General features: G+C 54.0%; 58 protein-coding genes and 2 pseudogenes (1 of these 60 running past the window's edge). 30 read left to right on the forward strand and 30 right to left on the reverse strand.

Features of this window, described 5'->3' with window-relative positions; translation table 11 throughout:
- The first annotated feature begins 191 nt into the window (after window positions 1–191).
- Window positions 192–572, forward strand: a complete 381-nt coding sequence (locus AC2FNE_RS13715; protein ID WP_496805600.1) for an antibiotic biosynthesis monooxygenase family protein — start codon at window positions 192–194, stop codon at window positions 570–572.
- 137 nt (window positions 573–709) lie between these two features.
- On the opposite strand, the gene AC2FNE_RS13720 is transcribed toward AC2FNE_RS13715, so the two are convergent.
- Entirely contained in the window at window positions 710–1069 is a 360-nt protein-coding gene (locus AC2FNE_RS13720) for a hypothetical protein (RefSeq protein ID WP_496805601.1), read from the reverse strand.
- A gap of 407 nt (window positions 1070–1476) precedes the next feature.
- Between AC2FNE_RS13720 and AC2FNE_RS13725 the strand changes: the two genes are divergently transcribed.
- Entirely contained in the window at window positions 1477–1764 is a 288-nt protein-coding gene (locus tag AC2FNE_RS13725) for a hypothetical protein (protein ID WP_170482477.1), read from the forward strand.
- Between the two features lie 454 nt (window positions 1765–2218).
- Here the strand turns inward: AC2FNE_RS13725 and AC2FNE_RS13730 are convergent, their stop codons facing one another.
- The 3 genes from AC2FNE_RS13730 to AC2FNE_RS13740 form a co-directional block, all read right to left on the reverse strand.
- Entirely contained in the window at window positions 2219–2497 is a 279-nt protein-coding gene (locus tag AC2FNE_RS13730) for a hypothetical protein (protein WP_496805602.1), read from the reverse strand.
- A gap of 152 nt (window positions 2498–2649) precedes the next feature.
- A complete protein-coding gene (locus tag AC2FNE_RS13735) occupies window positions 2650–3003 on the reverse strand; it encodes a DUF3299 domain-containing protein (protein WP_496805622.1) in 354 nt (117 codons plus the stop codon).
- An 81-nt stretch (window positions 3004–3084) separates the two neighbouring features.
- Window positions 3085–4077, reverse strand: coding sequence for a M14 family metallopeptidase (locus AC2FNE_RS13740; RefSeq protein WP_496805603.1), 993 nt, complete (start codon window positions 4075–4077; stop codon window positions 3085–3087).
- 209 nt (window positions 4078–4286) lie between these two features.
- Here AC2FNE_RS13740 and AC2FNE_RS13745 point away from each other — a divergent pair, with 209 nt between their 5' ends.
- Together AC2FNE_RS13745 and AC2FNE_RS13750 are read left to right on the forward strand one after the other, a co-directional pair.
- Window positions 4287–4583, forward strand: a complete 297-nt coding sequence (locus AC2FNE_RS13745) for an antibiotic biosynthesis monooxygenase family protein (RefSeq protein WP_260026681.1) — start codon at window positions 4287–4289, stop codon at window positions 4581–4583.
- 21 nt (window positions 4584–4604) lie between these two features.
- On the forward strand, window positions 4605–6032 hold the full coding sequence (locus tag AC2FNE_RS13750; RefSeq protein ID WP_496805604.1) for an adenylate/guanylate cyclase domain-containing protein: 1428 nt from the start codon (window positions 4605–4607) through the stop codon (window positions 6030–6032).
- A 64-nt stretch (window positions 6033–6096) separates the two neighbouring features.
- Here the strand turns inward: AC2FNE_RS13750 and AC2FNE_RS13755 are convergent, their stop codons facing one another.
- From AC2FNE_RS13755 to AC2FNE_RS13765, 3 genes are all read right to left on the reverse strand, one after another.
- On the reverse strand, window positions 6097–6927 hold the full coding sequence (locus AC2FNE_RS13755; protein ID WP_170609117.1) for a class I SAM-dependent methyltransferase: 831 nt from the start codon (window positions 6925–6927) through the stop codon (window positions 6097–6099).
- A 332-nt stretch (window positions 6928–7259) separates the two neighbouring features.
- Window positions 7260–9002, reverse strand: a complete 1743-nt coding sequence (locus AC2FNE_RS13760) for an adenylate/guanylate cyclase domain-containing protein (RefSeq protein ID WP_496805605.1) — start codon at window positions 9000–9002, stop codon at window positions 7260–7262.
- Between the two features lie 231 nt (window positions 9003–9233).
- Complete coding sequence (locus AC2FNE_RS13765) at window positions 9234–9476, reverse strand: hypothetical protein (RefSeq protein ID WP_170609107.1); 243 nt, start codon at window positions 9474–9476, stop codon at window positions 9234–9236.
- A gap of 196 nt (window positions 9477–9672) precedes the next feature.
- Between AC2FNE_RS13765 and AC2FNE_RS13770 the strand changes: the two genes are divergently transcribed.
- The 4 genes from AC2FNE_RS13770 (at window position 9673) to AC2FNE_RS13785 (ending at window position 12515) form a co-directional block, all read left to right on the forward strand.
- Window positions 9673–10173 (forward strand): Dps family protein, encoded by a 501-nt coding sequence (locus AC2FNE_RS13770; protein ID WP_170609113.1) that lies wholly within the window; start codon window positions 9673–9675, stop codon window positions 10171–10173.
- 50 nt (window positions 10174–10223) lie between these two features.
- The gene (locus AC2FNE_RS13775; protein WP_170611242.1) at window positions 10224–10508 is read left to right on the forward strand and encodes a sll1863 family stress response protein; all 285 of its coding nucleotides are present in this window, start codon (window positions 10224–10226) and stop codon (window positions 10506–10508) included.
- Between the two features lie 53 nt (window positions 10509–10561).
- Window positions 10562–10813 (forward strand): hypothetical protein, encoded by a 252-nt coding sequence (locus AC2FNE_RS13780; protein ID WP_496805606.1) that lies wholly within the window; start codon window positions 10562–10564, stop codon window positions 10811–10813.
- Window positions 10814–11108: 295 nt separating this feature from the next.
- Window positions 11109–12515, forward strand: a complete 1407-nt coding sequence (locus AC2FNE_RS13785) for an adenylate/guanylate cyclase domain-containing protein (RefSeq protein WP_496805607.1) — start codon at window positions 11109–11111, stop codon at window positions 12513–12515.
- Window positions 12516–12627: 112 nt separating this feature from the next.
- Here the strand turns inward: AC2FNE_RS13785 and AC2FNE_RS13790 are convergent, their stop codons facing one another.
- The gene (locus tag AC2FNE_RS13790) at window positions 12628–13449 is read right to left on the reverse strand and encodes an ankyrin repeat domain-containing protein (RefSeq protein ID WP_496805608.1); all 822 of its coding nucleotides are present in this window, start codon (window positions 13447–13449) and stop codon (window positions 12628–12630) included.
- Between the two features lie 105 nt (window positions 13450–13554).
- Here AC2FNE_RS13790 and AC2FNE_RS13795 point away from each other — a divergent pair, with 105 nt between their 5' ends.
- Window positions 13555–14262 (forward strand): IS6 family transposase, encoded by a 708-nt coding sequence (locus AC2FNE_RS13795; RefSeq protein WP_496805609.1) that lies wholly within the window; start codon window positions 13555–13557, stop codon window positions 14260–14262.
- Between the two features lie 53 nt (window positions 14263–14315).
- Here the strand turns inward: AC2FNE_RS13795 and AC2FNE_RS13800 are convergent.
- The 7 genes and pseudogenes from AC2FNE_RS13800 to AC2FNE_RS13830 form a co-directional block, all read right to left on the reverse strand.
- Window positions 14316–14791 (reverse strand): annotated as a pseudogene (locus AC2FNE_RS13800) (IS6 family transposase); the annotation flags it as partial.
- A 178-nt stretch (window positions 14792–14969) separates the two neighbouring features.
- Window positions 14970–15431, reverse strand: coding sequence for a D-erythrulose-4-phosphate isomerase (gene derI, locus AC2FNE_RS13805; RefSeq protein WP_170603641.1), 462 nt, complete (start codon window positions 15429–15431; stop codon window positions 14970–14972).
- 19 nt (window positions 15432–15450) lie between these two features.
- Window positions 15451–16218 carry a triose-phosphate isomerase gene (locus tag AC2FNE_RS13810; RefSeq protein ID WP_496773389.1) on the reverse strand — a complete coding sequence of 256 codons (768 nt, stop codon included), beginning with the start codon at window positions 16216–16218 and terminating at the stop codon, window positions 15451–15453.
- Window positions 16219–16242: 24 nt separating this feature from the next.
- Window positions 16243–16545, reverse strand: a complete 303-nt coding sequence (locus tag AC2FNE_RS13815; RefSeq protein WP_496805610.1) for a hypothetical protein — start codon at window positions 16543–16545, stop codon at window positions 16243–16245.
- A 139-nt stretch (window positions 16546–16684) separates the two neighbouring features.
- Window positions 16685–17308, reverse strand: coding sequence for a dihydroxyacetone kinase subunit DhaL (dhaL, locus tag AC2FNE_RS13820; protein ID WP_170603635.1), 624 nt, complete (start codon window positions 17306–17308; stop codon window positions 16685–16687).
- A 3-nt stretch (window positions 17309–17311) separates the two neighbouring features.
- Entirely contained in the window at window positions 17312–18319 is a 1008-nt protein-coding gene (locus AC2FNE_RS13825; RefSeq protein WP_170603633.1) for a dihydroxyacetone kinase subunit DhaK, read from the reverse strand.
- An 87-nt stretch (window positions 18320–18406) separates the two neighbouring features.
- Window positions 18407–18841: an RbsD/FucU family protein gene (locus AC2FNE_RS13830; protein WP_170603631.1), complete on the reverse strand. Its 435-nt coding sequence runs from the start codon at window positions 18839–18841 to the stop codon at window positions 18407–18409.
- Between the two features lie 90 nt (window positions 18842–18931).
- Here AC2FNE_RS13830 and AC2FNE_RS13835 point away from each other — a divergent pair, with 90 nt between their 5' ends.
- The 11 genes from AC2FNE_RS13835 to AC2FNE_RS13885 all read left to right on the forward strand — a co-directional run bounded on the left by AC2FNE_RS13835 (window position 18932) and on the right by AC2FNE_RS13885 (window position 29212).
- Window positions 18932–19954, forward strand: a complete 1023-nt coding sequence (locus tag AC2FNE_RS13835) for a LacI family DNA-binding transcriptional regulator (RefSeq protein ID WP_496773393.1) — start codon at window positions 18932–18934, stop codon at window positions 19952–19954.
- A 63-nt stretch (window positions 19955–20017) separates the two neighbouring features.
- A complete protein-coding gene (locus AC2FNE_RS13840) occupies window positions 20018–21097 on the forward strand; it encodes an ABC transporter ATP-binding protein (protein ID WP_170603627.1) in 1080 nt (359 codons plus the stop codon).
- A 59-nt stretch (window positions 21098–21156) separates the two neighbouring features.
- Window positions 21157–22623, forward strand: coding sequence for an ABC transporter substrate-binding protein (locus tag AC2FNE_RS13845; RefSeq protein WP_254442545.1), 1467 nt, complete (start codon window positions 21157–21159; stop codon window positions 22621–22623).
- 77 nt (window positions 22624–22700) lie between these two features.
- Window positions 22701–23618: a carbohydrate ABC transporter permease gene (locus AC2FNE_RS13850; protein WP_170481679.1), complete on the forward strand. Its 918-nt coding sequence runs from the start codon at window positions 22701–22703 to the stop codon at window positions 23616–23618.
- On the forward strand, window positions 23618–24487 hold the full coding sequence (locus AC2FNE_RS13855) for a carbohydrate ABC transporter permease (protein ID WP_170603625.1): 870 nt from the start codon (window positions 23618–23620) through the stop codon (window positions 24485–24487). Before AC2FNE_RS13850 ends, AC2FNE_RS13855 begins: the two co-directional genes overlap by 1 nt.
- Window positions 24487–25584 (forward strand): ABC transporter ATP-binding protein, encoded by a 1098-nt coding sequence (locus tag AC2FNE_RS13860; RefSeq protein WP_170603623.1) that lies wholly within the window; start codon window positions 24487–24489, stop codon window positions 25582–25584. The genes AC2FNE_RS13855 and AC2FNE_RS13860 overlap by 1 nt, the downstream gene beginning before the upstream one ends.
- Complete coding sequence (locus AC2FNE_RS13865; RefSeq protein ID WP_170481670.1) at window positions 25581–25868, forward strand: hypothetical protein; 288 nt, start codon at window positions 25581–25583, stop codon at window positions 25866–25868. Before AC2FNE_RS13860 ends, AC2FNE_RS13865 begins: the two co-directional genes overlap by 4 nt.
- Window positions 25865–26803: a carbohydrate kinase family protein gene (locus AC2FNE_RS13870; RefSeq protein WP_170603621.1), complete on the forward strand. Its 939-nt coding sequence runs from the start codon at window positions 25865–25867 to the stop codon at window positions 26801–26803. The genes AC2FNE_RS13865 and AC2FNE_RS13870 overlap by 4 nt, the downstream gene beginning before the upstream one ends.
- Window positions 26800–27984, forward strand: coding sequence for a Tm-1-like ATP-binding domain-containing protein (locus tag AC2FNE_RS13875; RefSeq protein ID WP_170481664.1), 1185 nt, complete (start codon window positions 26800–26802; stop codon window positions 27982–27984). Before AC2FNE_RS13870 ends, AC2FNE_RS13875 begins: the two co-directional genes overlap by 4 nt.
- Entirely contained in the window at window positions 27984–28817 is an 834-nt protein-coding gene (locus AC2FNE_RS13880; protein ID WP_170481661.1) for a phosphoenolpyruvate hydrolase family protein, read from the forward strand. The genes AC2FNE_RS13875 and AC2FNE_RS13880 overlap by 1 nt, the downstream gene beginning before the upstream one ends.
- On the forward strand, window positions 28814–29212 hold the full coding sequence (locus tag AC2FNE_RS13885) for a cupin domain-containing protein (RefSeq protein WP_170481658.1): 399 nt from the start codon (window positions 28814–28816) through the stop codon (window positions 29210–29212). Before AC2FNE_RS13880 ends, AC2FNE_RS13885 begins: the two co-directional genes overlap by 4 nt.
- Before the next feature lie 16 nt (window positions 29213–29228).
- Here AC2FNE_RS13885 and AC2FNE_RS13890 read toward each other — a convergent pair whose 3' ends face one another.
- Together AC2FNE_RS13890 and AC2FNE_RS13895 are read right to left on the reverse strand one after the other, a co-directional pair.
- Entirely contained in the window at window positions 29229–30362 is a 1134-nt protein-coding gene (locus AC2FNE_RS13890; protein ID WP_170603619.1) for a Gfo/Idh/MocA family protein, read from the reverse strand.
- Between the two features lies 1 nt (window position 30363).
- Window positions 30364–31425, reverse strand: a complete 1062-nt coding sequence (locus tag AC2FNE_RS13895) for a TIM barrel protein (RefSeq protein WP_496773400.1) — start codon at window positions 31423–31425, stop codon at window positions 30364–30366.
- Window positions 31426–31556: 131 nt separating this feature from the next.
- Here AC2FNE_RS13895 and AC2FNE_RS13900 point away from each other — a divergent pair, with 131 nt between their 5' ends.
- A complete protein-coding gene (locus AC2FNE_RS13900; RefSeq protein ID WP_170603617.1) occupies window positions 31557–32405 on the forward strand; it encodes a sugar phosphate isomerase/epimerase family protein in 849 nt (282 codons plus the stop codon).
- Complete coding sequence (locus AC2FNE_RS13905; protein WP_170603615.1) at window positions 32402–33142, forward strand: SDR family NAD(P)-dependent oxidoreductase; 741 nt, start codon at window positions 32402–32404, stop codon at window positions 33140–33142. Before AC2FNE_RS13900 ends, AC2FNE_RS13905 begins: the two co-directional genes overlap by 4 nt.
- 13 nt (window positions 33143–33155) lie before the next feature.
- On the opposite strand, the gene AC2FNE_RS13910 is transcribed toward AC2FNE_RS13905, so the two are convergent.
- Together AC2FNE_RS13910 and AC2FNE_RS13915 are read right to left on the reverse strand one after the other, a co-directional pair.
- A complete protein-coding gene (locus tag AC2FNE_RS13910; protein WP_496773403.1) occupies window positions 33156–33998 on the reverse strand; it encodes an amidohydrolase family protein in 843 nt (280 codons plus the stop codon).
- Window positions 33999–34006: 8 nt separating this feature from the next.
- Window positions 34007–35029, reverse strand: coding sequence for an aldo/keto reductase (locus AC2FNE_RS13915; RefSeq protein ID WP_496805611.1), 1023 nt, complete (start codon window positions 35027–35029; stop codon window positions 34007–34009).
- A gap of 257 nt (window positions 35030–35286) precedes the next feature.
- Between AC2FNE_RS13915 and AC2FNE_RS13920 the strand changes: the two genes are divergently transcribed.
- The 3 genes from AC2FNE_RS13920 to AC2FNE_RS13930 are packed head-to-tail and all read left to right on the forward strand — an operon-like array spanning window position 35287 to window position 37375.
- Window positions 35287–36915: a dihydroxyacetone kinase subunit DhaK gene (locus AC2FNE_RS13920; RefSeq protein WP_170603611.1), complete on the forward strand. Its 1629-nt coding sequence runs from the start codon at window positions 35287–35289 to the stop codon at window positions 36913–36915.
- Between the two features lie 35 nt (window positions 36916–36950).
- Entirely contained in the window at window positions 36951–37139 is a 189-nt protein-coding gene (locus AC2FNE_RS13925; RefSeq protein ID WP_367648140.1) for a LacI family DNA-binding transcriptional regulator, read from the forward strand.
- Entirely contained in the window at window positions 37136–37375 is a 240-nt protein-coding gene (locus AC2FNE_RS13930; protein ID WP_496805612.1) for an alpha/beta hydrolase fold domain-containing protein, read from the forward strand. The genes AC2FNE_RS13925 and AC2FNE_RS13930 overlap by 4 nt, the downstream gene beginning before the upstream one ends.
- 701 nt (window positions 37376–38076) lie before the next feature.
- Here AC2FNE_RS13930 and AC2FNE_RS13935 read toward each other — a convergent pair.
- The 4 genes from AC2FNE_RS13935 to AC2FNE_RS13950 form a co-directional block, all read right to left on the reverse strand.
- The gene (locus AC2FNE_RS13935) at window positions 38077–38664 is read right to left on the reverse strand and encodes a hypothetical protein (protein WP_170603608.1); all 588 of its coding nucleotides are present in this window, start codon (window positions 38662–38664) and stop codon (window positions 38077–38079) included.
- Window positions 38665–38720: 56 nt separating this feature from the next.
- Window positions 38721–39134: a hypothetical protein gene (locus tag AC2FNE_RS13940; RefSeq protein WP_170603606.1), complete on the reverse strand. Its 414-nt coding sequence runs from the start codon at window positions 39132–39134 to the stop codon at window positions 38721–38723.
- 253 nt (window positions 39135–39387) lie between these two features.
- Window positions 39388–40542, reverse strand: a complete 1155-nt coding sequence (locus tag AC2FNE_RS13945) for an iron-containing alcohol dehydrogenase (RefSeq protein WP_496773408.1) — start codon at window positions 40540–40542, stop codon at window positions 39388–39390.
- 277 nt (window positions 40543–40819) lie between these two features.
- Window positions 40820–42199, reverse strand: a complete 1380-nt coding sequence (locus AC2FNE_RS13950; RefSeq protein ID WP_496773410.1) for a metal-dependent hydrolase family protein — start codon at window positions 42197–42199, stop codon at window positions 40820–40822.
- Between the two features lie 119 nt (window positions 42200–42318).
- Between AC2FNE_RS13950 and AC2FNE_RS13955 the strand changes: the two genes are divergently transcribed.
- Together AC2FNE_RS13955 and AC2FNE_RS13960 are read left to right on the forward strand one after the other, a co-directional pair.
- Window positions 42319–43344, forward strand: a complete 1026-nt coding sequence (locus AC2FNE_RS13955) for a helix-turn-helix domain-containing protein (protein WP_496805613.1) — start codon at window positions 42319–42321, stop codon at window positions 43342–43344.
- 527 nt (window positions 43345–43871) lie between these two features.
- The gene (locus AC2FNE_RS13960; protein ID WP_496805614.1) at window positions 43872–44627 is read left to right on the forward strand and encodes an FkbM family methyltransferase; all 756 of its coding nucleotides are present in this window, start codon (window positions 43872–43874) and stop codon (window positions 44625–44627) included.
- Between the two features lie 452 nt (window positions 44628–45079).
- Here AC2FNE_RS13960 and AC2FNE_RS13965 read toward each other — a convergent pair whose 3' ends face one another.
- From AC2FNE_RS13965 to AC2FNE_RS13975, 3 genes and pseudogenes are all read right to left on the reverse strand, one after another.
- Window positions 45080–45358, reverse strand: a complete 279-nt coding sequence (locus tag AC2FNE_RS13965; RefSeq protein WP_170477373.1) for a hypothetical protein — start codon at window positions 45356–45358, stop codon at window positions 45080–45082.
- A 502-nt stretch (window positions 45359–45860) separates the two neighbouring features.
- Window positions 45861–46268, reverse strand: a pseudogene (locus AC2FNE_RS13970) (MSMEG_1061 family FMN-dependent PPOX-type flavoprotein); the annotation flags it as partial.
- 646 nt (window positions 46269–46914) lie between these two features.
- On the reverse strand, window positions 46915–47397 hold the full coding sequence (locus tag AC2FNE_RS13975) for a fasciclin domain-containing protein (RefSeq protein ID WP_170603598.1): 483 nt from the start codon (window positions 47395–47397) through the stop codon (window positions 46915–46917).
- Window positions 47398–49005: 1608 nt separating this feature from the next.
- Between AC2FNE_RS13975 and AC2FNE_RS13980 the strand changes: the two genes are divergently transcribed.
- Window positions 49006–49404 carry a cupin domain-containing protein gene (locus AC2FNE_RS13980; RefSeq protein ID WP_170603724.1) on the forward strand — a complete coding sequence of 133 codons (399 nt, stop codon included), beginning with the start codon at window positions 49006–49008 and terminating at the stop codon, window positions 49402–49404.
- A gap of 272 nt (window positions 49405–49676) precedes the next feature.
- Here AC2FNE_RS13980 and AC2FNE_RS13985 read toward each other — a convergent pair whose 3' ends face one another.
- The gene (locus AC2FNE_RS13985; protein ID WP_496805615.1) at window positions 49677–49913 is read right to left on the reverse strand and encodes a DUF1127 domain-containing protein; all 237 of its coding nucleotides are present in this window, start codon (window positions 49911–49913) and stop codon (window positions 49677–49679) included.
- Window positions 49914–50276: 363 nt separating this feature from the next.
- The gene (locus AC2FNE_RS13990; protein ID WP_217362454.1) at window positions 50277–50741 is read right to left on the reverse strand and encodes a phosphate-starvation-inducible PsiE family protein; all 465 of its coding nucleotides are present in this window, start codon (window positions 50739–50741) and stop codon (window positions 50277–50279) included.
- A 179-nt stretch (window positions 50742–50920) separates the two neighbouring features.
- Between AC2FNE_RS13990 and AC2FNE_RS13995 the strand changes: the two genes are divergently transcribed.
- On the forward strand, window positions 50921–52438 hold the full coding sequence (locus AC2FNE_RS13995; protein WP_496805616.1) for a metal-dependent hydrolase family protein: 1518 nt from the start codon (window positions 50921–50923) through the stop codon (window positions 52436–52438).
- Between the two features lie 77 nt (window positions 52439–52515).
- Here the strand turns inward: AC2FNE_RS13995 and AC2FNE_RS14000 are convergent, their stop codons facing one another.
- Window positions 52516–52767, reverse strand: a complete 252-nt coding sequence (locus tag AC2FNE_RS14000) for a CBU_0592 family membrane protein (protein WP_170477360.1) — start codon at window positions 52765–52767, stop codon at window positions 52516–52518.
- A 766-nt stretch (window positions 52768–53533) separates the two neighbouring features.
- Complete coding sequence (locus AC2FNE_RS14005; RefSeq protein ID WP_254442548.1) at window positions 53534–54448, reverse strand: DMT family transporter; 915 nt, start codon at window positions 54446–54448, stop codon at window positions 53534–53536.
- Window positions 54449–54820: 372 nt separating this feature from the next.
- On the opposite strand from AC2FNE_RS14005, the gene AC2FNE_RS14010 reads away from it, so the two are divergent.
- Window positions 54821–55529: the 5' portion of a hypothetical protein gene (locus AC2FNE_RS14010; RefSeq protein ID WP_496805617.1), read on the forward strand. It continues 230 nt past the right edge of the window; only the first 709 of its 939 coding nucleotides appear in the window; the start codon lies at window positions 54821–54823; its stop codon lies off the right edge, out of view.

The raw sequence follows: 55529 nt of genomic DNA on the forward strand, positions 1-55529 counted from the left end.
CTTCAAGCTGACACGTAGCGCTGCTCTTAACGAGTGGCGCGAACTTGGCGCGGGATAAAGGACAGCCTCACTGGTCTACCAGAGACGAGTTCGAATTCGTCTGACAGCACCAACCTCATTGTGTGACTTGAAAAGCGACCAAGCTATGACTGCTATCCGCCCCTAAGCAGTCATCTGACAGAAAGACTCAGATGACCGCTCAGAGCCAAAGACGGTCGTCTCTATATGTTATTATTGTTGAGGCCAAAGAATCCGGAGGAACCGAAATGCTGCTCCGCCAGTTCCGATTAACCGTACACGAAAGCAAGGCCGAAGAATTTGAGACGATTTTTCGCGATCAGATACTGCCTCTTGTGAAAAGTCAGGACGGCTTGATCTGGGTGGCGGCCGGAAAACCTTGGAGAGACGACCCGAATGCGTTCTGCATGACCATGCTCTGGCGCGACTTGGCTTCGATAAAAGCTTTCGCGGGCGACAACTGGCTCGAAGCGCGGATCGAGCCCGAGGAGCGAGATTTGATTGCCTCGGCCAGCATCGAGCACTTTGAGTTGCTAGGAGAGGTAGGGCCCTGAAAGGTTTAAGGTGAGCTTTGTCCGCAAGGCAGACGTTGGCGTTTCGCAATGTTGGGTCTGCTATCCGTCCATTAGCGGACATCTGACCAAATAACTCAGATGACCGAGTCGAGCCAAAGAGTTATGTATCAGTCGTTTTACTTAGCAAGGTCACCAACGATACCAACGGCATCCACGACAGTAGACAGATCATCCGAAACTTCCAAAATTTCATCGTTGACGCGTATGTAACGATTTCCCTTTCCTGGAGGTTTCAATTTCCAGTCAGCAAGGTCGCCGATGTCCGAGTAGTCCAAGTCGGCGGGAAGTTTTGCCCCCCTTGTATATCGCTTTATTTGCCCTGGCGGTACGGCTTTCTGCACTTTGCCTGGTTTGCTGTCCAACTGAACTTTCTTGTCTTTTGACTTTCCGCCCTTCTCTTTGGCAGAAGCCACATCGATGACGCCAACCGTCAAGGCTAGAGCAAGCATCCAAACGAATACAGAATAGATCTTCACGCGGTGTCCCCTCAATTTCACTGAACTCATACTGTTGATGTATATGTTACATTTGCTTTTGAGACTTCATTTTTTGAATCAAGCAACGATCATGCCCGAGCCTATGTTCATGTAGGTCTGAAATTGAAGGCCTCTGGAACAGTTTTCTCATGAAATGTGTTTTTAGCAGTCAGAATTTGTGGCAATTAAAGGCGTGGGGTCAGTTATTAAATGCACTGAACCCGGCGCCCGCCAAAGCGTCCGCGCCATGCCATCGTGCAAGCAAATGTGCTCTGCAATGATAGTGCAATCGTTGGGCGGTTTATTGCCAAGTTTAGACTTACTCTCACAACCTGCCACAATTCTGACCCAATCTTCCTCACGATAACCAGCCGTGGGGGTTGCATGCGCAGCTAAGAGGAGAAGAAATGAAAAGCTTAATGAGGTTTTCAGCCGCCCCCTTAATGGCACCCCCGGATGCAGGTGGACCAGCAGGTTTCACGACTAAGTGGCACGGACACGGAAGTGGGCATCAGGCCAACAACAATCCTGGCGATACTGCCGCGGATCGACACAATTTTGGCGATGCGCCTGCTGGCAAATCAAATCATAAACCCACACAGGGTTCGGCTCAGGATGATTTCTCAGCCGTTGCAACGTTGGACATTGGTGAGTTTCATCATGGAGCCCACACAGATTGGGATATGATGGGCTAGCTGTTTTGTTCCGGCGACAGCACTGAGCCGGATTGATTAATACACTCACTTTGACTTAACCCCCTCTGACAAAACCCCGGTAGACCTACGCTGCCGGGGTTTTGTTTTAGCCGAGATTGGGGCCCATCAGCCTAACGTATGGAAGACGGCTTCGCCCGCAAAACAGACGTTGGCGTTTTGCAACGTTGGGTCTGCTATCCGTCCATTAGCGGACATCTGACCAAATAACTCAGATGACCGTTCCGAGCCCAAAGTGACCGATGCTGCGTTCGGCACAAATGTCAGTACAGCGCAGAAAGCGGACTTTGCAAAGTGCAGTGGATGGCACAAAGCGGCCCGCAACATGAAACGATAATTCTGCGGCTCATCCTATTGACGCAGAAGTCCGCTGCCAACCCAAGCAGTAAAAACGAACGAAAAATGTAGTCTTCGAATTTTGATACATCGAGCGCAATCAATCGGCGTTTGACCCACTGGCGCCAGCCTTCGCGACTTTCGAAGTCCAACCAAGCTCTACAAGCGGCGCAAGTAGTTCATCGGCGAGTTCCCTGTCCTTGTAAATGCCATGGAACATCATATCCAGCGGAGCACCCGGCCAACTGCGTTCGATTTCTTGCTTTTTTCTGGCGGCTTCAGCCCCGTGCCCCAATTTCTGCAAAGCTGCCGCCTGATAGGCCAAGGACGGCGCGTTAAAAGGGTCTCCGAAGGTTGTGGCAGCCTCGAAGCCTCCCAAGCTTTTTTGTTAATTTACAAATATTTAGTGTGAATCTATAAAAATGTTCCGATTGGCAAATCGCTGGTTGTTCAGTCTCTCGCCAACACATACTCAACCTATCAGCCTGACCGCTCCTTCTGAATCATATTCTGGTCAATTGGGCCGTGTCACTATTCGTCTTTGATAGCCCCGCCAGTCGCTTTTATTCTTCCCATCAGTTCACTTGCCCTATTGGTCGTGGCCTCATTGGAAGTCTTGGTTGGTCCAAAAGTCTGAACGTCATCGACCTCTAAAGTAAACGCAGCCTTCATGAGGACGGGACCATCAACAACCAGCATTTCCTTCTGCGTCGGGTCGATCCTAATTTGACCGGTTACAACGATGGGCTCGTAAACTGTCGATGGTGACCAGGATTCACTCAGGCGCAAACGCACCATCTGGTTTGGTGGCGGAGGCGGTACCGCTAGTCGCCGCGCAACAGACAGAACCGTCTTTCTGACTTGCTGGATGACAAACGCGCAGATTTAGAAAATTAAGTCCCCTAAAGCGGTCATCGCGAACGACTGCTTTGACCGTAAGCGGTATTTCGTAGTTATTGCGGATACCTATGGAAGCGGGTGCCGAAGCACTTTGATAACATCATCGCCTTTTCGGACAAAACGCACTTCCCGTCGCGTAATAACCTGACCGTCAAATGGTGAAATTATCTCTTGATGCGCTGCACCGGGTTTTGACACGACTACGGCCAAACGCTGACCTGACTTCACCCAATCACAAATATCAACATCATAAAGAACGGCACCAGATGACGGCGTTGCAAGAAGTTCGGCTGCGTCAACGTCGCCTATGATTGGGTCCACCGCAGAATTTGCAGGGAGCGTATCGTCGACAGTCCCGATGCTCACCAGATAATGATAAAGGCCGTCGGCATCATGTTCGGCAAATTCCGGAGTTACATCGATCATGCCGCGCAATTCGATAGTCGCAGCAAATCGCTCACTTCTGTTGTCAGCGGCCCAACGCTCTCCCACAGCCAGGTCGAATGAAATCGGATCGTCGCTGGCGTCGGTTAGAATAACCTGGGCCCCAATCCACCGGGCAAGACGGCGTCCTTCCTCTAACTGCCGTTCGGAAACGTACAAATAGATCGGGCCTTCATCGTCGCAATGTAGGTCAAGCACGACCTCCGCTTGTTCAGCTAACGCGAGAAGCGTCGCCTTCAAACGCTCAGATGCAGGCTTGTTCTCCAAACCGCTCGCGGATTTGGGCGGGAACGATCTGTTAAAGTTCACACGGGTACTCGCATCAAATCGGCCCAGCGGTTGACCAAACACCACTTGGGTCAATCCGATCGGATTTGCGTGCGGGACCAATGTAATGTCGCCAACAACGCGCCCATGGACTTCAGCCGCTTCTAAACGGGGGATAAGACGGTCTATTGCAACAGTGCCGGGCATTTCGAGCGAATGCAGACCACCCTGAATATAGATCGCGGGGCCACTTGCGGAGCCATGAAAGCGAAAAACGTCCAAGCCAAATGTTTGGCCAGGCGTATCCGCATCCAGTGTTAGTTTTTCAATCTCCATTAATTGAGACAATAAACACACCGCTGTGAGTCCCATAGAGGTTTATCATAGCCGCGACGCGGGCTGACCAAAATGGCAGTTTTGTCCGCATTGCAGTCGTTCAAGCTGAGTGCAGCGAATGACCGAGTTGAGCCCACAGCAGACAGTCCCACCCAAGTGTGGTAGTATGAACTTCCGAGGCATACATACATACAAGAGTCCGACCTTTGGGAGGATTATGTATGATTATGCGTATATTTCAGGTGACAACGCGTCCCGGAAAAGAACAGGAGTTTGGCCGCTTGTTCCATGAAACTGCGATCCCCTTGATGAACAGTACTCCCGGGATCGTGCGCGTTCTTCCCGGTGCCCCGAGAACGGAGTCCCTCCGAGAATTCAGTTTTGTCATGGTGAGGGAGAGCTTGGAGGCGCTTAGGGCTTTCGTGGGAGAAGACTACCAAAGCCCGCACATTGATCCAGCAGAAGCGGAGCTCGTCGAGTCGCGATCCATCAAGCATTACGACTTGGTTGATGGTTAATCACCCAAAAGGATGGTCGACATGTCAAAGGGTCAGAGAACTTCACAACCGGACCTCTTGTCTGATGCGCCTAATGAACCAGCTGGGACTTTAGAGGCGTTGGAAACCCAGCTGAAGGAAGCGCTGGATCGACAAGTGGCGACGGCCAAAATCCTGGACGTGGTAAACAGCTCGATTAGAGATCCCCAACCGGTTTTCAACTCTATTGTTGAAGCGGGTCAAACACTGTTTCCAAAATCGACAATCAGCATCGGATTGAGGGAGGGTAACAAACTGATTTTGGGCGCAATCTCCGGCCCAGAACCAGCCGGTGTTGAGGCTTGGCGACGCCGCTTTCCAGCTCCTCTTCATCCAGAGACAATCCACGGCCACGTCATTCTAAATGGCAAGGCGATTGACTTGCCAGACGTCGCGGCGGCACAAGATCAGTTTCGAATTGGTGCTGGCAACTTCCTTGCCTCTGGAGCTCGGGCCGTAACGATGGTTCCAATTTCTCAAGGCGGGCAGACCGTTGGAGCTCTTGCAGTGTTGCGGCATTCGATCGGCAAGCTGCAAACAGAGCAATTCGATATTCTCAAGACGTTTGCAGCACAGGCAAATATCGCTCTGGATAACTTGCATTTGCTGAACCAAATGCGTGAAGCGAATGAGACCCTGGAGAACGTATCCAAACAGCTTGCCAAGTACATGCCGCCTCAACTTTATCGGTCAATCATAGCTGGTAACCAGCAAGCGGCGATCGAGAGTCGCCGCCGCAAACTCACGGTCTTCTTCTCCGACATCGTCGATTTTTCCGAGATTACAGATCAGCTTGAAGCAGAGGAACTGACTTCGTTGCTGAACGAGTATCTGTCGGAAATGTCCAAGATCGCTCAGCGACACGGCGCATATTTCGACAAGTTCATTGGGGACGCGATGATGCTGTATTTTGGCGAACCCGAAAGCCTGGGCGCAAAGGAAGATGCAGCTGCTTGCGTTCGGATGGCGATCGATATGCAACGCGCCTTGAACGATCTGCAAACTGGATGGCGGCGCAAAGGCTTGATTGATCGACCATTTCAGGCTCGCATAGGCATCAATACGGGCTACTGCACAATAGGCAATTTCGGTTCCAATGATCGGATGGATTACACTGCGATTGGGCGAGAAGTGAATCTTGCTGCAAGGCTTGAGGCTGAGTGCGATCCAGGAGGCATATTACTGGCAGCGGAAACCTATTCTTTGGTGACAGATTGGCTCTCGGTTGAAGAGCGTGAGCCGGTTCAGGTGAAAGGATTTCAGAATCCGATCCGCACTTACGCGGCAACAGCGATCTACGAAGCCGCTGCGCGACAGAGCCGCATCATTCACGAGGAGGACGAGGGCTACACCCTTACTGTGGACCAGGATCGCATAAGCGCGGAAGCCATCCGTCGGCTAAAGTCCGTTATTTCTGATTTAGGCGACTAAACATTAAGCGTTTGTCGCTCAGAAGTATTTGACTAGACCGTACAACCACCAGATGGACCGTCGTCTAAACTGGCAGGCGTGCGTGAATTTCAATTGGGGCAATCAAACCACGTTCGATGTTCCGAACCATGTGTTGAACCTTAAGCGCAGTGTCTTCGCCCATGATAAGATGAAGACCCAAAGGTGGAGGGCCATCTGAACGGCTTTGCGCAGCTGCCAGATCGGCGAAGAACTGTTTGGCAAATTCCGTGCGGTCGATCCGGTCACTCACCTTGAAACCAACGGACTTCAAAGCAGCCTCATACGTCTCCGGTGGCGCAAGTGCGCTTTGACCTGAGGAAGAAGCCCAAGGCGCCGGATAGTCCATTTGTCCCTCTCCGACTTGCATCACATCGTAAATTGCAAAGATTCCTCCTGGCTTGAGGACCCGTTTCGCCTCGCGCGCTATGCCTACTTTGTCCGCGATGTTCATGCCAACGTGGATCATATAAGCGGCGTCCATTGAACCAGCTTCTAGCGGCAAATCGAGCACGCTGCCTTCGATAAGTTGAACCCGATCCGATAACCCGGTCCATTCAGTGAGTGTCCTTCCGGTTTCCACAAACTCAGCGGTCAAATCAACGCCGGTTACGTGCGCTCCGGTAGCTGCCGCGACATAGCGCGCCGGACCGCCGAGACCGCATCCAAAATCGATAACCCGGCTTTCGGGCGTAAGGCCAAGAGCCTTTACAAACGGTTCGGTTGCGAGGCGCCCACCAATGTGAAACTCGTCAACCGGAGCCAAAGCGTCGTGGGAAATCGGTGGGGTCAAGTTTAGTGCTGCGCATCCATCGGAAATCCGCTTGAGCAAGTGACCGGAATGGTAATGGTGCTCGACTTCATTGGGATTAGTCATTTCGAAGCCTCCCTAATCATTTCCGCAACACTATACAAAGCGACCCGACATGTCAGCTTCGTCCGCAACTCGGTCCTTCGCAGCAACCGTGCGAACGTCTGCACCGAGCCCATAGCTGACGCTTTAGTAATTGCCGGAACAGGTGAACTACGCGGACATTTACAGCAAGTTCTCGGTCGACGCGCTAGTGTCATCTTTCGGTTTGAAGAGTGCGCAAAATAGAGAGCAACTGCGCTCTGCACACGTAGAGGCAGGATTTTAGACGCTCAATGAAAATTTCCGACTGACCGCTTAGAGCCCAAAGTCGTTTCGTTGTGACTCGCGATTTCCGCCTAGAGAGATAGCCCCGCCCTATGCAAACCGGTAGCCAGCAGCTCGAAATCTTCCGGTCGACGCCACATGCTTTCAAAGCCTCGTGCAAGCGTAGCAATATTTTCTTCGGCCAATTCAATGCCTCGGCTTCCAAACTCATCGCTACGTTCCGAAACAAAGTCCTTCAAGGCTTCCGCAGCCTCAGTTGGCCGTCCAAGGTGTGCATAAGAAGCCGCTACGAAAGCTGCGGCTAAAGAGTTGAGGCGAGCCTCGCCAATCAGCAAGCCGAGTGCAGCCTCGAAGTTTCCACAAAAGAATTCCACTTGTCCCATGATCCAATCTATGGCCGGCGGATGTAGCGGGTCCAATCGCATCGCTTCTGATACGACCTCAAGCGCCTTTTCGTGCCTTCCCAACAAAAGAAATGCATAGCCACACCATGCCATGGACTCTGCTTCGTTTTCGATCAGCGCGAGCGTTTTCTCAAACTGTGCGTCGGCTTCATCCCAGAGCTTGGCGCAAAGATAAGCAAACCCAAGTTGGTCCTGAATGTAGGGGTCCCGGTTATCCAGCGCCGCGCCCTTCCGTGCAATGTTTAATGCGTGGTCAGGAGCATCTGAGTCAGCCAGTCCCAACCAGAGGTCGATTACATAGGTGTCCGAGAGGTACATATAGGATCGCGCAATAGACGGATCGAGTGCGACTGCCCGTTCCAGCAAAGCGCGAGCTTTTGCCGTATCTCTGGCATTTAGACCGTCGCGAAGAGCCTTGCTTCTCAGCATCAAGTCATAGGCCTTCATCTCGTCCGCTGGTTTCTGCGCCGAGCGATCGACAAAATCGTGTTGCACTCGCCCGGGAAGTACCGCCACGATGCTGCGGGCGACTTCATCCTGAACGGATAAGATGTCTTCCAATTCGCGGTCGTAGCGTTCTGACCACAACTGCGCACCAGTGACGGCATCGGCGAGCTGCACGGAAATCCTTACCCGACTTCCAGCTTTTCGGACACTGCCTTCAACGAGATAGTCAGCACCTAAAGCTGTGGCTATTTCAGCTGGATACATGTCTTGTGCTCTGAACCGGAACGACGCGTTCCTCGAAATAACCTGAAGCGTACGAAAGCGCGACAAACCAGTGATAATGTCTTCCGCGATACCGTCGCTGAAAAAAGTCTGCTCCGGGTCGTCGCTCATGTTGTGTAGCGGCAGAACCGCGATGGCGGCTTTCTTGACGGCTGCCGGTTTCGGCGGTTCAGCATTTTCTCGTTTCCCTCCTGCGATGCGCCAAGCGCGCAACGGCTCAGAAACATTTTTGACGGAATGCGTGCCTGTGTCCTCCCAAGCAACCGGAATTCGGTTGCCGACAACGCGATAAACAGCGTCGGACACGAGTACATCTCCCGGGTTCGCCAGCTGCTCCAATCGAGACGCGAGGTTAACGCCAGAACCGAAGACATCACCATCCTGCATGATGATGTCACCGAGATTTATGCCGATGCGGAATTGTATCGGGTCGGGTTCTTCCGGGGGGTTCTGTTGCCATTCAACCGCACAAGAAACTGCATCCGCGGCACTGCTGAAATTGGCCAGAAGGCCATCACCCATTAGTTTAACGATACGCCCGCGGTGACGTTTTATGAGAGGCGCAATTGTCTCATCTATTCTAGCAGACAAGGCGGAAAGTGTGCCTGACTCGTCTTGCTCCATCCGCCTCGTATAGCCGACCATGTCAGCTGCGAGAATTGCTGCAAGTTGGCGCTCCACACTGTTCCTCCTGTCTCCTGCATATCGGTCGTAGAGCAACAAAACCATTCGAAACTGACAAGCCGGCTTCGCAACTGTGCAATAACGACCGAAGTGTCCGCGTAGCAGTCGTACAAGAAAGTTGCTAGGTACGAACGCGTCGAACGCAAAGCAGAAGTTTAAGCAAGGTCGAAGACGAAGCGCTTTTCCGCTGAGCCGAGATCTCCTTAAGACTTACTGATTACTTTCCAATCATTCGTCCACGACACGAAATTCACCAGATGGCGCGTCCGTAGGAGGCTCATCGAACTCGTTGGAGATAAGTCCGCGACGAATGAGCTCTCGGATTGCGGCCGCTCTGGATGGCAACCTGTTCTCAAATCTCCAGTCATCAATGGCTTTGAGCTCTTCGAGGTCAAGCATTAACTGAAGTTTCTCGGTGCGCTTGGGTGGTCGATCTTGATCTGACACTGACATGACCTCAGTAGCTTCCATCACTTACTCCAAGCATGTATGGCAATGTGCCTGTGTGTCTACATGATTGTTGGCATGCTGTGTGAGGCATGTAGGGTCATGATTGTCATGAAGAGCCCTAAGGTGCGCAGGATGTGTACTTTAAGTATATGATTTTATTTGAAAAATCACTTTTACATCCTAATTGTAACTCCATAAGCAACGCAACGGAGTGAAAATGATACAGCAAGTCTTAAAATCTGAAGTGCAGGAAGAAGTGAACGATACGGGTATCGATAAGAATGCTTGGATCGCCAACGCCGTCACTGAAGTATTGGCAGACACCATGGTGCTGATGGTGAAGACACAGGGAACCCACTGGAATGTTGTGGGTCCGCTATTCCTGCCGATCCATGAGCTTACCGAGCGTCACTATCATGACCTATTCGAGGCTGCTGATGCATTGGCCGAGCGTGTTCGCGCTCTGGGTCAGGTTGCACCGATTTCGTTCACGGACATGATAAGTCAAGCCAAGCTGACCGAAGAAGAGACGATCAAAGACGCAGAAGGCATGATCAAACAATTGATCGCGGACCACGAGGCGATGGCGCGGAACCTGCGCGAGACCGCGACGACCGCTGCCCGGTACGGCGATGGGGCAACAGAGGACCTGATGAACGCCAGGATGGCGAAGCATGAGGAAGCGGTCTGGATGCTCAAGGCGATCGCCACGGCATAATTTGCTGCTGCCATTTTTCGGGTTCACCGATTTTGATGAAAGGGAAAAAGATGACACGTGTTGGGTATGAGAAAAAAGCACAGCTGCAACTGGATAGTTGGAATGCACAGATTGACGCTCTTGAGGCCAAGTTAAAGGTGGCCGAAGCGTATGCGAAACTGGAGCTCGAGGAACAGCTCAGCACGCTCCACAAAGCGAAGTCTGATGCAGAGGCTCAGCTGGAAGAGTTGAAGTCCACCAGCGAAGAAGCCTGGGAAGATGTCAAGGAAGGTTATGAGGCAGCGTGGAACGATATGAAGAGCGCTCTGAAACATGCTGCCGACCGGTTCGCTTAAGACAGAATCCATGGGATCTTCGACCAAAGCTAGTTTTGTGAATGGGGGCCTTAATGCGATCAACTAAGGATTTTCTGAGGTTTTTTCGCGGGTTCCTGACCATCCCTGCTGCCATAAGTCTTTCCGGGCTTTTGGTGGCTGGGATTGTCTTCACGATTGAAAAAACACTGTCGAGCTGGGGTTGGTGGGCACCCGCTTGGCTCAGTGTTCCCCAAGTCACTGCAAGTGACGTTTTAAGTTCAATCGCGGCGGCGTCCATACCAGGTGCAGCGAACGACCGTGTTGAGCCCAATACAGACGATTAATTGGAGACTAAATGTTTCCTTTGCATTTACTCTTGTTCTGTGGTGCGGGCCTCTAATCTCGCTTCTGAAAATACCACGTTTGTAAATTCGATTTTTTGCCCGAATACTGGCTATCAAGTAGAGTTTCACTGCAGTGGGGAGGTTCGTTTTGCAGGAAAAGCGCTCCGTTATTTCGTTAAGAGAACCCATAATACTCGGTTCCCTGAGTGAAGCGTTTGGAAGAATTACCCTTCCAATAAGATCGAAACTTTCAATTTCGTTTGTCGGAATAACCACACTTCTTATAGCACTCGCCTTGACAAGTGCATTTGAGTTGCGTCACGCCAACGAGCGAGCATCTCAACTTATAGCCGAGCAGGCAAAAATCTCTGCACTAAACGAGTTCAGAGTACAAATTAGCGAAACGATGCTATCAGGGGCTTTACTGTTTGCTGGAACGCAAGGTGTTGACGAGCAGGACTCTTCTACCAACCCACTATCAACTGATTTGACCTGGCTTCAGAAGATCGCGGGGGCAAACGTTGCAGGTGCCGAACAAGCTTCTGGATTCTCCAATATGGAGAAGGCGGATGAGTTTTTTCATCGGACGGGTGAAATTGTAGAAACGGGGCGCGAAGTGGTCGGACTGTACGAAGCTGGTCAACGCGAAGCCGCAAGGTTGCTATTTGACACTGCTCTAATAAGAGCATTGCGAGCCCTCGATCGAGATACGGTCAAACTGACTTTTCAGTCTCGCGTTAGTATGAACAGTTTGGTTAAATCAAACGAAGCAGCATTCCTGCGATCGCAAAAGGTTGTAGGCTTTGCTTCGGTTTTCGCTGTGTTTATTGCGCTGGTGTTGGGCTACACAACATCTTCTTCAATTGTTCGACCAGTGGGCAGCATTCGAACAGCGTTGCAAGAAGTAACAGAAGGAGATTTTTCGGCGAGAGCGCGTGTTTCCAACGGCGACGAATTAGGCGAACTCGCCGAGCGAGTAAACTCTACAACGGAGCAACTAGGAGAATGGAACCACACACTTGAAAGCAAAGTTGCCGAACAAGTCGAAATCATATCAAGAACCAACAGGCTTCGGCGATTTCTCCCCAAGCCGGTCGCTGATCAGATTATCGCCTCAGGAGACGATACTCTGTTGCTTGCCCGCCATCGCGCCGAAATCGTAGTCCTGTTTGCTGATTTGCGTGGTTTCACGGCCTTTGCTGAGACGAATGAAGCGGAGGTTGTTACTGACGCCCTCAACGCCTTTCACAAGTATGTCGGGCCGCTGATTGAAAGCTATGAGGGTACGCTGGAGCGGTTTCTCGGTGATGGGCTGGTTGTGCTGTTCAACGCACCGATAAAATGCTCTGACCCGGAAACGCGGGCAGTAAAACTAGCAATGGATATTCAGCACGGGTTCAGATCCGCTATGGAAAGATTTCAAAGCCCAGTTCGCCGACTTGGCCTTGGTGTGGGTATAGCGAAGGGCATTGCGAGCTTAGGGCAAATCGGGTTTGAAGGGCGACTTGATTATGCCGCGATTGGTACAGTTTCGAATGTTGCTTCGAGGCTGTGTGATCTGGCATTGGATACTGAAGTGCTTGCGAGCAATGATGTGGCCGACGAAGTCCGTGGCGAGTTCTCTTTTCTCGAACAGGAGCCTAGGAGCCTCAAGGGACTTGAGCAGCCAGTACAGTATTCTAAACTCAACCTAAAGCAGTAGTTTGGTAGTGCTGCAAATGTCAGCTTGGTTCGCAAAGTAGGCATTCGCTGCTTGTTTTCACTTCCCAGCAAAGCGGGACAAACTGGTCGTCCAAGCGATTTCAGCTCGGCCCTCAATTTCTCAAAGTTGCTAGATATGCAATGAGATCCGCGCGATCATTTTCATTTTCAATTCCGAGCATCACTTTGGTCGTCCCGGGTACAAACTGATACGGGCTAGCGAGATAGCTATTCAGTGTATCCGCATCCCAAACCAAACCTAATTCGCGCAAGTAACTTGAGTAAGGAAACTCGGGATCGGACGCAGAGGGTCGTTCGAATACTCCCCAAAAATTGGGCCCATTATCGCCGGCAATTCCCATCGACGAAGGTTTACCGTGGCAGATTTCGCACCCCTTGGCTAGAAACTCACCATTTGAAATATCGGCACCCTGCAACTTATCGGCAATCGGTTGGCGCTCTACTCGCTGAGGCGCTCCCGCTTCGATGAGCACCTCGGCGATTTCGATGTGCCCCGCTCTCAGTGCCTGATGCAAAGGAGTTGAGATATATGGTTCATAGCTGGCTGGGTCCGCCCCAGCCTCAATGAGTACTTTTACCACTTCGATGTGGCCATACCCGGCCGCATGGTGGAGAGCGGTTCCAACCGTATAAGTATCATTTCCCTGATAGAAAAAAATTGTTGGATCGGCACCCCGCGCAAGAAGAAGTTTAACCAACTCGGTATGGCCGAATTTTGCGGCTACAAAAAGCGGTGTAACGCCCGGTGCGCTTGTCATGTTCGTACTGCGAAGTTCGAGCGGTACACCCTTATCTAGTTCCGCGAGAACGCCCTCAATATTTCCACGTTTAGCGTGGAGATGGATGATTTCCGCCAATGCCTTCTCAAGCGGAAAGATGAACAGCGACAGAGCTACTGCAATCAGCCGAAACATACGGGCCTCCGAATTCAACAGCTTAAGCCAACCATAAGCAGATGGAACGGTCTTGTCAGAAGAACTTTGCTTGAACGGGGCAGGGGGTATGCGTAGCGTTTGGGAATGACCAAACCTGCCTCCTTCAAGTACTTCAAAACCAGTCCCGAGATCATCCGTCTTGCGGTGATGCTGTATATTCGGTTTCCACTCTCGCTTCGGAATGTCGAAGATCTGCTGCATGAGCGAGGCATCGACGTGAGCCACGAAACCGTCCGATACTGGTGGAACAGGTTCGGCCCAATGTTTGCTTCTGAGATTAGACGCAAACGGGTCCAGCAACTTCGTGCATTCTCGAAATGGAAGTGGCATGTCGACGAGGTTTTTGTGAAGGTAAATGGCAAGCGACATTATCTGTGGCGAGCTGTTGATCACGAAGGCGAGGTGCTGGAAGCCGTTGTCACCAAACGCCGAAACAAAGCTGCAGCACTGAAATTCCTCAAGAAATTGATGAAGCGGCACGGAAAAGCGGAAAACGTCGTCACGGATCGCTTCGCCTCATACAGAGCCGCGCTCAGAGAGCTTGGCGCTACCGAAAAACAAAGGACGGGCAGATGGCTCAACAACCGCGTTGAGAATTCTCATCTGCCGTTCCGACGACGAGAACGCGCGATGCAGCGTTTCAGGCGTATGCGAAGTTTACAGAAATTCGCCGCCGTCCATTCTTCCGTCTATAACCACTTCAACCAGGAAAGATCGCTCACCAGCCGAGACACCTTCAAGCTGACACGTAGCGCTGCTCTTAACGAGTGGCGCGAACTTGGCGCGGGATAAAGGACAGCCTCACTGGTCTACCAGAGACGAGTTCGAATTCGTCTGACAGCACCTTCGATTACACCCAAAACTCTGAGCGCAGTCTTGTAGCAAGCAAAGCGATCTGTAACGACGGCTTCGCTTTTCCGTGCCGCTTCACCAATTTCTTGAGGATTTTCAATGCTGCAGCTTTGTTTCTGCGCTTTGTGACGACGGCTTCCAGCACTTCGCACTCATGATCTACGTCCCGCCACAGATAGTGTCGCTGGCCAATCACCTTCACAAAAACCTCGTCCACGTGCCATTTCCATTTTGAAAAGGCTCGGAGTTACTGAAACCGTTTCCTTCGGATCTCTGATGCATACATTGGGCCGAACCTGCTCCACCAGTAGCGGACGGTTTCATGGCTGACATCGATCCCGCGTTCGTGCAGTAGGTCTTCAACATTGCGGAGTGACAGCGGAAATCGGATATACAGCATCACCGCCAGGCGGATGATCCCAGGACTGGTTTTGAAATACTTGAAAGAGGAAGGTCTGGTCGTGGGCAAAATCCACCCAACCACCCTGCCCGCCTCAACCCAAGTTCTTCCGACATGACCCCGGTAAGGTCAGGACAGGCCGAGACCATGCATTGGATTATTTCCGAGATTAGGTCCTCGGAAATGTTGTCCAGCTGCCGAAGCGGTTGATTTTTGATCGTTGTACTTACTTAGCCGCACTCGAATCTCAAGCCTTGTTGTACTTCGCGTCGACGTCGCGGATCGCGTTGACGTTTCCAGCGGAACGGCCGTTCTCGTCAAAATCTTGCGTGTTGGCCAGAAAGGCCTCGGCAATGGTTTTCGCGAGCTCCGGGCCAATTACGCGAGCGCCCATAGTAATAATCTGTGCATTGTTTGACAACGCGGCGCGCTCAGCTGAGTAGGTGTCGTGGCATTGCGCCGCTCGGATGCCTGGGACCTTGTTGGCCGAGATCGCGACACCGATGCCCGTCCCGCAGACCAGGATCGCCCGGTCGTACTCGCCCGCGATCACCGCCGAAGCGACGCGATCGGACAGGTTTGCGTAGAAGGCGTCCGGCCCATCCTCGGTTCGCGACACGTCCGCGACGTCGTGGGTCTTGGCGAGGTGCATGGCCAGTGTTTTTGCCAACCCCTCGCCCGCACTGTCTCCGGCAATCGCAATCTTCATGAAGTGTCCTTTCGATACGTCAGATGACATCCGCGCAGGCAGTAAGGATGCCGAGATACCCGTCGACATTCCAGGCCGACCGACCGATAAAAAGCCCGTCTATATGCGGGCAGACGATGAGGTCTTGGCAATTCTCAGGGTTGACCGACCCACCGTAGAGGCAAGGCGCGGGGCGGCCCAGAATGTCGGTTGCGAAAGCGATGATCTCGGCATGACGCGCATCTGCATAATCCGAGGTCGCGGGAATGCCGCCGTCGCCAATGGCCCAAACTGGCTCATAGGCCATGATCACCGGCGCCGCTTTCTGGTCACCGCGAAGTCCACCTAGTGCGGCGCGCACCTGAGCCCCCAGCACTTCGGTGGCGCGCCCACTCTCCCGTTCGTCTAGCGTCTCGCCGATGCAAATAAGCGGAATAAGTCTATGGCGCACCGCCGCCTCGGCCTTCAAGGCGACCGTCTCGTCGGTCTCACCGAAATGGGCGCGGCGCTCGGAATGGCCGAGTTCGACAACGTCCAGTCCGCAATCGGCCAGCATGACTGGGGAGATCTCGCCGGTCCAAGCACCCGCATCGGCCCAATGCATGTTCTGTGCGCCCACCAGAACCGAAGTCTGGTCGAGAATCCGCGCAACCTCGCGCACGACCGTGAAGGGCGGAATCACGAACCGCTGGATGCGATCGTCGCAATCGGCGTCGGCCGCCGCAAGCGCCCTCGCGAAGCTCTCGGCTTCAACGAGCGTCTTGTTCATCTTCCAACTTGTGCCGATCCAGAAATCTGCCACCGTCATTTTACACTCGCGCCTTACTGGAAATCAGATCGAGCCGGTTTTACCAGGCCGTCCCTCCGGAGAGGTGATGCATTTCGTGCAACCGGCAGACCGGTCATCGATCTTACAGTTCTTCGGATGCGCATCGCCCAGCATGGCCAATACCATATCGGCGATCGCATTCCGACTTTCCATAGTCTTAGTATTCCATGTGAAAGAGACGAGATCACGCCAATAGAACTCTTCCACGACAAGTGATTTCAACGCTTTGGCAACAACGTTTTCGAGGGCCTTTCTGAAGTTTTCGAACCAAGCTGAAACGCGCCCCATGGGCGATGCAATATCCAATTCTTTACTCCCGTTTTGCGCCACCGTCGTTTGGTCGGCGGTGGCTGATATTCTTTTTACAAGAGTGGGCGCGTTAGCCCGATTCGGGCAAATGGCATTTCGCCGGTGGCCAACGGCGGACCTGACGCGAACGCGCCGATCAGCTCTCTTCGAGGGTTCTTGCCATGGCACGGAGAAGCACCGCGGCTGACGCCGCTCCGGGATCCTTGTGCCCCAGCGAGCGAGCCCCGAGGCGTGCGGCGCGGCCCAGTCTCGCTTGCATCTCGACGGTGGCCTCCGCCCCGGCTTCAGCCGCGTCCGCCGCGGCATGGAAAACGGTGGCGGCAGGTTTACCCGCGGACGCCGTCGCTGCGTCCGAGGCAGGCCCCCAAGCATCCAGCATGGTTTTGTCGCCGCGCTCGGCTTTGCCTCGATGCGCAATCCCCTCGGCCATCGCAACTATCAGCCCCGGAGCGTCCCCGTCGCCGAGCACGTCCTTGCCCTTCACCGCCGCGCCGGCGCGCATGAAAGCGGTCGCATAGAGAGGACCTGAGGAGGCGCCGACGGCATTCAGGAACGCCTTCGCCGCGGCATTCAATACCTCGGTTGGCGCTACACCGTCTAGCTCCACCAGAGCGGTTCGGATGGCGCCGAAACCGCCGGCCATGGCGACGCCATGATCGGCATCCCCGATCTCACCGTCAAGCGCACAGAGCTCATCGCGCGCAGCGTCCATCGCGTCGGCGGCGGCCAGCAGCATTGCTTTCACATCATTGCCGTCCATCACTCAGACCACCCGGAACATGGCGCAATGGCAAGGCCGGTCGATCAGGCGCTGCAACTCATCATCGAGATGCATGAGCGTGACCGAGGCGCCAGCCATTTCCAGCGAGGTGCAATAGTTCCCGACCCAGGTGGCATGGGTCGAAAGACCGGCCGCCTCAAGGCGCGCCTGCACCCGCCTGTTCATGATATAAAGCTCCATCAGCGGTGTTGCTCCCAGACCGTTGACCAAAACGGCGACCCGATCGCCGCTTGCCGCGCCCATCTCATCGAAGATCCGGTCCATCATTTCGTCTACGATCTGGTCGGCCTGCTTGATCGGTCCGCGTTCGATCCCCGGCTCGCCGTGAATGCCCATGCCGATTTCCATCTCGCCTTCAGGCAGATCGAAATTCCACCGCCGGGTCTGCGGCAGCGAACACGGACTCAGCGCGACGCCCATGGTGTAAGTCCGCGCATTCGCGTGCCGCGCCACGCGTTCGACTTCGTCGAGGCTCATCATCTCATCTGCCGCAGCTCCCGCCGCCTTGAAGATGAAGAAGTTGCCCGCCACACCGCGCCGTTTTTCGATCTCGTCGCGCGGGGCCGAGGCCACGTCATCTGTGGTCAGCACGGTGCGCACCTCGATATCGTCCATCGCCGCCATCTCGGCCGCCATGTCGAAATTCATAACGTCGCCTGCATAGTTCCCGTACATGAAGAGCACGCCTGTGCCGCCGGAGACCTCCTTGACGCATGCTAGCGCGGGATCGGGCGGGGGCGAGGCAAAGACGTTTCCAATCGCCGCCGCGTCAGCCAGCCCCTGCCCCACAAATCCGACGAAGGTCGGCTCGTGCCCGGACCCGCCCCCGATGACCAAACCGACCTTGCCCTCACGTGGCCCGTTTCGCGCAATGATCGCCCGGCCCGAGTCTGCGGAGGTGCGCAATGTGTCGCCATGCGCCAGAAGTATCCCGTCGAGCATTTCATCGACCGCGTCGTCTCCGTCGTTGATGATCTTCTTTGTTTGCATCGCGTGAATCTCCTCTTACGCAACCCACATCTAGCCCGCTTTGCACCGCAGTTTGCAAGTCCAATTGCCGTAGCCGTTCACCGTCGATCAGCTTGGCGGCACAACGCCCTTCTGCAGGATGATATTGCCATAGAGACGTGTCTCGGCCGTTTGTACGATGCAATAGGTCTTGCGGGCCTCGACATAGAACTCGTGCCGTTCCACGCCCCTGATCTTGGCGGGATGATCCGCCGTCTCATCGATGATCTTCTGGAAATCGGCTACGATGTCGGGAACGGTGTCAGGGTCGCCGACAACCTGCATCGTGCGGGCCGGGTGATCGACGTAGGAATCAAGAGGCATAATCGTCAGGATTGCCCTCAAAACCTCAGTTGCGCTGGCACCCGCGAGACGCTCGATTCGCGCGGCACAAGTTTCTGCCGGAAAATTCGCATCTGCGATTACCAATTCATCACCGTGACCCATCGCCTTGAGATGTCTTAACAAATCGGGTGTCAACAAGTTGGGAATTCCAATCAGCATCTGTCCCCTCCCTTCGCCATTCAACTTCAGCTACGAATTTGATTGACGTACATCACGACATACCTCAAGATTTTTCAATAGGGAGGATCAATGACACGTGTGACTGCGCAGGACGTAGCCAAAGAGGCTGGAGTAAGCCTTGCGACGGTGGATCGCGTGCTCAACAAACGCAAGGGCGTGCGTGAGGCAACGATCCAACGTGTGGTCGATGCGATGGACCGATTAAACTTCGTGCGCGACCAGACGGCCGCCAATCTTGCGAGGGGCCGGTCCTATACGTTCACCTTCATTGTTTCTGCAGGTGAAACCGCCTTCTTCAATGACGTCCGCGCTGAGATCGAGACAGCAAAACATCAGGCCTCCAAGGAACGCATCCGGATCAATTCCATCGCCATTCCGCCGCTCGATCCGCGTGCGATCGTCGACGCAATTGACGACATGGGCGAGGAAATCGGCGACGGGGTCGCAATAGTCGCGGTAGAAAGCCAAATCGTGCGTGATGCGATTGCGGCGCTTCGCAAGCGCGGCGTGCATGTGATCTCGTTTATCTCCGACATCCCGAATTCGGAGCGTGAACGATTTGTCGGCATCGATAACGTTGCTGCCGGACGGGTTGCCGCCAGTTTGCTGAAACGCTTTGTCTCGCCCCGATCCGGAGATGTGGCAGTCGTCGCAGGTTCCGGCACGCTGCGGGACCATGTGGAGCGCCGCATGGGCTTTGAACAGGTGATGCGCGCCGAATGCCCTGAACTGAACGTTCTTCCCTGGATCGAGGGTGAGGAACTGGCGGGGCTGGTCGAAGAAAAGCTTTCAAATCTGCTGTCAGAAAACCCCAACGTGGTTGGGATCTATAGTCTAGGGGGCGGAACAAGGGGCGTCATCGACGCGATCGAAACTGCGAAGCAGGACATGTGCGTGGTGACTACAGAGCTTTCGGAGCACACTCGCGCCGCATTGATCAACGGTACGGTCGACGCGGTCTTGGTGCAGGACCCGAGCCATGAGGTTCGCAGCGCCATCCGCGTACTGAAGCACCTCACCGACGGCACGCCGGTGAATGAGAAACAGGAGCGGATTCGGATCGAAGTCTTCGTGCGCGACAATCTGCATTGAGGCTGAACAAATCGTGCATGAAGCACCGTAGGGGAGAGACATGGGTATGAGGGGCGAGAACATATGTCGGAGTTGAAGGTCAATAACCTGCGGCGCACATACGGCAAGATCCTCGCGCTTGACGGGATGTCGTTCGACGTGGCCGATGGCGAGTTCTTTTGCCTTCTTGGCCCCTCGTCTTCCGGCAAGACAACCACCCTGCGCGCTATATCGGGGCTTGAAGAGCTTGAACACGGTTCGGTACACTTCGCAGGTCGCGATGTCACCGAAAGCGCGGTGCAGGGTCGCGGCATCTCGATGATTTTCCAGACCTTCGCGCTCTACCCTCACCTGTCAGTGGAAGCAAATCTGGCGCATCCCCTGCGCCGTTCGGGTGAAAGCGCGTCGGACATTAAAAAGCGCGTCGGCGAGGTGGCCGAGCTTTTGCGGGTGACACACACCCTAAAGCGCAAGCCGACAACGCTCTCGGGCGGCGAGCAGCAACGGGTGGCCATCGGGCGCGCCATCGTGGGACGCCCGAAGCTGTTACTGCTGGACGAGCCTCTGACTAATCTCGATGCCAAGCTTCGCGACGAGATGCGAACTGAATTCAAAAGGTTACACAGAGAGCTTGGTATGACTATGCTCTATGCAACGCCGGATCAGATCGAGGCGCTGACCATGGGCGACCGGGTAGGCGTGATCCGGGAAGGCAAGGTTGTCGCCATCGGAACACCACGCGATCTCTACGGTGCGCCGACAAACACCTATGTGGCTGGCATGATCGGCTCGCCGCCTATCAACTTCGTGACGGCGACCGCTCCAAGCGACGGTGAGATCGCGTTGCCCTTCCTCGATCAGCCCGTCGAGGCTCCGGGTGTCTCCAGCGGGCAGCCGCTGGTCGTCGGGCTTCGGCCGCATGACATTGCGCTGGCCAACGGAGAGGAAGGTGGCATCCCGGCCAAGATCCACCTTACCGAACCACTGGGCGATGTCACGATCATCGATATTCGAACCCGCGACACCGACATGAAGATGGTTCTTCGTGAAGAGGTCGCGGCCAGGTTCAGAGTGGGCGACGAGATCGCCGTCAAATTCGACCCGAGGAACTTGCATTTCTTCGATCCATCAACCGGCGCGCGTGCCGCGCACGCCGCCACATAGCTTTGCGGGAGAGCAGCAAGAAAAAGCCTAAACAAGAAAGCCAACTAGTGGAGGAGACTATGAAAAGAATCAATCTTATGAGCACCCTGATGGGTGCTACAATTCTTGGGGCAGGACTGAGCGGTTCGCCCGCCATGTCGGCCGACGTCACGATCACAATGGCGGCCCCGGACTGGCCGCCGACACGCTTCATGAAGGAGCATTTCGACCAGACATATACCTCGCCGGACGGTCACACCACGACGCTTGATATGGACTTTATCCCGTGGCCCAGCTTCTACGAACGCGTCGCGGCCTCGCTGACATCGGGCGAACAGAAATACCAGATGATTGTGACCGACAGCCAGTGGCTGGGAGCATTTGTCGAAGGCGGGTACTACATGAACCTGACCGACAAGATCAACCAAGACCCCGAACTGACGGCGATCATGCAGGACCTGCATCCGGCACTGGTTTCAGCCTATTCGACATACCCGCACCGGACCCGCGCACAGCTTGAAGAAGCTGGCGAGGTGCCGGCACCCGGTGTGAACTACTACGGTTTCCCGCAGTTCCCGGACACCTATGTCACCTTCTACCGCGAGGACATCTTCTGCAACGAAGGTGAAATGGCGGCGTTCCAGGAGCAGTACGGAACCAATCTGCCGTGTACCTATGAAGACTGGCAGGACACGGACTGGACGAAATGGGGGCAGATCGGCGAGTTCTTCCAGCGTGATGCCGGCGAGATGCTTGCGGGAGAAGAACTGACCGAGCCGTTCTACGGCATCGCCTACCAGGCCGGTAAGGGCTATGACTTCTCGACCATGCAGGTCAACGCCTTCATCTGGCAGCAAGGCGGCGACATCTGGGATGAATCGAAAGCTCCCGAGGCTCAAGCCGAAGGCGTGGTGAACTCGGATGTGTCCGTTGCGGCCTTTGATGAGTACCTCAGCTATCTCCAGTACATGCCGCCTGTCGCGCAGACCGGTCAGATGGACATCTTCGTGATCCAGGACCTCTACATGCAGGGCAAGGTCGGGGCGATCATCGACTGGGTGGGTCTGGGCGAACCTGTGCTCGATCCGAGTGCGTCGACCGTGCACGACAAGTCGGCCTTCGGCCCCGCCCCGGGCACACGCCAGGCGGACGGTTCGATCGACCGAACCGGCAATATCGGCGGACAGCCCTTCGTTCTGACCACTTGGAACTCGGACGAGGTCGTGAACGAGGCTCTCAATGTCGTGAAGTGGTGGCTAAACCCCGAGACCCAGCTCGCTGCCGTGGCGAATGGTGGTCAGTCCGGTCTTATGAGCGTAATGGCCATGCCGGAATACAACGATCTACGCCCGTGGAACCGCGCACATGTCGAGATGATCGATTGGCAGAAGGACGTGTGGCACATCCCTGAATTCTTCGAAATGCTAACCCAGCAACAGGAAGAGTTCGACAAGGCGATCACCGGCCAGCAATCGGCCAAGGAAGCCTTGGATAACGTCGCAGCGTTCCAGCAGGAGCTTCTCGAAGACATCGGTTTCATCGAGTAAGCGGTTACTCTACGCGGGGTCCGGCTTCGGTCGGACCCTGATTTCCCAGATTTCTCCTAACGAGGGCGGCCCTTCATATGGCGGACACTGCATCTACCAAAGGCGGTTTTGGCGCTTGGCTACTCGATCCGAAACGGCGGGGGGCGCTGCTGGTCACGCCGGCAATACTGATCCTTTTCGTGATGAATATTTTCCCGCTTCTTTGGTCTTTTGGCTTGAGCTTCTTTAATTACAAGGCGTCTAGTCAACGTGTTCCGCGCTTCAAAGGGCTGGACAATTACGGCGACGTCTTGACCGACGAAAAGGTGTGGGAACGGTTCCAGACAACCGCAATCATCGTTAGCTCCTCAGTTCTCTTGCAATTGATTGTCGGCTTTCTGCTGGCCTTGCTGTTTGCAAAGGCCTTTCCCATGCGCCGTATCGTGTTGATGCTGGTACTGACGCCGATGATGTTGTCATTCGTCTCGGTCGGCGTGTTCTTCAAGCTGTTCTACGAGCCGACTTTCGGAGTCGTGAGTTACGTGTTGAACATGTTCACCTCGGAGCCGTTCGTCATGCTCGGTTCGCCACAAGGTGCAATTATCGGGATCGTGATTGCTGATGCATGGATGTGGTCGCCCTTTGTGATGCTTCTGGTTTTGGCCGGGCTCGTGTCGGTTCCGAAATACCTTTATGAGGCAGCAGAGATCGACCGCGCAAGCAAGTGGCGCACGTTCCGGACTATAACCTTTCCTTATATCAAATCCCTCCTGTTGCTTGCCGTGCTCTTTCGTACCATCGAGACATTCAAGCTTTTCGATATCGTCTACATCATCACGGAAGGCGGACCCGGGTCGTCGACCGAAACGATCGCGGTATATCTCTATAGAACCGCCTTCCAGTTCTTCAAAACCAGTCAATCCTCAGCACTCGCCTATTTCGTGCTCTTCATCGTGATCGTGCTGACCAACCTCTATCTTTATTCCGTCAACCGGCGCGCCGAGGAGGTGAATTGATGGCTCGAAAACATCGCGAAATCGGCAAGGCCGGATGGGGTTACACAGCGGTCGCCTCGGTTGTCGGACTCATATACTTCTTCCCTGTGCTTTGGATCATCCTGACTGCCTTCAAGACCCGAACGGACGCTTTGGCCGTGCCGCCGAAACTGTTCTTCACGCCCACCTTCGAGAATTTCACCAGCGTCTTCTATCGCGCTTCGATCACCACGGGCAACAGTCAAGCTACCGATATGGGCCTATACTTCTTCAACTCGATCTTCATCGCCTTCACTTCGGTGGGGCTGGCCCTGATCGTCGGCACAATAGCGGCCTATGCTTTCTCGCGATATCCGCTGAGAGGCAACGACACCTATCTCTTCATCATCCTCACTACCCGGATGATGCCCCCGATCGTCGTGATTATTCCGATCTTTCTGATGTTCCGCCTCAGCGGTCTGGCGGGCAGCTATTGGGGCATCATCCTGCTCTACACCGCCTTCAACATTCCGTTCTCGGTTTGGTTGGTGAAATCCTTCTTTGATGAATTGAACCCCGAAATTGAGGATGCCGCCCGAATGGACGGCGCGACCGAACGGCGGGTTTTCTTTAACTTCTGCATCCCGCAAGTCCTTGCGGGCCTGTCGGCCACCTTCGTATTCGGGCTGATCCTGACTTGGAACGAGTTCCTTTTTGCCCTCCTCCTTACCGGGGTTGAGACGCGGACCGTGCCCGTCGCAATGGCGCGCACGCTTGGTGGAGAAGTGGGCGTGGATTACGGCCTGCTGGCGGCGATCGTGACCTTGTTCCTTATCCCGATCTTCTTCGTCACATTCCTTCTGCAGAACCAGCTTCTGCGCGGTGTCACTTTCGGAACGGTCAAGAAATAATGACGATCAAACTCAATAAACTCACCAAACGTTTCGGGTCGCTGACCGCCGTCGATGCCATTGACCTGGACGTGGGCGACGGCGAAGTGCTCTGTCTGCTCGGTCCGTCGGGCTGCGGGAAAACAACCACCCTGCGAATGGTCGCGGGGCTTGAAGCGGCCACGGAAGGCGACGTCATGCTCGGCGGTAAACGGGTAAACGAACTGGCGCCGCGGCAACGTAACGTGGCCATGTCGTTTCAGTTCTACGCGCTTTATCCGTCGCTTTCGGTGGCCGATAACCTTGCCTACCCGCTCCATGCCGAGAAGCTTTCGGGCGCCGAGATAGAAAAGCGAGTGGCGCAGGTCGCGAAGACCCTGCAACTCGAGAGCATCCTGAAGCGCACGCCAAGCCAACTCGCCGAGGGTGAGAAACAGCGGGTTGCCGTCGGCCGCTCGATCATCCGAGACCCGCAGTGCTTCCTCTTCGACGAACCCCTCTCACGTCTCGATGTGCAACTGCGGGAGGAAATGCGTGGCGAGATCAAGGAGGTCCTGCAAGACCTGTCCCGCCCCACCGTCATTGTGACCCACGACCAACTGGAGGCGCTGACGATGGCCGACCGGATTGCCGTCATGCGGGATGGACGGATCGAACAGGTCGACACGCCGCACAACGTCTTCCAAACCCCGTCCAACCTCTTCGTTGCGGGCTTCATCGGCACCCCGCAGATGAACCTGATACCGGCGACCCTCAAGGGATCAAACGGCGACGGCCTGGCGGATTTCGCGTTCGAGGGCGAGCAGTCACTGAAGATCAAGGTCGATCCGGCGGTATCCAAACTCTCGCCAGGCGCGAAAGTCACACTCGGCATTCGGCCACGAAACCTCGAGATGAGCGTTGAGCCCACCGAAGACAGCCTGTCGACAAAGATCGACATGGTCGAACCGATGGGAGCCGAGACCCTCGCCCACATGCATGACGGCTATCACGATCTGCGACTTGTGACAGATTGGCGTGTGCCATTGTCCGAAGGCGACCTTATGCACACACGGTTCCCGCCGGACACAACCCATATCTTCACGGAAGACGAACAGGTTTTAAGGAGCGCGCCATGACCGCAGCACAGGCGAAACTGATTGAACGGTGCATCATCGGACTTTGCGTCATCTCGATCATCTTCATCTTCCAGCCGTTTTCGTTGCAGCTCTTCTCGATTGGCTGCGTGACGGTGGTGATCGGCGCACTGGCCTTCAACCTTGTGCCGCTTTGCCGGGAAGGCGTGCCTTTCAGTGCCCTTCGGAAAGCTGTTATCATCGTGCTGGTTATCCTTGGTGTCGCCGCCGCGCTCGGCGTGGGGACCGCATTTCTCTACGTTGAATACCTGGAAACCCTGAGATGAGTGGCTTCGATGTGTCCGTTGTAGGGCTCTATATTCTCGACATTTTGGGGCGTCCGGTCGTGGCGATCCCTGAAGGCGGTAATGTCGATTTCATCGACGAGATCCGGCTAACGGTTGCGGGCACGGCGGGGGGCACGATTGTCGATCTGGCGAAACTCGGACTGAACTGTCAGGCGGTTGGAGCCGTGGGCGACGACGAGAAGGCCGATTTCGTCCTTGACCACATGGCCCGCCTTGGCATCGACTGCCACCTCATGCGGCGGCTCGAAGGTGTCGAGACCTCGGCCACAATCCTCAATGTCCGCCCGAATGGCGAGCGCCCAGCGCTCCACTGCCGCGGCGCTTCGGATCACTTCGACGTGTCTGACGACATGCTGCGCAAGGTTCTCGACTGCCGCTTCTTCCACCTTGGCGGCACCGGCCTTCTGGCTAAGCTCGATGGCGCACCCAGCGCGCGACTTCTCAAGGCCGCGCAGGAGGCAGGCTGTGTGACCACTTGGGACCTCGTGGGGGCGGGGCCGGACACATGGCAGTTCGTCGAACCACTCCTGCAGCATATCGACTACTTCATTCCATCCATCGAAGAAGCGGAGATTCTGAGCGGCATCTCAGGCGTGGAACAAAACATCAGATTCTTCCAATCGCGCGGCGTGAAATGCCCCGTTCTGACCATGGGCAGCGAAGGCTCAATCATCGCGGATGGCGAAGACCGCATTCACGTCCCCGCCTATGACATCAAGGTTGTCGATACGACCGGCTGCGGGGATGCCTTTACGGCAGGCTTCATCGCCGGGCTCGCCGACGACCGCAGCTTGACGGAGGCCGCACATCTGGGCACGGCATCAGCATCGCTTGTCGCCAGCGGTTTGGGTTCGGATGCCGGGATCGTGGATCGCGCACAGGTCGAAGCCGAGATGGCCCGCTGGCGCCAATGATTGCCGGGGTAGCAGGCACGTTCGACACCAAGGGCAAGGAGCTCTCATACATTGCCCAGCTGATCCGCGCGGCCGGGTTGGAGGTGCGCACCATCGATCTTGGAACCACCGGTCAGGGAAGCGCCACCATCTCGGCCGAGACCGTTGCCGCCTACCACCCTGATGGGGCCGAGGCAGTGCTAACCCAAACGGATCGGGGGGTCGCTGTCGGCGCAATGGCTTTGGCCTTTGAGACCTATGTGCGCGAAGCCGACTGGATCGGCGGCCTGATCGGCGCGGGCGGCTCCGGCGGCACCGCACTTCTGGCCCCTGCCATGCGCGCCCTGCCCGTCGGCACACCCAAGGTTCTGGTCTCGACGGTCGCCAGCGGCAATGTCGGTTCCTATGTCGGTCCAAGCGACATTGCGATGATGTACTCTGTCACCGACGTGCAGGGGCTGAACCGCATCTCAGCGCGCGTCCTGGGCAACGCAGCCCATGCGCTTGTCGGCATGATGCTGAACGAGGTGCCGGCTGTTGATGCGAAGCCCGCCATCGGCCTGACTATGTTCGGCGTCACGACGACAGCGGTCAGCCATGTCGCGGACGCGCTTGCAGTCGATTTCGATCCGCTCGTGTTCCACGCCACCGGGACCGGCGGTCGCTCGATGGAAAAGCTCGTCGACAGCGGCCTGATCGGAGCCGTGCTCGATCTGACGACGACCGAAGTGGCTGACATGCTGGTGGGCGGCGTTTTCCCGGCGACGGAGGACCGGTTCGGCGCAGTGATCCGGACAGGCATCCCTTACGTTGGCTCCGTCGGCGCGCTTGATATGGTGAATTTCGGCGCGCGCGAGACCGTCCCAGAGAAATTCGCGGACCGGACGTTCCATGTCCACAATCCGCAAGTGACGCTGATGCGTACGACACCGGAAGAGAATGACAAGTTCGCCGCTTGGATCGCAGAGCGGTTGAACGCGATGACCGGCCCTGTGCGCTTCCTGATCCCCGAAGGCGGCGTCTCTGCCATTGACGCACAGGGGCAGCCGTTCCACGACCCCGAGGCGCTGGCCGCCCTGACCCACCGATTGCAGGCCGACGTGATCCCGACGGAGAGCCGCCGTCTGGTATCTGTGCCACACAACCTCAACACGACCGCGTTCGCCGACGCCGCTTTGACCGCCCTGAAAGAGATCATCTGATGCCTATTCCCCGCTCCGAAATCCTCTCGCGCCTTCGCTCCAAGATCGCCGAGGGTCGCCCGATCATCGGCGGTGGAGCCGGTACGGGCCTTTCCGCACGATGCGAGGAAGCGGGCGGTATCGACTTGATCGTGATCTACAACTCCGGACGCTACAGGATGGCCGGGCGCGGGTCGCTGGCCGGCCTGCTCGCTTTCGGCAACGCGAACGATATTGTGGTGGACATGGCGAAGGAGGTTCTGCCAGTCGTAAGGAACACACCGGTTCTGGCGGGCGTCAATGGCACTGACCCATTCATGATCCGGGACAAGTTCCTCGACGATCTGATCGCGCTCGGGTTCTCTGGCATCCAGAACTTCCCCACCGTCGGGCTGATCGACGGCACCTTCCGCACCAATCTCGAAGAAACCGGTATGGGGTACGGCCTGGAAATCGATCTGGTCGGCGCCGCGCGGGAAAAAGACCTTTTGACAACGCCCTACGCATTCACCCCGAACGAGGCGCACGCGATGGCCGCCGCCGGAGCTGACATTGTCGTCGCGCATATGGGCCTCACCACTGGCGGTGATATCGGAGCCGAGACCGCGCTCAACCTCGATCAATGTGTGAGGGAAATCGACGCGATGGCCGAAGCGGCGCGCGACGCCAGCCCGGACGTCATCGTTCTTTGCCACGGTGGCCCGATCGCGATGCCGGGCGACGCCAGTTATGTGCTGGAGAAAGCGAAGGACTGTCAGGGCTTCTACGGTGCCAGCTCGATGGAGCGTCTGCCCTCGGAAACCGCTCTGGTCGCACAAACGCGCGCCTTCACCGAAATCGGAGAGAAGAAATGACAGGAACTTTCATGATGTCTGCCGACACCCCGCCTGAAGAGCTCGACTGGGGCAAGCTCCGGTGGATGTCGCACCCGCCCTCCACGGGTGCCGGGCAGCTCACCGTGATCGAAGTGAACATCACGCCCGGCAATGGGCACGATTTCCACAAACACCCCGATCAGGAAGAGGTCATTTACTGCATCTCGGGCAAGGTCGAACAATGGCTAGATCAGGAAATGCGGATTCTCGGCCCCGGTGACAGCGTTTTCATCGGCGCCGGCGTCGTCCATGCCAGTTTCAACGTCGGTTACAACGACGCCAAGCTTCTTGCCATTCTCGGGCCCTGCGTCGGCGATCAGGGATACGAGTTGGTCGACGTGGCCAGCGAAGCGCCCTGGAAGGACCTTCGCTAACCAATTCTGGCTCAAGCTACGGCGCTTCCCACTGCCCCGTTTCTGCCGACTTCAGAACCGCATCCGTCACCAGATCGGTTTTGTGTGCATCGGCAAATGTCGGCGCCGCTGGAGTGCCGTCGAGACCGGCGATGAAGTCCGCCGCCTGATGCACAAAGCTCTCCGCATAACCAATTGAAAGCCCCGGCACCCACCAATTGCCCATATAGGGGTGGTCGCCGTCCGTGACATGTATAGAGCGCCAACCGCGTTCCGTGCCTTCGTCGCTATGATCGAAATACTGGAGCCGGTGAAGATCATGCAGGTCCCAGATGATCGAGCCGTTCTCACCATTGATCTCGAGCGTATAAAGGGCCTTGTGACCCCGCGCATAGCGAGTCGCCTCGAAGAGCGCCATCGAACCATTGCCGAACCGGGCCATGAAGGCACTTGCGTCGTCGATGCCGACCGCCTCAATCTTGCCGGTGAGGTTGTGCCGCCGCTCTTTGATGAAAGTCTCTGTCATGGCAGTAACCTTTTCGATACTGCCGTTCAGCCACATCGCAGTATCGATGCAATGCGCCAGCAGATCGCCAGTGACCCCCGATCCCGCCACCGCCTTGTCCAGACGCCAGAGCGCTTCGCCGCCTTGCGGCAAGTCGTCTGCAATCGTCCAGTCCTGAAGGAACTGCGCTCGGTAGTGGAAGATCCGCCCCAGTCTGCCGGATTCAATCAGGTTCTTGGCGTGAGTTACCGCCGGAATGCGCCGGTAATTGTACCAGACCATATTGGGCACACCTGCCTTTTCCACCGCCGCCACCATCTCGGCCGACTCCACAGCAGTCCGCCCAAGCGGTTTCTCACACATCACCATCTTGCCCGCTTCAGCCGCAGCGATGGCGATGTCGTGATGCATGTCGTTTGGCGCGGCGATATCGATCAGGTCGATGTCGTCTCGCGCAACCAGCGCTTGCCAATCGGTCTCGACACTGCCGTAGCCCCACTGATCCGCAAACGCCTGAGCCCGTTCCTTGTTGCGCGCGCAGACCGCCGTAAGTTCCGGCTCATAGCCGAGATCAAAGAAACGAGGCGCTTGAGTGAATGCGTTCGAATGCGTGCGCCCCATGAACCCATAGCCGACCATGCCGACCCTTAGCTTTTTCTTGCTCATCTCATTCACTCCACCCATGGGCGTCTCGCACCTTGATCATGGTGGCGAGGATATCGTTCCAGGTCTGCTGATCCTCCAGCACCGCGTTGGGGAACATGCAGCCGTCCCAGCAGATATGCCGCATCGCTTTCGTGGGCGTGCCGTCCGCATTGTTCAGCCAGAAGCCGGAATGCTTGACTACATCGAGCTTCCCGTTCGGATCGGTTGCCATGCAATGCCGGCCGGTCTTGTCGTGGCTGCCGCTTCCATGAACCGTGCCGTCATTTTGCGCGACGTGGAAATCGATGGTCCAAGGGCGAAGCGCGTCGGTTATTGTACCGAGCGCATCGTCAAGGGCCGCTTGGTCGTCAAGTTGGTCGGCGGAAATCAGTGCGTGCTCAGGCGCGTTGTACCCCATAGCGTAAAGCATGGTGTGGGCCAGGTCCGCTTGGAAGCCCAGAACGTCCGGTCGATCCACTGCTTCGAACAACTCCACCATGTGCTTCCAGGAATGCATACCACCCCAGCATATCTCGCCTTCGGCGGCCAGCCGTTCGCCGTGATCCGCGGCAATGTCGCAGGCCTGGCGGAACGTCTCTGCCATCTTGGCGGTATTGCCCGCCGGGTCCTCGGCCCATTCGCTGACACCGGTCGCCGTGTCGATACGCACAACACCGCCTTGCCGCACACCTAGGTCGCGGAGCCGCCCCATGATCTTGCAGGCTTTCTCGACGGCTGCCAGAAATGCGGTGCGCCCCTCACCCTCGTCCATAGCAGAACCGCCGCCAACGGGCGGCCAGACCGGCGCGACCGCGGACCCAATCGAGAGCCCGCGACCGCCCACATTGTCAGCCAGCGCCTTGATCCCGTCATCGTCGACATCGATCGATGTATGCGGGTCAGCCAAAAACAGATCCACGCCGTCAAACTTGGTGCCGTCAACCTCGGCAGCCGCAGTCATATCCAGCATCTTGTCGAGCGCAATCGGAGGTTCTTCTTCGCCCTTGCCGACAAGCCCCGGCCACATCGCATTGTGTAGTTTTGGGAAAGCGTTCCCGTCCATTGCATCCTCCCGCTGTTGCATTATTTCAACGTCATGCTTTCGGGTTGAGGCCGCAAAAGCAATCTTTTTTTGACGTACGCCCCTCAGATCTTGCTTTCACGATGTTAAATCGAGGTCTATGCTGCTCTCCATCGGCAACGGGGGACACTCTTATGAAAATCGGATTCTGCATGCTCCTTTGGACGACCTCCCTGGGGGAAGAACACAAGAGGCTCCTGGAGGATATAAAGGCGACTGGCTACGACGGTGTCGAGGTTCCGATCTTTGCCGGGACGCCGGATGATTATGCCAGAACCGGCGCGATGCTGGATGCCCTGGACCTCGGCCGGACGGCAATCTCGGTCATTCCTACGCCGGACATGAATATCCTCAGCGAGGATAAGGCCGACCGCAAACGCGGCGAGGATTATCTGAAATGGCTGGTCGATTGCGCAGCGGCTCTTGGGGCGGAAGGTATCGGAGGTCCCTTGCACCAGACACTCGGACACTTCTCTGGTGAAGGCCCCAGCGAAGCGGAATTCGAGCGCGCACGGGAAGTACACCGTATTGTCGGTGATCACGCGGCAGCCAATGGGCAAGTGATCGCTCTTGAAGCGGTGAACCGGTTTGAAACCTACTTCGCCAACACGATGGGTGATCTTTGCGCCTACACACGCAGCCTCAATCATCCGGCCATCAAGACAATGTACGACACGTTCCACGCAAACCTTGAGGAGCAGGACCCTGTGGATGCCTTCGCCCGCAATGCCAGGGACGTTGTTCATATCCACATCTCCGAAAATGATCGCGGCGTGCCAGGGCGCGGCCATGTTCCTTGGGCTGAGACATTCAAGGCCATCAAAGCCAGTGGCTATGACCGTTGGCTTACGATTGAGGCCTTTGGACGGGGACTGCCCGAGTTGGCCGCAGCCACACGGGTCTGGCGGGATTTTGCGGAATCGCCAGAAGCCTATTATCGCGACGGATATGACTGCATTCGAAACGGATGGGACGCGGCATGAGTAACTTCGATGGACATACGGCAATCGTTACTGGCGGCGCTCAGGGAATCGGAGGGGCGGTCGCAACCGAGTTGCGGAGCCGTGGCGCACGCCTCGTGATATGGGACACGGATATTGCGCTGGCAGAAGAAAAAGCCAGGGAACTTAGCGGCGACACTCTAGCCATCAACGTGGACATCAGCGATTGGGACAGTGTTGGCGCGGCCTGCGCGAGGACGTTGGAGGCAACTGGGCGAATCGATGTTGTTGTCAATTCTGCGGGCGTCGCCGGACCGAACGCAACTGTCGAGAACTACCCTGTCGACGTTTTCGCCGACATAATGCGGATCAACATGTTGGGCACTTTCCATGTTAACAAGGCCGTGGTTCCAACAATGCGCGCGCAAAACTATGGAAGGATCGTGAATATCGCGTCGGTGGCCGGCAAGGAAGGCAATCCCAACGCCAGCGCTTACTCTGCGTCGAAGGCTGCCGTGATCGGCTTTACCAAATCGCTGGGAAAAGAGCTTGCCGACATGGACATTGCCGTGAACTGCGTCACACCCGCCGCCGCCCGCACCCGCATCTTCGATCAGATGAAACAGGAACACATCGACTACATGCTCTCAAAGATCCCCCGTGGGCGCTTTCTCGAAGTCGATGAAGCCGCTGCGATGATTGTCTGGCTCTGCTCGAAAGAGAACTCGTTCACGACATCAGGCGTTTTCGATCTGTCAGGGGGACGGGCAACCTATTGATCGATCCGCGGTCTCAGATGTCCAGGCGATAGAATGCGACGGCGGTTTCACCGAACACCTTCGCTTTATCCGCCACGGACAAATGCGCGGTGAGGGCCTGTGCCGCAGTGTGCCACGCATCGTATTCACCGCGCAACCTACAGACTGGCCAGTCAGACCCCCACATGACGCGATTGAGCCCAAAGGCTTGTAAAACGTGGTCTGTATAAGGGCGCAAGGTATCCGCCGACCAGTCTTCGCTAGCCTCCGTAATGATCCCTGAGAGCTTGCAGAACGCGCCGGTCTCCACGGCGATGCGCGTCATCCGCTCAGCCCAATGCGCAAAGCGCGCCTCGGTGTGCGCGCCGATCTGGGGCTTCATGCAATGGTCCACGACCACCCGCATCTTGGGATAGCGGGAAAAGACCGTCAGGAAATTGTCGAGGTGTTGCGGAAAGCCCAAGGCATCGAAGGCAAGGTCCAGATCAGTCACCGCATCATAGGCCCACTGCACATCGTCCCGAAGCATCCAGTCGACATTGGGTATGTCCTGGATCATCGGCCGCACGCCCTTGAACTTGGGGTGTCGTGCAAGCCGCTCAAGCTGCGCCCGGTGGTCCTTGTTCTCGAAATCTATCCAACCCACGACACCGGCGACACTGGGCGTCGCGTCGGCGATCCCGAGCATGTACTCGGTCTCCTCGATGCTTTCTGCGGCCTGGACGAGCACGGTGTGGTCAATACCGACCGCTTCGCGAGAATGCTGCAAATCCCCGGGGCCGTAGACCCGGGTCAGGATCGGGTGATCCGGCGGCATCCAACTGTAATCCCCTCGCGCGGGGTTCCAGTAGTGTTGGTGTGCATCGACAAGGGGCATGGCAGGTCTCACGGGGTTGGCGCATTTGTCAGCAATAGGCCGTCCGACATCAGGTCGGCCCAAAGTGCGGTCGGCATGACTGCGTTGGCGGGTTCAAGGTTCGAGGTCATCTTGGTCAGTGCCTTCCTGCCCGGGATCTCCGAAAAAACGGCGGGTGGCACGCCGGAAACTGAAACGCAGCGTTGACGAGGCGCACACCATGGTGCTGACACACCGGGTCGATCCAGTGCACCGGGTCGAGGATCTAGGCCGGCTCGGGATCGTAATTGTAATGCGCCCCCTTCGCGCGGACCGGTCGCCAAATGCCCGAGTTGAAGGGGCGGCTGATGACAATCCCGACGCCGCGTTCTACACATTTGGGAAGGAAGGGCGTCAACGCCTCTTGCTCGAGCAGGGTGTAACGCCCGGCAAGAAGGATGATGTCCCGGTCGCCATGATCGACCAGCCATTCGGCAGGTCACCATTCCTTCAGTCCGTGCCCCAAACCCGGCAGTGACCCACTGCTCTCTCAACTCCACGAGAGCCTTTTGGCCGCCACCAAGAACGGCGCGAAGGTGTTGTTCCATGGAATCCTGCAATCCGTCGGTATAGGTGTCGATATCGTGGCCATAGAGAATGGCAATCCGATCCAGCCCCATCCGCTCAAGCGAGGTCTCGACCGAACGCATCACACCGTCATAACTGTAGACGTAGAACTCGCGGCGGCAGGGTCCGTCGAACCACTTTCGGATTCCGGCCCGGTCTTCCACGCCGCACTCGTCCAGAAGTTGCCCCACCTTGGTCGAGACGACTATTACATCGCGCGGCTTGCCGCGGAAAAAGCCTTTCAAGCGGTTCTCCGTCAGACTCAGACAGTAAAGCGGCGCAATGTCGAAATAGCGAAAACCTTTCTCCCCGGCCAATTCCAAGATGCTCCGGGCGTCCTGTACGTCGACGGGCCGATAGAGATTGGCCATGGGTGCTGTTCCAAAGCCAATCTCCGTCAAGGCGACACCGCAGTCGCCAATGCGATCGAAATGGCGCGTTTTCAAAGTTGGCCTCCCTGCCCGAGTGACCGATCCCTTGCGATGCGTTGGCTGGTACCGGGCTGCAATACGTCCAACATTCCGTTAATCCCGCAGTATGCGGGGCTTTGGACATTATGCAAGCGTCCGCTCGGCGCGGGGTAGCCATAAACATCTGGACTTGAGGTGCGTACCTCATATACTCAAGCTTAATCGCTATTCATCCTATCAGAGGTGGGCAGATTGCGCACTGCCAGCACACCGGCAGCTTGGGGGAGGACAGTATGGCACAATTCGTCAACGCCAAGGACGACATGGTCAAGGAAGCCATCGATGGGCTGCTTGCATGTTCGGGTGGGGCCCTGGCGCGGCTCGATGGTTATCCGCATATTAAGGTCGTTCACCGCACCGATTGGGATCGCTCCAAGGTGGCCCTGATCTCGGGCGGTGGCTCAGGCCATGAACCGGCCCACGCCGGTTTTGTCGGCCCCGGCATGCTAACCGCTGCGGTGTGTGGCGAGGTCTTCGCCTCGCCCTCGGTCGAAGCCGTGCTGGCGGGCATTCTCGCGGTCACCGGCGACGCGGGCTGTTTGCTAATAGTCAAGAACTACACCGGCGATCGTCTGAACTTCGGCCTGGCCGCAGAGCGCGCCCGTTCGCTTGGCCACCAGGTCGAGATGGTGGTCGTGGACGATGACGTAGCCCTCCCTGACCTGCCGCAACCTCGCGGCGTGGCCGGAACGCTGTTCGTCCACAAGATCACTGGTGCCATGGCCGAGGCCGGTGCATCCCTCGCGGACATCACCGCCGCCGCAAAACGCATCATCGCCAATGTCGCCTCCATCGGAAAGAGCCTCGATACCTGCACCATCCCGGGCTCCCCGAAGGAGGATCGCATCCCGACCGGCAAGGCCGAGCTTGGCCTCGGCATCCATGGCGAACCGGGCGTTGAGCAGGTTGATTTCGCTGGCGCCGCCGACGCGATGCAGATCATTCTCGACAAGCTCGTCCCTCACATGAAGGACGGGCCTTGCGTCGCCCTGATGAACAACCTCGGCTCGACTACGCCGCTCGAGATGTCGGTGCTCTGTCACGCGCTGTCTGAGGCCGGGGTGGCCACCCACATGATCGGCCCCGCCCCGATGATGACCTCGCTCGACATGCACGGCTTTTCCGTCTCGGTCCTGCCCGCATCGGCTGAAGATCTGGCCGCACTCGCCGCCCCTGTCCCGATGCCCGCTTGGCCGGGACTGGCGGAAATCGGACCTGTGGCCGTCGCGCCCATACCCGACGGACTCCTCCCGACCGCGCCAATCCCTTCGGCAAGCCCGAAGACCCGCGCGGTCATCGAGGCAGTTGCCGATCTCCTGATCGGCGCGGAAGCGACCCTAAACACGCTCGATGCAAAGTCTGGTGACGGCGACACTGGCAGTACGCTCGCCACCGCAGCGCGGGCGTTGAAAGGCAATCTCGACAAGATGCCGCTTGCCGACCTGACGCAGTTCTTCCCGGCGCTTGGCAATGAGCTCAGCCAGACCATGGGCGGCTCTTCTGGCGTGATCCTCGCGATCTATTTCAACGCGGCAGGTGATGCCTGCGCGCGCGGCGCATCGGTCCAGAAAGCCCTCAAAGAAGGGCTGAAACGAGTCTCTGAAGTGGGTGGTGCACAGATTGGGGATCGTACCATGGTCGACGCGCTGGCCCCGGCGCTTGATGCAATGTCGGGTGGCTTGGCCGCTGCCGCCGCTGCGGCCCGTACGGGTGCAGATAGCACGGCATCGATCCACAAGGCCAAGGCCGGACGCGCAGCTTATGTGCCATCCGAGAACCTCATAGGAAACAACGATCCGGGCGCGGAGGCTGTTGCGCTTCTGTTCGAAGGTCTGATTAAAGCGCTGGAGAGCGCAAACTGATAGAAGACGGCCTCACTATTATTCAGAAACCCACCGTGAATGACATTGCCCGCGTCGCTGGAGCGTCGCTTGCGACCGTTGACCGCGTATTGAATGCGAGGCCCGGCGTACGCGGCTTCACTATCGAGAAAGTCAACAAGGCGATCGCAGAGCTTGGCTATATCAGGGGCACACCTCGCAAGACAAGATTGGCGTGTACACGCACGGCTGCGGCTACGCAATGAACTCCGCAAAGGCTTTGTTGCAGGGACCAATGTCCATCGCCGCGATAACCGGTCTCCAAGTGATATCCTTCGACTACACGCCAGCTTCACATGTGAAGTGGACACAGATCACCGACGAAGTGGTTACAGTCTTCAAGGCATTGGCCGAGGAAGGTTTGTCAGGTGATGACATTCTGTTCTTCGGCGATTCCGCGGGGCGGTGGTTAGGTCGCAGGCTCTACCCTGAAAATGCGTGACCTCGGCATGGAGAGTGCTTGGCGATCAGATCAATTCTTGTCCTTATGATCTCGCATTGCGTGTGTTTTTTTTCCAAAATTCAAAGTCCGCTTTGGGCTCAACTCGGTCATCCGAGTATTTTGCTCAGATGACAACTATGCGCCGTTGAGCCGTCGTTCAGACAAGGAAAACCCAACTTTCAGCCTCTATGCCCACTCCCAACGGCCGCAATGTGCGCATCCGGCCCCGTAGATCCGGCACGCCGCCCACCCTTTTTTCAATCCGCTGCTTTTGACTTTCAAAGTGGCTCTTTTGTCTCTCGTTCCGGGAACGGAAAACGGTAATTTCTTCAGAATTATAATTTGAATTCAAAGCACTTACTGTTTCGCTCACTGAGCCACTAATACTCACCAAGTCACCGTACCCTACCCCTTGAATCTGCCACAATGCCGTATCGTGTGATGTCGACAGTCCAATACTCGGAGCGTCTGAGACATACTATCGACCTGGACATCATGTTTGCCTTTCGGAAAAGCTGCCACTTCCGCTTTAAGGGCCTCCAACCCATGCGCGGCCTTGAGCAGGCGCACAAATATCCGCTTGCGCCTTTGTCTGATTTACATTTCTGACGCGATATACAGAGGCGCGCGGCATTAAACTTTGTTTCGCGGCAACTCCCCAATTGAATACCGATCCGGGCCGTGCATGGGCTGCAATGCAACTAGATACCTTCCCTTAGATGCATGGCTCGGCGCATCTCGTTTTCGTTGAAAGTGCTTGAGAGAGCGCCGCAGTAAGTGCTGGCGATCTGATCGGCGATACTACGTAGCGCGGCCTGACTGAGACGAACATGAAAGCCGTCTTGCAACTGGTTTCCGACGCTAGAACGAAGCAGGAAGTTGAAAGCGCACAGAGAATTATTGTGCAGAATGGGTAAAACAAATCTGCCATCGCATTCGGATATTGCGCGGTGCAGGGCCGCGACAAACTCGTACGCAGACCAAGAACCGTTAGCATCTTTCAGCATAGACATGTCGTCAAACTCAGAAGGTCGTTCGAGTGGACGACGCGGGGTTCCATTTAGACTAAAGGCAACGTCAAACGGCGTTTCCGCGAGCCAAACAAGATATCTTTCGATGTACTCCAAGAGTTCGTTACTGCCGTGTCGGGCATGTAAGCTTTGATGGACTCTAATGATGATCGAAGAGAACAGCGTGAAGGTTTGCGTCAATTCGTAATCACGGCGCACGCTCGGGAGCATAGACCACATGCGTTCGACAACGGTAAACTCCAATTGCGCCGGCGTCATGTCGAATTCTCCTTTTGGATCTGATCAAGGCGACACTCAGTACCGCTATGCTTACCTCATGTTGTGGCGTCACTCAGACCAGCTTTAGCGGCTGTGAAGAGTTCGGATCGGAACGCTCGCAAGCGATCAGCCAATAAAATGGACTTTGCAATTATCGACTTCGCGTCGCTGATAGTGTGGACAAGTTGAATAGATATTAGGTTTTGTTTTTTTCGTGACGAAAGCAAACAAGAGAAGTCACAAACCGCAGGAATCAGAAGGTGCCCATCCACCGTATTTCCGCCGCGTGCGAGCTCGAACAGCCCAGCTTTTACCGCCAGTACCCGAGAGATCGCCACCATGTCGTCAGGAATTTTAGCAAACTTTCGCGAAGCATATGGGTTTCGAAGAGAGGTTTTCATTCTGGTTAGTACCGAGATAGCGCCTATTGGAAGGGTAACCGCGATTGCTTTGGCATTCAATTCATCCATGACACCCCGCGGGCATCACTTTGGACCTGAAAGAGTGTCCATTCTGAGCTCAACTGAGTCGTTTGACTATTTTTCCCTTGTGGCTGGTGAATGCTGCCGAATGGTCGTTTATCAAAGAAAACCGAATTCGGTCTTGAATATCCGCCTCGCGAGACTTCAGACGCTAGCCAAGAATTCGACAATTGCCAGCTTGCAGACAAAGCAGCCATTCGCTGTACAGCGGTGTCGCGAATGCGCTCGAACGTTGGCGAGCTCACCATATTTCTTTGTGGAGACCACCAATTTCTTCTTTTGTCGGAACACGAGGGTTGTTGTTCGGCGATCCTGTTTCAAGAGCTTGCTGCGCCATTATCTCCAACATGGCCTCATCGGCGTCATGCCCCAACGCTCTCGGTGACGGCACCGCCAGATCGGTGTTCAGGCTGCGTAATCCGTCGACCAATTTGGCGCAAGCGGTGGCATCTGTATCCCCATCTTCGGCCGTGTCCATAATCCGCGCGCAGGCCGAATAGCGTGCAGGTGCAGCAGCTACTGAAAAAGATGTTACGGTCGGCAAAAGCATTGCATTTGAAAGTCCATGGGCCACATGAAAGTGGGCGCCTATCGGACGGCTCATTCCGTGCACCAAAGCGACTGAAGCGTTGGAAAATGCCATTCCCGCCTGAGCCGCCGACAGTGCAAAGGCAAAGGCATCGGTATAGGGAAAGGCACGGCGGCTGACATAGGCTTCAATTGCGTGGGTCAGACTATCGACCGCTGTGTTGGCTGTGATTCTTGCAGGTTTTGTCAGGCTGAAGTTCCAGTCGATGATTGCCGCTGTCGCGACGCAGGCTAGCCCTGAAAGGTAATAATTCTCCGGGCTCTCGGTGTCCGTGATGACACACCAACGCGTTAACACAGAACCGGTGCCACCCGTTGTAGGTATTAAGATGATGGGCACGCCGCAGCGGTCGATTTGAGCAGGCTCTTTATAATCCCGCACATGCTCCGAGTTCACGCTCATGAACGAAACCGCCTTCGCCGTTTCCATAGGATTGCCGCCCCCAAAATCGACTACACAGTCGTAGTCACCCGACTGTAGGGCGGCGAGCCCGGCGTCGACGCACACATCTGTCGGGTCTTCAACGACCTGATCAAAGAGACCCCACACCATGCCTGCGCCGTCCAAAACATCGGTAAGTGTCGACAGATGCAAGTTCGACACCTTGGCGTCGGTAATTATCAACGGTCGCAACAACCCCAGTTGTTCAAGAACCTCTGCAGTTTCTTTGGCCGCGCCGCCAATCCGAATAATGCGAGGCGATTGCACTCGCCCGAGGGTACCGGTGACCATAAGAAGCTCCCCTGTAACCAAAGAAACCTGAGCGTTCAAAGCGAACAAGAAAATTCGAGGCCGGGCAACGGCCATTCCTCCTTACGCATTCAGACCAAATTCTCCGACCTATTGCGCAATAGCCGGTTCAAAAAAGAAAGTTCATGATCGGGTTCGTGGCGGCTCAGCGTTATAGCGCGATAAATCTCGTTCAGCTGACTGTTTAAGAACGATTACAAGACCTTAATGCTGACAATGCCAACAATTGCCTTGCGGACGAAACGGTCGTCGCCGACGAAGCGAAACCAGCCACTACTTCGACTTCAGAAAATAGATGCGCGGAGTTCCGAAGTTGTCTCACCCCGCGCAACACTCAATCGAGTGTATTCTTATAAATCACCCCGTCCTTCATGATGAGGTCGATGTTGTTTGTGTAATCGACGAGCAATTCAACGTCGTCGACAGGGTTACCCTTCACAAGAAGAAGATCGGCGTAAGCGCCTTCCGAAATTACACCCAAGGGGCCATCTTGGTAGGGATTGAGCGGGCCAGAAAGTGCCAAAAGTTCGGCTGTCTTCGAGGTCGCTTGCTGCAGGATTTCGTGGCTGCTCCAGACTTCAAGACGGTACTTGAACTCATCGTTCTGCTTGGTCAACGCAACAGGATCACCGATGATATCCGTTGAGAACGCAACGTTCTCGATCCCAAAGTCCTTTATCAGTTGCATTTGTTTTCTCGCACCGGCCTGCACGCTTAGGAATTTTGCACCAGCACTCGGCCCCAATGCCGTGACGACCGCCTGCTCTTCCAAACCCAAGAGCGAATAGAAAGGCACAATCCACGCATCCGCATCCTTGATGGCCTGAGCACCGACTTCTGTCATCAGTTGTCCGTGTTCGATACTGATGACGCCTGCCTCAATCGAGCGCACGATGGATGCGTCTGTGTAGGCGTGCACCATCACGTAGGTTCCCCAATCAGCCGCCGCCCGAACAGATGCCTCCAACTCTTCGGGCAATCCTTGCACCGTATGCAGGGGATCAACGCTGGAGGATACGCCACCTCCAGCCATGACTTTGATCTGCACCGCACCAAGGCGCAGGGCCTCGCGTGTCGCACGAAGTGTTTCAGGCACACCATCTGCCAAAAACTCTACGTGCTGATTGAAGAAAGATGGATGTGCACCCATGAAATTTGGGTGCGGTTCGGTGTAAAGCCGGTGCTCGCCATGTCCGGAGGTTTGTGAAATAACCGGTCCCGATGCATAAATTCGCGGTCCGACTGCTTTGCCACGTTCAATCGCCTTATGCAGTCCAATCGCGGGGCCACCGGCATCGCGGACAGTAGTAAAACCACGCAGAAGCATCTTTTCTGCTTCAATGGTTGAGACTGCGCCCCAATACATCCAATCGAAGTTGTCCCTCAGATCGGCGAGCGGCTCCGTGATCGTCATGTGGACATGCGCGTCGATCAGGCCGGGCATCAGCGTTCGACCGCCGCCGTCGATGATCCGCGCATTTGCGACCGCAAGCGGCTCAGCGGATACCTCCGCGATGAGGTTGTCCACAACAAGAACGTTGGCATTCTCGATCCGCTGTTCATTGACACCATCGAAGACGTGGACGTTCGTGAAAAGGATCGGAAAGTCTTCTTCTTGCGCAACGCCTTGTGACGCCGAAAGTCCCACAATGACAAACGCCGAGGCGGCCGCAACGGTCTTGAGTGATGCAGATGGATGGAATTGGACGCCCATCAATATATCTCCCTGATTTGTAAATTCTGACCTTGAATGTAGGTTAGCAGGAAGTAGAGAATTCACGTGTTGTCATTTTTGGACAATTCCGAATTTCTCAGTCCAGTAAGGATAACTCATTGAACAAATCCAAGACCGCACTAACGACGCTTCCTGTGATGCAGTCGAAGTTTCTGGCCGAGGTCATTGACCGAGCCTGTAAGTTGGGTGCGGATCGCAATCAAATATTGAAGGGGTGTTTGCTGCGACCGACAGTCTTTGATGAGCCGAGCCAATCCATTCCGAGCGCCTGCGTTTATCTAGCCTCGACGCAGGCAGCGGTTCTGTCGGGAAATCCTTACCATTGCGCGGAGATCGGACGAGAGTATGAGTGGAGCATCGGCTTCGTGCCTCCGACCACCATGAGCAACACGCCCAGCTTGGGTGATCTGCTGGTGGCCTGGATGCATTTTGTTGAGACAGTACAAGTCTCGATGCGCTACCAGCTCATAGTTGATGCAGAGCGCGCCAATTTGGTCGGCAGACGCTTCCTCAAGGCGTCGCAACCGCCCGGGCAAGCCGACGCTTGGGATGTTGTTGCATGGTCGGAAATGCTGAAAACGAGATTAGGAACAGTTTGGGATCAAAGCGACGTTGAAATTCATGTGTTTGATCCTCGCGCTATCCCAGAAGAATTGGTGCCGTCATCCAATGTGAAGAAAGGCGATGCTTGGGGGCTGAGGATGTCATTCCCAGCAGCTTGGCTTATGCAACAATCCCCGTTTCCCAGAAACACTGAGCCGGATAATACTTCCATGCAGCAACAACCTCTGGACTTGGTTGCGCTGTTTCGGGTGTTTGACTATTCTGATTGGCCTGGTTTGGACGGGCTAGCCGAGTTCGCGGGGACGCATCCGAAGGCGCTGCAGAGAGAACTCGCCCAACACGGCACCAACGGCGCGGAACTCATTGATCGCGCAAAGGAGCATCTCGCTGATCTTTGGCTGAAAGAAGATACGCGCTCCATCACCCAAATTGGACGCGACCTCGGTTACAAGAATGCCAGTGCATTTACGCGTGCCTGTCATCGCTGGTTTGACACCTCTCCTGAGAAACTGAGGCGGCGGTATGCTCCAGTGGCGCAGGAGCAGTTTGCACCTTTCTGAACTGGTTACTTAGGGTTCAACTCGGACACCTGTGTCATTTGGTCTGGTGTCCGGTTCCACACAGCGGGCAGACATTGAGGCCGTTCGGGGTGATCTAGTTATTGAGTTCTCACCCATGTCCGTTAGCATTAATGAAATACAAATAACATCAGAAACTTAATTCAAAGAATGATTGGCAATGAAACGTAACACAATTTATTCTATAAATTACAGATTGATTAAAGGAAGTTATCTGTCGATCCCGAACTAGCTGCGAAATTCTTTCGCGCCAAGAACGACTCAAAGACGCCGGACGATTTCACTTGGGAAATTAAGGAAAGAGTTTTTTGTATTCTTAACAAAAATCCATTGAGTGGCTCAGCACCGGTCACAGAGTGGGAATAGTCACAATTTCGAAAACTTTTGTATGTGTATTTTTTTAGCCACAAAAAATAGAAATTTATTAAAAGCTTTGCTTTGCCCCATTTTTGACTATAATTTTAGGCAAATATAAAACAACAGCGGTTAGTACAGCAAAAGGGAAAACCATGAAAGCGCGTCTGCCAAGCTATTTTTCATTTAATCAAGCAAATGACTTGGTGAGAATTGGAAGGCAGAACGATGGAGGTTATCTGGTTTCAATGTCAGATATTGAAAAATCCGATTTATTAATTGGGTTAGGAATTTGTGATGACTGGAGCTTTGAAAATGATTTCATAAAACATAAAGATGTTGAAGTCATTGCCTACGACGCTTCCGTAAATTTTCGCTTTTGGCTCAAGCGCGTATTGGTCGAGACTATAAAAAACCCATTTAGCCTTTATGGCGTAAAAAAAGTGATTTCATATAGGAAGTTTTTTCAAGGAAAGCGTAGGCACATAAAGAAGTTTGTTGGGCTATCAACACTTAATGAATCTCATTGCACATTTTTGGAAGTTTTAAATGAGGCAGGTAATAAAAACGTTTTTCTAAAAATTGATGTTGAAGGCTCCGAGTACCGGTTTTTGAGTGACATCTTGAATAATGAAGATAGAGTTACCGGTATGGTGATAGAGCTGCATGATTGCGACATTCATCTGGATGAAATTGAAGAATTTATAAGAAAATGTGGACTAAGTTTAGTTCATATACACGCAAATAATTACGCCCCGATTAGATTGGATGACAATTTACCATTAGTTCTCGAGCTAACTTTTAGTAAACACGCAGAACTTTCAAACTCTTGCACGTTGCCTCACAAATTAGATATGCCAAACAATAAAAATTCGCCAGAATACGAACTGCTAATAAGTGATAATATCTGATTCAGTTCGAAGTGGTCATTTAAATATTTTGTTGGTTCTCTAATTTAAAGACAGAATTTTTTATTTATCAAGTCACCGTAACACCCAGTACTTTTTTACGCAATTCAGAATTTGGCTTAGTAGTTAAAAGAAACATATTGAAAAACTATTGCGCGATAGAAAACAAAACTGATACTGTTTAATTTTCAGAAGAGTTGCACATGCGGCTACGCAACGAGCTTGCAAATGGTAAGGGATTATTTGCACCTACTCATGCAGAAACAATACATTGCACATACTCCTGATGACATCAAAGTCCGGTGGTTTGTAGGTCACTGGCAGGTATACCCTAAAAATCCACACCAAATATGGACAAACTCGCCAAGCAATTTATCGGTTCCGCGTCGGTACGGCCGCAAAGGATATGACAAAACAGGCAGTATCACGCACCAAAGCGGGCTACCGAGGCTAATCTATGCGTCGGCCAATTCAACAACGTCTGACAATTCGACGGCAACATCTTCTGTGCCCCAGTCTGTCGCGTCGAAGGTTTCGGATGCGACGACCTTTAGATCAGTGTCGACTTGAAACTTCCCCTTTACGTTCGGAAGTCCGAAGTCGTCGTTCTTTTGAACCTCAGCCAAGCCAATCTCGCGAGCCCTTTCTGGGCTGCTAGCTTCGACTTCAAGGATGGCTATGCAATCAACTGACAAGACTGCGCGGTAGTAAACTGGAACTGAGTATTTTTGCATCTTGATTACCTTTGAACTGAACCGAAGGTTCCGCACCCCTGCATGTTCTGTAATCTTGTATGGGCATAAAATTAGCTGACCGAGCCGCTAAACAAAAGCCTTTTTAAGCCAACCCAAAGATCAATGGATTTTTGAATTTACGGACGATGCCGCCATTCGTTGCGCTACAGGAACCGCAAGTCGTTTCAACCACGGCAATCTTCATTTTAACCTGAAATCCCAGCCGGGCGCATTCGCGCTTGAATCAGATCAGCATCGCGGTGGCAGTCGCGATTCTTCATAAACGAGCTCCTGTATCGGCCAACTTAGGCGTCGGACCATCTGGCGAAAAGTTCACGCTTCGCTGAGGCATATTCCACCCTGCTCGATCACAGCCATTTCCGCGTAACATTGGGCTTCGTTTTTGGGACCAAAGGCGAGTGACCGCTTTGCGAACTAAGCGGACCGTGTTTGCTGTCCAACAAGTAACTGCTTTGGACAGCAAGTACCGTACCGATATAGGTCAGTACATTGTCTGGCGGTACTCTCGCTCCAGATTTTCGTCCAACCTAAGTTGCTCCTCGGGATCGGAAGGCGCGACAGATGTTTGATCCAGTATGATCTTCATTAAAGAAGGAACGTCCTCACGATTCTGATGCTGACTTGGATCCCAAAGGTTTGATCGGCGAAGGGCTTTCGCACAATGAATAAAAACTTCATCAACATGCACCGCGATGGCAATTTGGGGAACACGTCCATTTACGGCCATCGTGGAAAGCAGGTCGGGATCACGCGTGAGTTCCGCGTGACCATTTACCCGCATAGTGTCATCAAATCCGGGCACTAAGAATAGCAGGCCAACTTTGGAATTGGTCAGAATATTTGAAAGCGTATCTAGCCGATTGTTACCCGGTCTGTCGGGGATCAAGAGGGTCTTGTCATCCTATATCTTTACGAATCCGCGGGGATCACCTCTGGGACTTACGTCTGCGGACCCATCCGGTGATTGCGTTCCGATGCAAACAAATGGAGATCTTTCAATAAACACCCGAGCGTGATCATCGATATGTTTTAAACACTTTTTGACAGCAATTTCCTGCGTTGCTGAGAATTGCGACCTCAGATCACTTTCACTACGAACTAGGAAGGCAGTATTGAGTTTTCTGTTTTTGGGCATCTTACCTCCAAATACTGCTCAGATAAAAACCAGGGAACAATGTGTTTCGGTGAAAAGCTTAAGGTGCGAGTGGGCAAGGAGGCAAGTTGCAGGACCGGTCAAATTGGGCTCGATGCGTTCATCCTCGCAATTTTGTCAGATGTCCGCTCAAGGGTGAATAGCAGACCTAGGTTTTCAAAGCGCCAAGGTCTACTCTTAGAACAAAGCGACCGTCTACTGCAGTGCGGTCCTTCCAATCCAACGACAGGGCTATCACTTCGAAATATCGATTATTGACCGCAAACGGCGAGTACCAGATTCTTAGATCTGGTCTTCTTCGAAAGGCCTTAATCTTTTTCTTGGCAATATTTGGCCCCCGGACTAACGGGGGACTTCAATTTCGCCCGATGCACGGTACCAACTAGGGAAGTAGTACCGTGTCGATTGCGTGGATTACGCCGTTGGAAGCTGTAATATCAGGAGAAATGACGTTTGCTCCATTAATTTTTACGCCGTCGGTTCCATCAGCTGTCAAGGAGCCACCCTGAGCGGTTGTAAGCGAACCCTTCTGCCCGGCCAGAGAACTTGAGGGGAAGTTACCGGGAACGACGTGATACGTTAGGACAGAAACAAGCTGGTCCTTGTTTTCCGGTTTCAAAAGGTCATCAACAGTACCGGCTGGAAGGGCAGCAAAGGCTTCATTGGTCGGAGCAAATACTGTAAATGGACCGTCACCTTGCAATGTTTCCACCAATCCTGCAGCTGAAACAGCCGCCACAAGTGTTGAGAACTGGTCGCTGGACGAGGCTACATCGACGATATCATCCCCTCCGGTGGAGCATCCTGCAACAAGGGCCATCAGGCCCGCTGCAACGGTTGATTTCAGAACAAATCTACGATTCATGGGTGTTTCTCCTTTTATTCTCGAGTCGGTCCTACGAACCGATTCAGCCAGTAGATATCATTTCCGCGGCTAAACCATTTTTTACGGCACACTATAGGCCCGGTTGCCAAACAACGATCTTTTGGTTCTTGGTTTAACCCAATCAAGATTCGGACAGTCCTAGTTTTATGGTTTGTGTCTGAATTTCTGACGTGGAACTGTTTCGCTATGGGTAACATTGAAGACGCAAATTGTTGTTTTGTCCACTAAGACGATTCCAAATTCGCAGTAAATTCGACAAAATCCCAATTTCGTTTCCCCCATTTTAAACAAGCGCTAATTTGTTCTGGAAACGTTGTAATGAGTTTTGTGTTTTGACTGAGTGTTAGGGTGTTTGAGTTTCACACCCAACACCCCTCAAAAAGCCCCACGCCTCCTGTCCCACCCAAGCGAAGGCGTGGGGTTTTTATATTCAACGTTGACCGAGGCATCATCAGTTGAACATTTGCTTTGCGCAAATGACCCCGAACAATCCCACACATCTAAATTGCAAGCCAGAACAGCAGCGGGATTATCTTTCCATGAACAGTTTGCAGTATCAGTGGGCGTCGTTGCTTGAGTGGTTGGCGACGAATGGTGCGAAAGCACCTGCGCTTTCATTGCGTAGGGAACCACAATTGAATGGACTGCTCTGGAACATATAAAACCCGTGCTGCCAATTTTACAGGGGACAAGGCAACACGGGCTGTCTGCGGTAGTAACCGAACACATAGAGCCACTGGACCAGAAAAAAAGTCCGCGTTACCGAAGGACGGTTAAAAGCGGGTTCAAGTTGACAGTGCCGCCGATAGCGGCATGGGAAATGTCACATTTGGAGTGTGACTTTGGTCAGTTAGTTTAATCAGGTGATTAGACCAACACGTATTTTGGGCAATTCCCCAACACTGTGCGGTCAATCTAAAAACACGGCGTCATCCCTGCCCAATGCCGTGCATGCGGCCAGTAGCCATGGGTAATGTGTGCAGCGTTCACCAGCCTGATGACGCATAGATTTGGCAGGTATTCAAAAGACTTTGTCGTCTGAGAGCAAGCCGAACAAACGAAGGGCCAATAACTGGGGCCTGAACACGTTGAATTATATCGGATTTCCCGTGGGACGGTAACGCAACCTCAACAAGTGATGCCCCCGCCCGTTGAGATAGCCCACGGGAAAGGGTGTCGGGTCAGTTATTAAATGCACTGAATCCGGCACCCGCCAAAGCACCTGCTTCGGTTTCTCTGAAATGCGATCAACGTTTTCCTTTTCCAGCCGCACAAAGTTATTGATCGCCTTCCGCGTTTCTGCTCATTTTTTGACTGCATCCCATTCTTGTAAGCTGGATTAACTTTTTCTAAGTGGGCAGGACCTACTCTGGCAAACCCGTTGTAAACTAATGGCAACTTTGTCTGCAGAGCAGACCTTGGTGTTTCGAAACGCTAGGTCTAGTACCCGTTCCTTAGCGGACATTTGACAAAATCTATTGGAAGCCTGCGTTGAGCCCAAAACTGTCAGCCAAACAATATTCCTCGTTCTGAGAGCAGTTCGTCTATAGTTTCTAAGTTGAGGAAACCTTTATGGGAAAGTGGCTTATGCAAAAATGTGTAAAACTACGCCCCGGCGACACATATTCTGGCAAACAAGGCTTTAATTATTTCGAAGGAATCGCAAAGGAAACCGTCGGCAGTAATAAAATATGCATGCACCTACTAACAGTTCCACCGGGTGGACGAGCTAAAGCCCATAAACACGAATTCCACGAAACCGCTATTTATGTCATTTCCGGCTCGGCAAAGATGTATTGGGGCGAAAAGTTGGAGCACGTGATGGAAACAAATGCAGGGGACCTAATCTACATACCCGCCGGCGCTCCGCATCTACCTTTCAACGATGGCGCAGAGCCAGCCGTGGCGGTTATTGCGCGTACTGATCCGAATGAGCAGGAAAGCGTCGTACTGCTACCAGAACTTGAAAAACTGGTGCCTAATTAATGCAATCTTTCTTCTTAATTGAGCTTGATCACATTCCTGTCCGCACGTCGGCTTTTCAATCAGTACGCGACCGCCTCACCGGTGGGATCGAAGGTTCAAAGCCCTAAGCCACAACTGCCGTCCACGGCTCACGCTATCACATCGAACAAAAGTTATAGTCATCAATTATGATTGAATTATCAGAGGATTTCCAGCGAACCGTGCTGACCTCTCACCCAACTGCCTGGTGACAAATATGACGAGTGCGGGCGAAAGATCATGCTTGTATTTCCCTATATGTGGATCATGTCCCTGAATACATACTTGGGAATGTCATCTCGTTTGAGTTCTATTTCCGCCAACTCATGGTCCGAAAGATTGTTTAGCCTTTCAAGTTCAGCGGCGCGAGACTGGACCATCAAGTACGCGTTGAAACCTTGGCCTAGCTTCACAAAGAGGTCATCAAGGGTTCGCATCAGGCGGTCAGTGTTGGGTTTATTATTTGTGGCTGCGACAGAGTAATCAGTCATTTGGAAACCTTTCCATAGTTGAACTAGGTTTCCTCCCATGTTGAAATGGTAGCTTTGCTGCGGTGCAGAATCTTGTGTTTTGGGCCACGTGGGGAATACGTTTAAACCAACAGCAGCGAAGCCATAACTTTCAATGCCCCATAAAACAGTCACCATTTAACGACCGGGAAGAATAGCGGCTTTGTCCACACGGCAGTCGTTCATACCACGTGCAGCCAAGGTTCGTATCGAGTGTTTACGAGACCTTCACCGTTCTTGGTTGCTTTGCTCGCGCAGCAAGTTGCCATGCGCGCAAACCGGTGATTAAATTCCGTTAAGTCAAAGGCGCCGATGCGAAATTTTGCGCACATTTCAATTTGCGTCTTACGGTTTTCTATCTATCAGCCAGTAAGTTACGCCCAACGCAAGGCCAATCGCTGCGTAACCAAGAAAGTATTGGGGCTCCAAATTTTTGTCGTCAAGTGTGATGATTTTTCGAGCTACCGCCATTAAGGCTGTCGCGACAACAAGCTTGATGTGGATGACGTCGGCAGTCAAATAGAGAGTAATATTTGTATAAATCTCTATCGCGATAAGAACGACCAGCACAGCACTGAAAACCGCGAGAAGATCGCTGACCTCTAAGATATAAACAGGTGGTTCCAACAACTTCTGAAATGTTGTGAAACCAGCGTCAATAATAGCCAGCAGGATGATGCCGAGCATTAGCACTGACAATGCCCTAACGCCGTGACGGATCATGCGGTTACACCATCGAACGATGGCATCTTCGTGATCGGGGTCTAGTTCCACATGTGCCGGGGTGGGTTTGTTCTCTTCACCACTCACTGTCGTCTCCAATTCCGATTTAGATCGCCAGCGTGGCCAGATTCAACCGGATGCATCGCCCGCTTTGGCGTTTACGGAACTCTCTCATAAAAAGGGTGTAGTTTTCTAGGTCGATGTGTTGGTCGCCAAAACTCCCCGATGGACGCTAAGCAAACCTTCACAGTGACTTGCGAGGGCTGGTGGAAGTTCGTTTACAGAAATTGAACGTTGTCGAGGTCGCGACAGGTTTAGAGAGTGGAAACGTGCGTTCGAGCAGAGCTACCATAGCAAGTGACAAGTTTGTCTCAGGGGAACCCGCAGGTAATGCTGCAGATTGGCCGAACATATTCGAATGGTTTCAAATAATGACTATAGTTTCAGTACTGGCACTTCTCCCAGCTATGCTTACAGTCTTGCTGGCTTTCGGAGCGTCCGCTCAAGACAGCCAGCCGCGAACCCTGTTTGTCAATGTCGACGTTTTTGATAGTGAAAATGCGGCGGTCATTGAGAACGCCAACGTCCTTGTCGAGGGCAATTTGATAGCCAAGGTCTCGACCGATCCAATAGAACCGAACAATGCGGTAGTCATTGACGGTCAAGAACGGACTTTGATCCCAGGCCTGATAGACGGTCACAAGCACATCATGCTTCCGACCTCGCCCTTGGCCTTAGCATATAACCTTCACTGGTCATACACGGGCGCTCTGGTAACGCGCGAAGCGGAACGAATGCTGATGCGGGGCTTTACGACGTTGCGGGATGCGGGCGGCCCATCCTACGGCATAGCCCAGGCCATAGACGAGGGGATCGTTCCCGGACCGCGCATCTTTAGTTCAGGACACTGGATCGGTCAAACGTCCGGCCACTTCGATTTCCGTTTATACAATGACACCCACCACAGACAACGAAGTGATCGTACTGTTTTTGAGCGGGAGTGGTCGTTCATTGCCGACGGAGTATCTGAGGTACGGGCGGCCACTCGCGAGGTGCTGCGCCTCGGGGCAACTCAGGTTAAGATCAGCCTGGGTGGAGGTAACTCGACTCCATATGATCCTCTGGATACAACCCGCTACAGTCCCGAAGAAATTCGCGCCGCTGTGGAAGCTGCTGAGGACTGGAACACATACGTCATCGTTCACGCTTACACGGATGAGTCTGTCATCCGGGCACTTGAAGGCGGGGTAAAAAGCATCGATCACGGCAACATGATTTTTGAGGAGGAGACCATTCGCGCCATACGCGACGCCGGGGCCATCCTCAATCCGCAGTTTCTGATCTTCACACCGGATGAGAACATGTTGGCTGCAGGCGATCCCGCTACTATCGAAAAGGGAGCGCCACTGCGCGATAATGTCGAAAACTATGTGGCTTTGATCAAAAAGTACGACCTTCCGATTGCTTTCGGTGTGGACCTGTTCGGAGCTCCGGAGTTGATGGCAATGCAAAACCTTGAGTTCGAGCGCCGTGGTCGTTGGTGGTCTGGGGCAGAAGTCTTGCAACAGGCCACATATAACACGGCAAAACTTGTGGAGATGTCGGGACCGCGAAACCCATATCAGCAAGGCCCGCTTGGCGTGATTAAAGCGGGAGCATATGCAGATTTGATACTTGTTGAAGGCAATCCGGTTGAGGACATCAATCTGTTGGTCGACCCAGAAGCGAACTTTCTGATTATCATGAAGGATGGCATTATTTACAAAAACGCGCTCGGAGGCTGATTCAATTCAAGATGCGATTGAATCTTCGGTGACCGCCCTGTGGACACTGCGGAAGTCCAATCCCATAGATCACATTTTCAACGTCTAAAGGTCCAACGCACAAGAGCCGTGATCGCAATGCCGACCCAAAGCACTTCAATCAAAATTGCACCCGCATTAGGTCGATACCAGAGCGACAAAAGAATGAGCAGAGCTCCTGAAAGGTTGAGGAGATTGAACCCCGGCTTGCGCGCATCGACCCAGCCACGAGAGACAGCTAAATAAGCGCCTGCAATCAAAAGCGATCCAAGCACGCCAATCCAGTCGATTAGGGTAAGTTCGGCAATCATTATGTAAGTCTAAATCCAAAATAGGCTCCTGACATTCAAAAAATGCCGTTGGAAATAACGGGCCACCTTTAAATAATTGTTTTCCACCCAAAGCAGTTAGCTGACTAGTTCGTTCGAGAATGCTCTTTTTTTCAGACCATTGAAGCAGCGGATCCTGGAGAAACCCGCGCGAGTTTATTGCAGGATCCATTCGTCGCGAGCTTACACAATGCCTCGCATTCTGAACTGACCCAACACATGCCCGACCCGGAATCTTTACAACGGCTTATATCGAATGATCTAATGGTTTATGGTGAATTGTTTTGAAAGAATCCTTTAACAAGGCGGGCTTCCAGTGAAACATAAATCGCTTATCTATGGAGCTGTGGTATTTGCGGCCGTATTTTTTGTAGGCTGGATTACTGAAATGGGTGGTTCATTTCTGCCAAATCTGGGCTTCAGTATCCTAATGGGGGTTTTCGCCGCCATTTGCTTTTCACTGGTCACGAGGTTCGGGAAAAATCGTTGACCGCTGAGCCTTGGAACGATGTAAGCGCAGCCTCTTAAACAGCTTGGAGAAACGCCTGAGCGGTGTTGCAGCTTTTATACTGCATTTCGTTTTTGAAACAAACTAACGGACAGTCTTTGCTCGGCAGCGCTCGGCGTTCCAAAAATGGACGCGATACAGTTGCGTCGTCGCAAATCAGGCGCATTGCCCATCACGCTTTCGACTTATGTAACAGGCCATCCCATGATCGATCTTTGAAATTCCTAAAATCTTATTGACCTATTTACGAGTTCGCAAAGCAAGCCTTTCACGGTTCAGGGTGTACAAACCTGTTGCAACAATGATCGCTGCGCCCAGCCAGGTCCATGAGTCTGGCAGTTGCCCGAATACGAAGAAACCATAAATGGTGCCCCAAATGAGCAAGCTGTATTGAACAGGAGCCACAACGACTGCCTGAGCAGCATCCAGCGCCATAATGACGAGGACTTCGGCTGCGGCTGCTAGGACCGCCATGCCCAACAGCAAAACCAAATCCAACCCGCTCGATGGTGTTTGCCAGACAAAAGGTAATGGAAGGGTCAAAAGACCCCAAGATACGATGGCTGTATACGCAACCGTAGTTCGTGTTCTGTCTTCGCCAGCAAGTATTCGCGATAATACCTGTCTCATGGCAAAAGCGGACGCGGCAACTATTAATAAAATCGACGCTGGATGGATAACACCCATTCCGGGCCTGATAACGATCAAAGTTCCAAGAAAACCAATCACGACCGCAGACCATCTGCGGATACCCACTTGCTCACGCAGAATTAGCGCTCCCATTACCGTCACGATGAAAGGCGCAACGAAAGTAATCGCAACTGCGTCTGCAAGGGGAACATAGCTGACACCAACAATGAATAGCGTTGCAGAACATGCCGCCAAAGCGCCACGTCCGATTTGAAGTTTGGGGTTTTTCGAAGACAAAACCCCCGTGCCCTGAATTGAAATCAAAACGACAACCCCCAGAAACAACCCGAGTTGGCGGAACCACACGATCTGTATGGGGTGGACAGTTTCTGTAAGGAACTTTCCCATCGTATCGACGGCAGAGAACAGAAACATGCCAAAGGCCATTAAAGCGATGCCACGCATACTGTCCGTTTGCCGTTCAGGCAGAACCTCTTTTTTCTGAATAATGGGTGTGATCGCCATAACAGACTCCAATAGAGCAGCCTTTGAAAAGGAGCTATTGAATTCTGCTGTCCCGAGACCCGTTTACGTGTCAGTCGAAGGCATCCAACGCGGATTTAACCAATTTCTCGACGCGTTCCATACTTTTCGGATAACCAAGCATTTCGCGCGCAACTGATAACAGGAAAGGCTGCACCGCAGCCTCACAACTTATGACAGCGGAGGTTCGATGCGAAACCTGAGTGGACGAAAACTTTCTGCCAGTTCGACCGTAAAGCGCTCACCGTTAACCAAAATCGCATGCAGTAATCGAACTGAATACACTTCTTTGCATGCGCAAATTGCCATATGTTTGGGTTACGCCAACTTGGTATAGGAAACCAAAATCTTACTATGAAGTCAGGCTCTCCCTCTCAAATTAGATTTGATGGCCATGTTTATTTTCACATCGGCCCGCATAAAACTGGAACCACCTCAATCCAGACATTCCTGCAGAAAAACTCAGGCTCTTTGAAAGAACAAGGAATATTGTATCCGACCGGCGGCAGAAGCTTTTTGAACGGACCTGAACTTAGCGATCGAAGTCGTTTGTTAATTTTTCATCATCCCTTGGTAATGGACCTCTTCGACAAGAATACGGATAAAGTCACTGCTCACGTCCAGGCGATTCAGAGCGAGATAGATGAACATCAACCCAATCTGGTGGTAATATCCTCTGAAGTGCTTGCGCGACCGGCCGTAACAGGCTCGTTCGTGTACCAGGACTTGCGCCGCATATTTGTTAATGCCGATCGGTCTTGGGTTCTATACCTTCGGCGGCAAGATGATCTGCTAGTTTCACTTTTTACCGAGGGCTTGAAGCGCGGGGGGAATCCTTGGCCTAAATCAATACTAGATTCTGAAAGTGTTGATGCTCTGGATCATAAAGCCAGGCTACAAAAATTAGAATCTGTAATAGAATCTGACCGCCTCATTGTTAAATCGTTCGAGAGAGAAAAACCAAGCATCGTTGAGTCCTTTCTTGATGAACTAGGTGTGGATTCTACTGATGACTTCAGCTTTGCAGAAAAAGAAAGGCAATCCGCATCGGCGCGAGCAATTA

Source organism: Ruegeria sp. YKSD179, from assembly GCF_059612885.1.

What these genes read in the sequence shown, in the direction of transcription:
- AC2FNE_RS13715 (WP_496805600.1), top strand. Translation starts at nt 192, where the DNA reads ATGACCGCTCAGAGCCAAAGACGGTCGTCTCTATATGTTATTATTGTT.
- AC2FNE_RS13725 (WP_170482477.1), top strand. Translation starts at nt 1,477, where the DNA reads ATGAAAAGCTTAATGAGGTTTTCAGCCGCCCCCTTAATGGCACCCCCG.
- AC2FNE_RS13745 (WP_260026681.1), top strand. Translation starts at nt 4,287, where the DNA reads ATGATTATGCGTATATTTCAGGTGACAACGCGTCCCGGAAAAGAACAG.
- AC2FNE_RS13750 (WP_496805604.1), top strand. Translation starts at nt 4,605, where the DNA reads ATGTCAAAGGGTCAGAGAACTTCACAACCGGACCTCTTGTCTGATGCG.
- AC2FNE_RS13755 (WP_170609117.1), bottom strand. Translation starts at nt 6,927, where the DNA reads ATGACTAATCCCAATGAAGTCGAGCACCATTACCATTCCGGTCACTTG.
- AC2FNE_RS13765 (WP_170609107.1), bottom strand. Translation starts at nt 9,476, where the DNA reads ATGGAAGCTACTGAGGTCATGTCAGTGTCAGATCAAGATCGACCACCC.
- AC2FNE_RS13770 (WP_170609113.1), top strand. Translation starts at nt 9,673, where the DNA reads ATGATACAGCAAGTCTTAAAATCTGAAGTGCAGGAAGAAGTGAACGAT.
- AC2FNE_RS13775 (WP_170611242.1), top strand. Translation starts at nt 10,224, where the DNA reads ATGACACGTGTTGGGTATGAGAAAAAAGCACAGCTGCAACTGGATAGT.
- AC2FNE_RS13780 (WP_496805606.1), top strand. Translation starts at nt 10,562, where the DNA reads ATGCGATCAACTAAGGATTTTCTGAGGTTTTTTCGCGGGTTCCTGACC.
- AC2FNE_RS13790 (WP_496805608.1), bottom strand. Translation starts at nt 13,449, where the DNA reads ATGTTTCGGCTGATTGCAGTAGCTCTGTCGCTGTTCATCTTTCCGCTT.
- AC2FNE_RS13795 (WP_496805609.1), top strand. Translation starts at nt 13,555, where the DNA reads ATGACCAAACCTGCCTCCTTCAAGTACTTCAAAACCAGTCCCGAGATC.
- derI (WP_170603641.1), bottom strand. Translation starts at nt 15,431, where the DNA reads ATGAAGATTGCGATTGCCGGAGACAGTGCGGGCGAGGGGTTGGCAAAA.
- AC2FNE_RS13810 (WP_496773389.1), bottom strand. Translation starts at nt 16,218, where the DNA reads ATGACGGTGGCAGATTTCTGGATCGGCACAAGTTGGAAGATGAACAAG.
- dhaL (WP_170603635.1), bottom strand. Translation starts at nt 17,308, where the DNA reads ATGGACGGCAATGATGTGAAAGCAATGCTGCTGGCCGCCGCCGACGCG.
- AC2FNE_RS13825 (WP_170603633.1), bottom strand. Translation starts at nt 18,319, where the DNA reads ATGCAAACAAAGAAGATCATCAACGACGGAGACGACGCGGTCGATGAA.
- AC2FNE_RS13830 (WP_170603631.1), bottom strand. Translation starts at nt 18,841, where the DNA reads ATGCTGATTGGAATTCCCAACTTGTTGACACCCGATTTGTTAAGACAT.
- AC2FNE_RS13835 (WP_496773393.1), top strand. Translation starts at nt 18,932, where the DNA reads ATGACACGTGTGACTGCGCAGGACGTAGCCAAAGAGGCTGGAGTAAGC.
- AC2FNE_RS13840 (WP_170603627.1), top strand. Translation starts at nt 20,018, where the DNA reads ATGTCGGAGTTGAAGGTCAATAACCTGCGGCGCACATACGGCAAGATC.
- AC2FNE_RS13845 (WP_254442545.1), top strand. Translation starts at nt 21,157, where the DNA reads ATGAAAAGAATCAATCTTATGAGCACCCTGATGGGTGCTACAATTCTT.
- AC2FNE_RS13850 (WP_170481679.1), top strand. Translation starts at nt 22,701, where the DNA reads ATGGCGGACACTGCATCTACCAAAGGCGGTTTTGGCGCTTGGCTACTC.
- AC2FNE_RS13855 (WP_170603625.1), top strand. Translation starts at nt 23,618, where the DNA reads ATGGCTCGAAAACATCGCGAAATCGGCAAGGCCGGATGGGGTTACACA.
- AC2FNE_RS13860 (WP_170603623.1), top strand. Translation starts at nt 24,487, where the DNA reads ATGACGATCAAACTCAATAAACTCACCAAACGTTTCGGGTCGCTGACC.
- AC2FNE_RS13865 (WP_170481670.1), top strand. Translation starts at nt 25,581, where the DNA reads ATGACCGCAGCACAGGCGAAACTGATTGAACGGTGCATCATCGGACTT.
- AC2FNE_RS13870 (WP_170603621.1), top strand. Translation starts at nt 25,865, where the DNA reads ATGAGTGGCTTCGATGTGTCCGTTGTAGGGCTCTATATTCTCGACATT.
- AC2FNE_RS13875 (WP_170481664.1), top strand. Translation starts at nt 26,800, where the DNA reads ATGATTGCCGGGGTAGCAGGCACGTTCGACACCAAGGGCAAGGAGCTC.
- AC2FNE_RS13880 (WP_170481661.1), top strand. Translation starts at nt 27,984, where the DNA reads ATGCCTATTCCCCGCTCCGAAATCCTCTCGCGCCTTCGCTCCAAGATC.
- AC2FNE_RS13885 (WP_170481658.1), top strand. Translation starts at nt 28,814, where the DNA reads ATGACAGGAACTTTCATGATGTCTGCCGACACCCCGCCTGAAGAGCTC.
- AC2FNE_RS13890 (WP_170603619.1), bottom strand. Translation starts at nt 30,362, where the DNA reads ATGAGCAAGAAAAAGCTAAGGGTCGGCATGGTCGGCTATGGGTTCATG.
- AC2FNE_RS13895 (WP_496773400.1), bottom strand. Translation starts at nt 31,425, where the DNA reads ATGCAACAGCGGGAGGATGCAATGGACGGGAACGCTTTCCCAAAACTA.
- AC2FNE_RS13900 (WP_170603617.1), top strand. Translation starts at nt 31,557, where the DNA reads ATGAAAATCGGATTCTGCATGCTCCTTTGGACGACCTCCCTGGGGGAA.
- AC2FNE_RS13905 (WP_170603615.1), top strand. Translation starts at nt 32,402, where the DNA reads ATGAGTAACTTCGATGGACATACGGCAATCGTTACTGGCGGCGCTCAG.
- AC2FNE_RS13910 (WP_496773403.1), bottom strand. Translation starts at nt 33,998, where the DNA reads ATGCCCCTTGTCGATGCACACCAACACTACTGGAACCCCGCGCGAGGG.
- AC2FNE_RS13920 (WP_170603611.1), top strand. Translation starts at nt 35,287, where the DNA reads ATGGCACAATTCGTCAACGCCAAGGACGACATGGTCAAGGAAGCCATC.
- AC2FNE_RS13930 (WP_496805612.1), top strand. Translation starts at nt 37,136, where the DNA reads ATGAACTCCGCAAAGGCTTTGTTGCAGGGACCAATGTCCATCGCCGCG.
- AC2FNE_RS13935 (WP_170603608.1), bottom strand. Translation starts at nt 38,664, where the DNA reads ATGACGCCGGCGCAATTGGAGTTTACCGTTGTCGAACGCATGTGGTCT.
- AC2FNE_RS13940 (WP_170603606.1), bottom strand. Translation starts at nt 39,134, where the DNA reads ATGGATGAATTGAATGCCAAAGCAATCGCGGTTACCCTTCCAATAGGC.
- AC2FNE_RS13945 (WP_496773408.1), bottom strand. Translation starts at nt 40,542, where the DNA reads ATGGCCGTTGCCCGGCCTCGAATTTTCTTGTTCGCTTTGAACGCTCAG.
- AC2FNE_RS13950 (WP_496773410.1), bottom strand. Translation starts at nt 42,199, where the DNA reads ATGGGCGTCCAATTCCATCCATCTGCATCACTCAAGACCGTTGCGGCC.
- AC2FNE_RS13960 (WP_496805614.1), top strand. Translation starts at nt 43,872, where the DNA reads ATGAAAGCGCGTCTGCCAAGCTATTTTTCATTTAATCAAGCAAATGAC.
- AC2FNE_RS13965 (WP_170477373.1), bottom strand. Translation starts at nt 45,358, where the DNA reads ATGCAAAAATACTCAGTTCCAGTTTACTACCGCGCAGTCTTGTCAGTT.
- AC2FNE_RS13975 (WP_170603598.1), bottom strand. Translation starts at nt 47,397, where the DNA reads ATGAATCGTAGATTTGTTCTGAAATCAACCGTTGCAGCGGGCCTGATG.
- AC2FNE_RS13980 (WP_170603724.1), top strand. Translation starts at nt 49,006, where the DNA reads ATGCAAAAATGTGTAAAACTACGCCCCGGCGACACATATTCTGGCAAA.
- AC2FNE_RS13985 (WP_496805615.1), bottom strand. Translation starts at nt 49,913, where the DNA reads ATGACTGATTACTCTGTCGCAGCCACAAATAATAAACCCAACACTGAC.
- AC2FNE_RS14000 (WP_170477360.1), bottom strand. Translation starts at nt 52,767, where the DNA reads ATGATTGCCGAACTTACCCTAATCGACTGGATTGGCGTGCTTGGATCG.
- AC2FNE_RS14005 (WP_254442548.1), bottom strand. Translation starts at nt 54,448, where the DNA reads ATGGCGATCACACCCATTATTCAGAAAAAAGAGGTTCTGCCTGAACGG.